Raw genomic sequence first — 56,425 nt, forward strand, 5'->3', positions numbered from 1 at the left:
GCTTCTGCAAATGCGTTCAGAAGCGCCTCCAGATCGTCACGGACCCAGCTAGCATTTTGCAACTGCGGCGTCAATTCTTCCAGTATACCATCGGATACAGACGCCAGCGCCTTTTCTGCCTTCTCATCCCGGTCAATTGGCCGTGAAGCCAGTACAAAATGCGCTTTTTCAAGCAGTTCAGGGAAGGTCCGTGCCCGATCTTTGAGGCAATACATCGCAGATTCAAGACCTTGTGACTGTACGTCAGTCAGCGGCGGCAATCCGGCGGCGGCCAGGTAGGCGGTAATTTCCTGCCGCAGCGCGGCATCATCGCTAACGGCGATGTGCTGGCCACACAGGTTTTCCAGCTTCTTGGTGTCAAAGCGCGCCGGGCTTTTGCCGATACCATCGAAATCAAACCAGTCGCGGGCCTGCTCGTCGGTGAAGAATTCGTCGTCACCGTGGCTCCAGCCCAACCGGGCAAGGTAATTGCGCATGCCCGCCGCGGGATAACCCATGGCTTGGTATTCCTGCGCTCCCAGCGCGCCGTGGCGCTTGGACAGCTTTTTGCCATCAGGCCCGTGGATCAGCGGGATATGGGCCCAGACCGGAACGTCCCAGCCCATTGCCTCATAGATCATCATCTGGCGGGCGGCATTGTTCAGGTGGTCGTCGCCGCGGATCACATGGGTCACGCCCATGTCGTGGTCGTCGACAACCACGGCCAGCATGTAGACAGGTGTGCCGTCGGAGCGCAGCAGGATCATGTCGTCGAGCTGGTCATTGCGGATGGTCACATCGCCCTGCACCTCATCCTTGATGACGGTGACGCCGTCCTGTGGCGCCTTGATGCGCACGACATAGGGGGCATCGGGATGGGTGGACGGGTCGGCGTCGCGCCAGGGCGAGCGATAGAGGGTCGACTTGCCCTCGGCCTTGGCCTGTTCACGGAAGGCTGCAATTTCGTCCTGGGTCGCAAAGCATTTGTAGGCCTTGCCTTCGGCCAGCAGCTGGTGCGCCACCTCGGCGTGCCGATCGGCGCGGGCGAATTGGCTGATGACCTCACCGTCATGGTCCAGCCCCAACCACTGCATACCTTGCAGGATGGCCTCGGTGGCCTCCGGGGTGGAGCGTTCACGGTCGGTGTCCTCGATGCGCAGCAGGAACTTGCCGCCGCGACCCCGAGCGTAGAGCCAGTTGAACAGCGCGGTGCGGGCACCACCGATGTGCAGAAAGCCGGTGGGCGAGGGGGCGAAACGGGTGACAACCGGTTTGGTCATGTGCGGGATTTACCTTTTGGAAACCATCAGAGGCATAGAGTTGCCGCCTGTCTACCGGGCCAGAAGGCGGGGGGCAAGCATGCGAGCGATGTCGGCGATCACCGATCAGCTGAATGCGCAGCGGGGGCATCTGTTCCCGTGGAGCCCGGTCTTTCTCGGCACCGGCATCGGGATCTATTTCACCTTGCCTGTTGAACCGGACGTGGTCCACCTGGCCGCGGTTGCCGGGCTGTCGGTGGTGTTGTGCGTGGTTGCCTGCAGCCGGGCGGGCTTTGCCTTTTTGTCCTGGGCGCCGATGCTGGTCGCCGCAGGTCTGTGCCTGGCGGCCGCGCGTGCCCATCTGGTGGCAGCCCCGGTTCTGGATTTTCGCTACTACGGCCCCGTGGAAGGGCGGTTGGTATCCGTGGACCGCTCGCCCACCGATGCGGTCAGGCTGACGCTTGAGGATGTGCGGCTGTCCGGAGTTGCCCCCGCGCGCACCCCAGCGCGGGTGCGGATTTCGCTGAAGACCGCTGAGCGGATACCCGAGCCTGGCGCGCGCGTGATGACGACCGCCCATCTCTTGCCGCCACAGGGGCCAAGCGAACCCGGGGGCTTCGACTTTCGTCGCCATGCGTGGTTCTTGCAGTTGGGTGCTCTTGGCTACACGCGTGCGCCAATCCTGCTGGCGGAAGCGGGCACCGATCATTTGGCGGTGGCGAAACTGCGGCGGCGGGTATCCGAGTTCCTGATGCGCGGGATGGACGGCAGGGCGGCGGGCTTTGCCGCCGCGATTGTCGTCGGCGACCGCAGCAACGTTGACCGACAAAGCCTCGAAAACCTGCGACGTAGCAACCTTGCCCACCTGCTGGCAATTTCGGGCCTGCACATGGGGCTGTTGACCGGCTTCATATTTGCCGCCATCCGCCAGACCCTTTGCCTGCTGCCCTGGATCGGTCCCCGCTGGCCGGTCAAGAAACTGGCTGCGGGCGCAGCCCTGTTGGCGGGGTTTGGCTATCTGGTGCTGTCCGGCGGATATGTCGCGACGGAGCGTGCGTTCATCATGGTCTCCGTGATGTTCGGGGCCGTGTTGCTCGACCGGCGTGCGATTACACTGCGCGCGGTTGCGCTGGCTGCGGTGATCGTGCTGGTGCGCCGCCCCGAGAGTTTGCTGAGCCCCGGCTTTCAGATGAGCTTTGCGGCAACGACGGCGCTGGTGGCCGCCTTTGACGCCTTGCGCCAGGGCGCTGTGCCGCTGGGACCTGGTTGGTGTCGTCCGCTTGTGGCGCTGCTGATTTCGTCGGCCGTGGCAGGGGCGGCGACGGCCCCATTGGCCGCAGCGCATTTCAACATGGTGCCGCATTACGGGCTTTTGGCGAACCTTCTGGCGGTTCCCGTGATGGGGATGGTGGTTGTTCCGGCAGCGGTGTTGGCCCTGTGCCTGGCGCCCCTGGGGCTCGAGATCGTCGGGCTGGCCCCGATGAAATGGGGGCTGGAGTGGATTTTGACAGTTGCCGAACAGGTCGCGGCACTGGAGGGCGCAATCTCACAGGTTTCGGCGCCCGGCGGCTGGATGCTTCCGGTGTTTACCGCAGGCATGCTTGTTGCCATCCTCTGGCAAGGGCGGCTGCGGCTACTGGGCGTTCTGCCCGCCGTCATCGCCTTGCTGTGCTGGCCCTCGGCTGGTCGGCCCATTTTGCTGATCGCGGACAGCGGAGGGCTGGTCGGTGTGATGGCGCCTGAGGGCCGCGCGCTGTCCCGTGCCAAAGGGCAAGGGTTCACGGCTGGGATCTGGCTGGAAAATGATGGCGATGCCGCATCGCAGGCAGAGGCGGCGACGCGTTGGTCGGAAAAAATGAACGGGCTGCCGGTCTGGCAGCGGGCGGGACTGCGTGTGCGGCATGCGCCGGGGAAGCGAAAGTTGGCGTCCGTAACGGATTGCGATGATCGTGATATCGTCGTCACCACGGTGGAACCCGAGAGCGGCGGTGCGGCGGATTGCCTGGTGCTGCATCCAAGGGTGATGCGCCAGACCGGCAGTATTGCCCTCGATGCCGAGGGACGCCTGCAAACCGCGCGTAGCCTATCCGGCGCGCGGCTGTGGACGCAGTGGCAACCCGCAAGCGCCGAGGTGCGGCGCTTGCGGGACATCTTGGGGGCTGAACCAAAATGAGACGTCGGACTGGCCTCTACCGGGTCGTCGAAACCTGTTCCTGACCGGTGCAGGTGAACGGCGTCACTTCCTGCCGTTGCGAAACAAGTGCTCAGTAAGTGCGGATCAGGCCAACCAGAAGCCCCTGGATGCGGACCTGCTCTTCGGGATAGCGGCGGGTTTCATAGGCCGGGTTCGCGGCTTCCAGCGCGATGATGCTGCCCTCACGGTGATATCGTTTCAGGGTCGCTTCGTGACCTTCGACCAGCGCCACGACAATATCACCGTCGTCCGCGGCCTCGGTCTCGCGGATGACAACGATATCACCGTTGTTGATCCCGGCTTCGATCATCGAATCGCCTTTTACTTCCAGCGCGAAATGCTGGCCGTTCGGGGAAATCATGCCGCCGGGAACCGTGACCTGATGTGACACCTGGCTGATTGCCTCGATCGGCACGCCCGCGGCAATGCGGCCCATCACCGGCAATTCCACTGCCGAACTGTGCCGCGCCGATGTGCGGGCAGGGGTGCGGTCCTGTCCGCCATCGATCACGGTCGGGGAAAATCCTTGCGCCTCGGTCCCGGCGTTTTGCGGCTCCGAGCCGCCGCCGAGGCTTTCGGGAAGGCGCAGAATCTCGATCGCGCGGGCCCGGTGGGCCAGACGGCGGATGAAACCGCGTTCCTCCAAAGCCGTAATCAGCCGGTGGATGCCCGATTTGGAGCGCAGATCCAGCGCGACCTTCATCTCGTCAAAACTGGGTGGCACGCCGTCCCGTTGCAGGCGTTTGTGAATGAATTCGAGCAAATCCAGCTGTTTTTTCGTGAGCATCGTTGCTCCCTCCGCGGCGTGGGTCCTGTTTTCCTTTGTTCTATTCATGTTCCCGTTTTGTGTCAACCGCTCCGCCGCAGGTTGACGAACATACAGGCAACACAGGAACCCGATAGAAACAGACGCAGGGCCTCGGCGGCGATGAACGCGCGGGTCAGATGGGGAGGTAACGGACCATTTCGCCGACGCTGCGCGCCGGGTCATGCGGGGGGCGGACGAGGAGGGCGTTTGCCTTGGCGAGGACGGTCAAAAGAGAGCTGTCCTGATTGTCGAAAGCCTGCACCCCCTCGGCGTCAAGCTGCGCGCGCATGTAATGCTCGCGCGGGCCGTTGGCAGGCAGCGCCTTGGCCAATCGGGCTGTTTGAAACTCAGGCTCGGTCGTGGACAATCCCAGCATGGCGCGGATCATCGGCGCCAGAAACACCTGGCCACAGACCATGGCCGAGACCGGGTTGCCGGGCAGGCCAACCATGACGGCGGCGTTCATGCGGCCAGCCATCAGGGGTTTGCCGGGGCGCATCGCCACCTTGTAGAAGGATCGCTGCAACCCGAGGTCCGCGGCCACATCCGCGACAAGATCATGATCGCCGACAGAGGCTCCTCCGATGGTAACCACCAGGTCTGCGCCCTCCGCCAGTTCGAACGCGGTGCGCAGGGCGCTTCTTGTGTCGCGTGCGATCGGCAGGATCCGCGCACGTGCGCCCAGCCCGTCGAGCATCGCTTTCAGGCCGAAGGTGTTGGAAACGATGATTTGATCGGCTTCCGGGGTGTCGCCCGGCATCACCAGTTCATCCCCGGTCGAGATCAGCGCGACCTCGGGGCGGCGAGTCACCGGGACGGATGGAATGTTCATCGCGGCCAGCAAGGCGATATCGGCGGCGGTCAGAAGCCGGGGCGACGATACCGTCTGCCCGGCAAGGAAATCGCCTCCGCGGGGGCGGATGTTGCTGTTCGCACCGGGTTCGATGGTGATGAGATCACCGGTGCGGCTCACATCCTCCTGGATGACAACGAAACTTGCGCCGTCCGGGACCGGCGCGCCGGTGAAGATCCGCACGGCCTGGCCGGCACCGACACGTCCCTGGAAACCGTGACCGGCGGCGGCTTCGCCGATCACCTTGAACATGGCGTGACGCTCGACCTCGGCGGCGTTGACGGCGTAGCCATCCATGGCTGAGGCCGAGAAGGGAGGCTGGTCACGACGTGCCACAACATCCTGTGCGAGCACCCGGCCCGCGGCATCGGCGAGGGGTACGGTCTCTGCCTCGAGCTGGCGAACCAGCGCCAGGAGTTGCGTGCGCGCGTCGTTGACCGAGATCATTTAAGCCTCATACCTGCCTGATTTTCCGCCATCTTTTAGCGTGACACGGATGCCTCCGATTTGCATCGCCTTGTCCACGGCCTTGGCCATGTCGTAAACGGTCAGCGCTGCTGTGGAAACCGCGGTGAGTGCTTCCATCTCGACGCCGGTCTGTCCGGTGGTCTTGACCGTGGCGGTAATGCGCACCCCAGGCAGGTCGGGGTCAAGGGTCAGGTCGACCGCGACCTTGGTGACGGGCAGCGGGTGGCACAGCGGGATCAGGTCGGGCGTTTTCTTTGCCCCCATGATGCCGGCGAGGCGGGCCACGGAGAGGACGTCACCCTTCTTGGCGCGGCCTTCCGCGATGATGTCATAGGTCGCCGGGGCCATGCTGACATAGCCCTCGGCGGTGGCGATCCGCGCGGTCACTTCCTTGTCCGAGACGTCGACCATATGGGCGTCGCCCTTGGCGTCAAAATGCGTAAGGCTCATCCTGTAACTCCCTGAATTACATCGCGTTTGGCGTCAGAGGGTTGTCCAGGATCTTGCGGGTTGCCGTCGCCACGTCCTCTTGTCGCATCAGGCTTTCGCCGATCAGGAAGTTGCGGGCGCCATAGCGTGCCATATCGGCCAGATCCTGCGGCGTGAACAGGCCGCTTTCGCAAACAATCGTGCGATCCGGCGGCACCAGACGCGACAGGGTGCGGGTGGTGTCCAGCGAGGTCTCGAAGGTCTTGAGGTTGCGGTTGTTGATCCCCATCAGCGGCGATTTCAAGAGGCAGGCACGTTCCAGCTCTTGCTCGTCGTGCACTTCCAGAAGCACGTCCATTTCCCAGTCAAAGGCGCATTGCTCCAGCTCTTGCGCCTGGGCATCCGACACGGAGGCGAGGATGATGAGGATGCAGTCCGCCCCCAAGGCGCGGGCCTCGGCGACCTGGTAGGGGTCATACATGAAATCCTTGCGCAGCGCGGGCAGGGCGCAGGCATCGCGGGCCTCGGTCAGGAAGGATTTGGCCCCCTGGAAGCTGGGCGTGTCGGTCAGCACCGAAAGACAGGTCGCGCCGCCTGCCTCATAGGCTTTGGCCAGCTCGGCCGGATTGAAGTCCGGGCGGATCAATCCCTTGGAGGGGCTGGCCTTCTTGATTTCTGCAATCAGGCCATACCCGGTCCGGCTTGCGCGCATCAGGCTGCGGGCAAAGCCGCGTACAGGCGAGGCTTCGCGGGCCTCGGCCTCCACTGCTTCGAGCGGTTTGACAGATTTGTCCGCGGCCACTTCTTCGAGCTTGTAGGCCTTGATCTTGTCGAGCACGTTTTCGGTCATGCCGGTGCCTCCGTTCCTGCGTTCCAGTCTATGGTATCTTCGCCACGGGCGGCGAGCCAAGTGTTAACCCGCGAAAAGGGTCGTGAGCCGAAGAAGCCGCGCCGCGCCGACAGCGGCGAGGGATGCGCGGTTTTCAGGATCAGGTGATCGCCCGGTTTGATATGTTTTTCAAGCTTTTGCGCAGCATTTCCCCAAAGGAGAAATGCCGTCGGCCGAGACGAGGTGAGCGCCAGGACCTGGTGAACCAGATGCTGCCAGCCCAGGTTCTGATGCGCGTTCGCCGCCCCGGCTGGAACGGTTAGCGCCGTATTCAGCAGCAATACGCCTTGCTGCGCCCAACCGCGCAGGTCGCCATTGGGGCGACGGATGCCAAGATCATCCTCCAACTCCTTGTAAATATTCGACAAGGAGCGGGGAAGAGGACGCACGTCCGGTGCCGTGGAGAACGCCAGCCCATGCGCATGGCCCGGCGTGGGATAGGGATCCTGCCCCAGTATAACGACGCGTGTGGCGTCCGGCTGGGTCAGCTCCAGTGCCGCGAACCGTTGCGGTGCTGGCGGCAGAATGTCTCGCTGATCCGCGCGCAAGGCAGACGCAATGGCAGGCCAGTGATCCGAGAAAAATGGAAGCTGGGCCCATTGGCCCAGCCCGGACGGCAGCTCGGTCATGCTTGTGATGTGATCCGGGCGAGCGCCTCGACCTTGGCCTTGGCCGCACCGCTGTCAATGGAGTCAGCAGCCTTGGCCACGCCGTCCTTCAGATCCGAGGCATGGCCTGCCACGACCAAGGCGGCGGCGGCATTCAGCAACACCGCATCACGATAGGCGGAGGGTTCGCCAGCCAGCAGGGCCCGGAAGGCTTTCGCGTTGTCCTCGGGCGTGCCGCCGACGATCGCCTCGAACGGGTGCACGGGCAAGCCAGCCTGTTCAGGGTGGACTTCCATCTCGTTGATTTCACCGGTTTCTTCCAGTGCCGAGACCCAGCTTACACCCGTGATTGTCAGCTCGTCCGTGCCATCGGAGCCATGAACCAGCCATGCGCGCTCGGCCCCCAGTGCCTTGAGCGTTTCAGCCATCGGACGGATCAGATCGCGGCTGAACGCACCGGTCAATTGCCGCTTGACGTTTGCTGGATTGGTCAGCGGGCCGAGAATGTTGAAGATCGTGCGAGTGCCCAGTTCGGACCGGGTCGGCATGACATGCGCCACCGCGGGGTGGTGCATGGGCGCCATCATGAAGCCGATCCCGGCCTCGTTTATGGCCTTCTCCACGACCTTGGCCCCGATCATCACGTTGATCCCCATCTGCGATTGCAGATCCGCGGTGCCGGATTTGGAGCTGAGGTTGCGGTTGCCATGTTTGGCCACCACCACGCCGGCGCCCGCGGTCACAAAGGCCGTCGCGGTGGAGATGTTCAACGTGTTCTTGCCGTCCCCTCCGGTGCCGACGATGTCGATGGCTCCGGCCGGGGCCTTGACCGGGTTGCACTTGGCGCGCATCACGGCGGCCGCCGCGGCGTATTCATCAACGCTTTCACCCCGGGTGCGCATCGCCATCAACAAACCGCCGATCTGGCTGGGCGTGGCTTCGCCTTCGAACAGCAGGGTAAAGGCTTGTTCAGCCTCCGCGCGGGTCAGGGAGCGTTCGGCGGCGGCACCGATCAGCGGTTTCAGCTGTTCGCTCATGCCGGCACCTTCATCACGTCAAGAAAGTTTTTCAGCAACGCGTGGCCGTGTTCCGAGGCAATGGACTCTGGGTGGAACTGCACCCCGTGAATCGGAAGGTCCCGATGCTGAAGCCCCATGATGGTCCCGTCTTCCAATTCTGCGGTGACCTCCAAGCAGGCGGGAAGTGTTTCGCGCTCCACTACCAGAGAGTGATAGCGAGTTGCCTCAAACGGGGAGGGCAAACCTTTGAAAAGGCCAACATCCTTGTGGTGCATCGCGCCCATCTTGCCGTGCACAATCTCATGGCAGCGCACCACCTTGCCACCAAAGGCCTGTCCAATGGTCTGATGGCCAAGGCAAACGCCAAGCAGCGGCGTGCGGGTTTCGGCGGCGGCTTCTGTCAGGGCGAGGCAGATGCCCGCCTGGTCCGGATCACAGGGGCCCGGCGACAGCAGGATGCCCGCGGGCTTCATGGCCATGGCTTCCTGCACGTCGATGGCATCGTTTCGGCGCACTTCCATTTCCGCGCCAAGCTCACCGAGGTAATGGACGAGGTTGTAGGTAAAGGAGTCGTAGTTGTCGATCAGCAGCAGCATCTTGGCGGGCTCTTTTAAGGGTGGCGGGCGGGGGCCGCGCCGCAGTATAGTCGTTGCAACATACATGTTCAGGGATAAGAGGCAGCGTCAAGGGCAGGAAAGGCGATTGACCTGAGCGGGCGGCAACAGGCCCGCGGTCGAAGTCGCAGTCGGACGCGCCACAGGCAATACGGATTGAGAGGCAGAACAGGCATGCGGGGATTTCTGGGCGGCGTGAGTGTCGGAGCGTTGCTGGCTGCAGGCGGGATGATGATGTTGTCGCTGTCGGTGCCATTGCCCGAGCGGCTGACCTCCGGCGCACCAACGGTGGATCAGCCGGTTGGCGCTACAGGTGATCTGGCCCCAAGCCCTGCTGAGGCCGGTTCGAGGTCGCAGCCTGCGCCCGAGATGGTCGAGACCACTGACAATGCGGATGCGAGCAGCGAGGCTGCAAGCGATGCGCCGCTGTCCCCGGCACCTGAAACCGGTGCCACCCCACAGCTGCCGAATGGCGCGCCAAGCGGACAGGACGCGCCGACGCAGGAACTGGCGCGAGACGCTGACCTCGCCGAGGCGCAGCCGACCGGCCCTGGTTCGCTGGTTGCCCCCGACGATCTGAGTGATTTGGCAGATGCAGATACCACGCCGACGCAACGCCCCGAGGTGAGCGCGGATACGGCAATCGCCGAGACGGATGGACCGGATGTTGCCCAGGCGCCCGCGGTCGGTGGGGCAGAAACGATAACGGAGCCGCAGCCGCAGCTGCAACAGCCCGAGGTCCCGCCTGCGCCGCAGACCGAGGCTGCCGTTGTCGCCGCGACAGACCCTGCGCCGCTGCCGGTGGAAAGTGACGCCGACGATCGGCAAGAGGATGCGGAGGATGTTCTGGCGACACTTCCGCCAGGTGATGACCCCGTTGTCGCACCCGAGGACGCCCCTCGATCCGATGCGGTGACGGTTGTCACGCCGCCCTCTGGTGAGGCTGTGTCGCAGGCTCCGGACATTGGCACCCCGCCGCGCGCCACGACGCTGCCTGTGATCGGCATTGCGCCCCCAGTGCCGGAGACCGAGGCAAGCGACACCGACCTGCCCGAAGCGGAAACGCCTTCAGGTGAGGCCGAGACCGATCAGGTCGAAGACACCGCCGGCCTGTCGCCGCAGATCGGAACGCCGGTGGTGCCCTTGACCGAACGGGATGACGAAGAGCGGATCAGCGCAGTTGCATCCGGAGTTCTGCCTTTTGCGGCTTACTCCGAACCCTTCGAGAACCGGGACGGGCGGCCGCTGATGTCCATTGTACTGATCGACGATGAGGGCGCTGTCGGAGCCGAGGCGCTGGCGGAGTTCCCCTATCCCTTGAGCTTTGCAATCGACCCGGAGGACCCCGATGCCGCCGCCAAAATGGCGGCACGGCGCGCGGCCGGGTTCGAAGTCCTGATGCTGGCGGACTTGCCCCGCGACGCTGCGCCGCAGGATGCCGAAACGGCGCTGGAGGTCTGGCGGCGGCAGTTGCCCGAAGCAGTGGCCATCCTCGAAGGGGTGGAGACCGGGGTGCAGGGAAACCGCCCGCTGGCGGATCAGGTTGCGGCCGTGGCCGCATCAGCTGGTTACGGACTGGTGACCCAGAACAGCGGCTTGAACACGGTGCAGAAACTGGCGCTGCGTGACGGGGTTCCCGCGGGCGTGGTGTTCCGGGATTTCGACGGTGCCGGGCAGGACCCACGTGCAATCCGGCGCTTCCTGGATCAGGCGGCCTTCCGGGCCGGGCAGGAGGGCGCGGTGATCATGTTGGGTCGGCTGCGGCCGGATACGATTTCCGCTCTGCTGATCTGGGGGCTTCAGGACCGGGCGAGCCGCGTCGCCCTGGCACCGGTGTCCGCCAGCCTGCTGGCCAAGCTGCCGCCGAAATAACCATGAAAAAACGGCGCCCGGATCGGGCGCCGTTGCTATTGGCCGGAATCTATCTCGACAGACACCTGTCGATGAGGTTTTCCACCGTTCAGCGATTGCCGTTCCCAGTGAAACGCGCGGCGTCTGCCGCGGCGCGCCGGATGGCATTCGACTTGTGCACCGTTTCCATGTATTCCGCCTCGGGATCGCTGTCATAGACAACGCCGCCCCCGGCCTGGATGTAGAGCTTCTGATCCTTGACGATGGCGGTGCGCAGGGCGATGCACATGTCCATGTCGCCACCTGCGGAAAAATAGCCGACACCGCCGCCGTAGATACCGCGCTTCTCCGGCTCCAGCTCATCGATGATTTCCATCGCGCGCACCTTGGGGGCGCCGGAGACGGTGCCCGCGGGCATTCCGGCAAAGAAGGCGTCCAGCGCGTCCTTGTCCTCGGCCAGTTCACCGACGACGTTGGAGACGATGTGCATCACGTGGCTGTAGCGTTCGATGATGAACTTCTCTGTCGGGCGCACGGTGCCGATCTTGGAGACCCGGCCCGTGTCGTTGCGGCCGAGGTCCAGCAGCATCAGATGTTCCGCCAGCTCCTTCTTGTCGGCCAGCAGATCGGCCTCCAGCGCCTTGTCTTCTTCGGGCGTTGCGCCACGGGGGCGGGTGCCCGCGATCGGACGGATCGTGACCTCCTGCCCGAAGACGCGGACCAGGATTTCGGGGCTTGCGCCAACCACCTGGAAGCCGCCGAAGTTGAAGTAGAACATGAACGGCGACGGGTTGGTGCGGCGCAGCGAACGATAGAGCGCAAACGGCGGTTGACGGAATTCCTGGGTCCAGCGCTGTGCCGGAACCACCTGGAAGATGTCGCCTGCGCGGATGTACTCCTTGGCCTTCTCGACCGCGGCCATGTAGCCGTCCTTGGTGAAGTTTGACTGTGGCGGCGCGACCTCGTCGGCGTCGCCCAGATCGCGGCTTTCCGACGGCATGGAGCGTTCCAGATCCCGCACGGCGTCCATCACCCGTTCCGCCGCCTGGGCATAGGCGGCGCGGGCGGCCTGCCCTTCGCTGACCCACACTGGTGAGACCACCGTGACCTCGCCCTTTACGCCATCGAGCACGGCGATGACAGAGGGGCGCATCATCAGTGCATCCGGCAGCCCGAGCGGGTCCGGGTTAACGTCCGGCAGATGCTCGACCAGGCGGATCATGTCATAGCCGAGATAGCCGAAAAGCCCTGCCGCGGCCTGTGGCAGATCGTCGGGGAGGTCAATCCTGCTTTCGGCGATCAGGGCGCGCAGGTTGTCCAAGGGGTTGCCGTCCTGCGGCGAAAAAGCCTCGGCGTCAAACCGTGCGGACCGGTTCAGCGAGGACTGCTCCCCATGGCAGCGCCAGACGAGATCGGGTTTCATGCCGATGATCGAGTAGCGTCCGCGCACTTCGCCGCCAGTGACGGACTCCAGCATGAAGGCGTCCTTCTGGGCGCCTGTCAGTTTGAGCATCAGCGACACGGGGGTGTCGAGATCGGCAGCCAGGCGGGCGTAGACAACCTGGTTTTCACCGGCCTCATACGCCTTTGCAAATGTGTCGAAATCCGGGGTCAGAGCCATGGTCCGTGCCTATGTTACTGGAAGTTGGCCTGCGCTGCGTTCAGCGCCTGCTGGTCAACGCGGGGCTCCGCGCGGGTTTGCACGTCCTGCATGTAGGCCTGGAACAGCGCCTGTCCCAGCGACTGGTCGAGCTGCGCGCCGAGGGCCTGGGTCAGCAGGGCCAGGTCATCGCTTTCCTCGGGCGGCAGGGTGCTGTTGAGCCGCACGATCACGACGGAGTTCGCATCCTGCACAAGGCGGAACTCGCCCGGCTGCATTTCGAACACCTGCTCCATCAGGTCGGCCGGAACGCTCTCCAGGTAGGCGGTGCGGGTCAGGCCATTCTCGGTGATGACTTCCGCATCCTCGGCAAAGCTGCCGGCGTCTTCGGCGGCGGCAAGGATTGCCTCGCCCTGATCGCGCAGGGCGGCAGCCAGACGATCAGCCTGCCATGCTGCGAGAACCTTGTCGCGCGCTTCGGCAAAGGGCTGCGGGCGTTCTGGCAGAATTTCGTCGAGGCGCAGGGCGAACAGGCTGCCATCTTCGAGAAAGTCCACCTCGGGGAAGTCTTCCTCGGTCACCTTGGCGGCGGCGGCACGGAACTCCTGGTAGGCGGCGATGCCTTCGCTGTCTTCGCCAGTCCAGTGGATCTGGGCCAGCTCCAGGCCGTTCTCGGTTGCCAGTTCCTCGAGGGTGGCACCGCCGGCCAGCATATCGTCGATGTCTTCCGACTGAGCCTCCACCAGGCGACGGGCGCGGTCGGATGCCAGCTCTTCGCGCAGTTCGGGTTCCGCCTGCTCAAACGGGGTGATCTGCGCCTCGAGGCGGCCGTTCACACGATACAGGGCAGGGCCGAGATCCGAGGGCAGCGGGCCCACGACATCGCCAACTTCCGCCGAGAAGACCGCTTCGCCAGCCGCGCCGAGTTCGCCCATTGCAACGTCGCCCAAGTCGATGTCCTGCAGGTTGAGGCCGCGGCTTTCGACCAGGCTTTCAAAGGTGGCACCACCGGTTTCCAGCTGCGCCTTGGCGCTGGCGGCGCGTTCTTCGTCCGCGAAGACCAGGCGTTCGACCAGCCGCCGCTCAGGCTGCTGGTACTGGTCGGCACGATCGTGGAACAGCTTCTCCAGATTTTCCTTCGGGATTTCGATTTCGTCCAGCAGCATGTCGGGACGCAGCGCCGCATAGGTGATGACCTTGGTTTCCGGGAGCATGAACCGCTCCTGATGCGCGTCGTAATATTCCCGCAGCGTTTCGTCCGACGGCACCTCGGCGGTGAGGGCAATGTCGCCTGCATTCAGCTGCACGTAGGAGAAGCTGCGGCGCGCACCGATGTAGTCGGTCAGCGTTTTTGTCAGCGTGTCAGGCATGTCAGCGCCAGCCAGTATCGCGCCCTGGATCAGGGTGCGTGCGGCCTCGCGGCGCAGATCGGCCTCGAATTCGTTTTCGCTCAACCCGACATTGTTGAGCGCAAAGCTGTAGGCCTCGCGGTCGAATTTGCCGTCCACGCCTTGAAACGCGTCAATGGCGGCAAGTTCCTTGATCAGGTTTTCGTCGCCAATCGACAGTCCCAGCTCGGCCGCTTCGTGATCGAGGGCAGCGATTGAGATCAGCCGTCCAAGAACCATGCGATCGATCCCGAAGGCGCTGAGCTGCGCCATGGTGACGGGCTGGCCGGTCTGGGATTGCAGCGACTGTTGCTCACGACGCAGCTCGCGCACGTAGTCGGCAATGCGCACTTCCTGATCGCCGACGCGGGCAACAGACGACGCCGAGCTGGTGAAGTTCACCGCGCCGAAACCGGCGAGACCCACGATCAGCATCCCCATCAGGATCCAGACAAAGGTTTTTGATAGCTTTTTCATGCCTGCGGCCATGATGCCCTCTTTAGTGATGTGTCCTGCGGGGAGCGGCCCCGACGGGAATAAATGCCGCTGACTGAATACGCGGCTGCTCGCAGCGGAGCAAGGTGATTGCGGTGTGACCGGAACGCTTCAGGCGTCGAATGCCGCCAGCCGGTCGAACAACTCTGCGATGCCGTCGACATCGACATTGGCAAAAGCAATCCGGAACTGGCGCGCGCCGTCCGGATTGTCCGCCGGCATGAACATCGAGCCCGGCAACATCAGCACCGAGGCCTCGGCGACCAGCCTGCGCGCGATGTCCTCGGCGCTTTGCTCGAAGGGATGCTCGACATAGGCGAAATAGGCCCCGCACCCCAGGAGTTTCCAACCGCGGGCGGCAAGGGTGGGAAAGCCAGCTTCGATGGCGGCGCGCCGGGCAAGGATTTCCCGCCGCTCTTCTGCCAGCCAGCTGCCAAGGTTTTCGATCCCCCAAAGGGCACCGATCTGTCCGAGCTGCGCCGGACAGATGGTGACGGTGTCGAGGAACTTCTCCATTTCAAACAGCCTGGCCGGTGCGGCGGCAATCGCGCCGACCCGGTGCCCGGTAAGCCGGTAGGCCTTGGAGAACGAATAGAGGTGGATCAGCGTCTCGGGCCAGTTCGGCAACTGGAAAAGCCCGTGCGGCGCGCCCTCGCGGCTGTCGAAATCGCGATAGGTCTCGTCCACAATCAGCGTGAGGCCGCGGGCGCGCGCGAGCTCAAAGAAGTTGCGGAGCAGTTCGGCGGGGTATTCGACGCCGGTCGGGTTGTTGGGCGTGACCAGCACGATGGCCCGCGTGCGGGGCGTGATCAGCGCCTCGGCCTCGGCGACCGAGGGCAGCATGCCCGGCCCGACCTGAAGCGGCTGCGCGCGGACGCCGGTCATGTCCAGCCACATCTTGTGATTGAAGTACCAAGGGACCGGGATGATGACATCGTCCCCTTCGCCGCAGAGCGCGGATATGGTGGCGGCAAAGGCCTGGTTGCAGCCGGAGGTGATGGCCACCTGATCCGCCGTGATCCGTGCCTCGTAATGGCTGGAGATCTGCGCCGCCAGCGTCCGCCGCAGGTCCGGGTTGCCCAGCACGGGCCCATAGAGATGCGCGGCGGTGTCCTGCAGGACGGCCTCGGCCATGGCCCGGCGCAGCCCTTCGGGCGGGGCTTCGGCAGGAGCCGCCTGGCTGACGTTCAGCAGAGGCCGGTTTTTGGGGAAGTCCACGCCGTCAAGCCAGCGGCGCGATTCGACGATGGGCGAGACAAAGGTGGCCTGTGTGCGGGGGGTAGTCATGCAATGTCCTGTCGGCGGCAATGTTGAAATATTCTTGGTGCTCTTGCGGCGCGACATGTCTGACACGGCGTCTGGTGTACCTCAAGCTGTAAAGGTGCGCAGGAAATCCGGTTTCAGACCGGGCCGCGCGGACCAAATGCGGTCCGTTAAAAGAAAACGGGGATGCCGCCACGATGGCGCATCCCCGTTCACAAGTCGGTCGGCCGGGCAGGGGGTCAGTCCTTGCCGCGGTAGGGTTCGACATATTGCAGCGCCATGTCCCATGGGAAGAAGATCCAGGTATCCTGGCTCACTTCCGTGATGAAGGTATCGACCATCGGCCGCCCCTTGGGCTTGGCGTAAACGGTGGCGAAATGGGCCTTGGGGTACATCTGGCGCACAAGCTCAAGTGTCTTGCCGCTGTCCACGAGGTCATCAATGATCAGCACACCCTCGCCGTCGCCCATCAGCTTGGCATCCGGGGCCTTCAGCACCTCTGCCTCACCCTGGGCCTGATGGTGGTAGGACTTCACCGAAATGGTGTCGACCGTGCGGATGTCCAGCTCGCGGCTGACGATCATCGCGGGCGCCATGCCGCCGCGGGTGATCGCCACAACGGCGCGCCAGGGGGTGCCGTTCGGCCCCTGACCGTCGAGGCGCCAGGCCAGGGCCCGGCTGTCGCGGTGGATCTGATCCCAGCTGATGTGAAAGCCTTTTTCGTGTGGCAGACGGTCTGTCATGGTGTTTGCTCCCCGCGAGGTCGCGCCAGAGTGCCTGAACCGGGAAAGCTCGCCCGGATCAGGCTGGAGTGGCTGGTTTCTTGTTACTTGGTGATATCTGGCGCGTCCACGGCCTTCATGCCGACGACATGATAGCCCGCGTCCACGTGCAGGTTCTCCCCGGTCACGCCGGAGCTGAGGTCGGACAACAGGTAAAGCGCGGATTTGCCGACATCGTCGATGGTCACGTTGCGGCGCAGCGGCGAGTTGTATTCGTTCCACTTCATGATGTAGCGGAAATCACCGATGCCGGACGCGGCCAGCGTCTTGATCGGGCCGGCGGAGATCGCGTTGACGCGGATGCCGTCCTTGCCCAGATCCTCGGCCAGGTATTTCACGGAGGCTTCCAGCGCGGCCTTGGCCACACCCATCACATTATAATGTGGCATCACCTGCTCTGCGCCGTAATACGTCAGCGTCAGCAGCGAACCGCCGTCGTTCATCATCTTTTCGGCGCGGTTGGCAACGGCGGTGAAGGAATACACCGAGATGTCCATGGTCATCTGGAAGTTGCCGCGGGTGGTGTCGACGTAGCGGCCGCGCAGTTCGTTCTTGTCGGAGAAGCCAATGGCGTGCACCACGAAGTCCAGCTTGCCCCATTTCTCTTCCAGCGCTGCGAACAAAGCGTCGATCGACCCTTCGTCGGAGACGTCACACGGCAGGACGATGTCGCTGCCCAGCTGTTCGGCCAGCGGGCCGACACGTTTTTTCAGAGCCTCGCCCTGGTAGGAAAACGCCAGCTCAGCACCGGCCTCGGCGCAAGCTTTGGCGATGCCCCAGGCAATCGATTTGTCGTTGGCCAGGCCCATGATGAGGCCGCGTTTACCGGCCATCAGTTGACTAGACATGCAGGGTACTCCGCCTGTGTTCTATTGAATTAGGCGGTGTTTAATATGCCGGGCGCACCGCATCAAGCCTTCACGGCCTTGTCGTGGGGCGGGAAGCTGCATAGGTTGCGGGAAAAGTTCAACCGAGGTGTCCGATGTCAGACAGATCCGGAATTTTTGCAGGCGATGATCCTTTTGCCATCGCGCGGGCTTGGCTGGCCGAAGCGGAAACCAGCGAACCGAATGATCCCAACGCCATTGCGCTTGCCACGGTTGATGAAACCGGATTGCCGAACAGCCGGATGGTTCTGCTGAAGGAGATCGAGGATGACGCCTTTGTCTTCTACACCAATTACCAGAGTGCCAAGGCCCGGGAACTGGACCAGGCGGGCAAGGCGGCCTTCGTGATGCACTGGAAGACCCTGCGTCGCCAGATCCGTGTCCGCGGCCTGATCGCCCGCGAGGACGGGGCCAAGGCAGATGAATATTTTCGGTCACGATCACTCAAAAGTCGGCTGGGGGCCTGGGCCTCGCAGCAATCGCAGCCGCTTGAAAGCCGTGCGGCCCTGCTGGCCGAAGTTGCCAAGGTAACGGCAAAACAGGGGGCAAACCCCGCGCGTCCACCGTTCTGGGGGGGCTATCGTTTGGCACCGCTGGAAATCGAGTTTTGGGCCGATGGCGCCTTCCGGCTGCATGATCGATTTCGCTGGCGACGTACGGAAGTATCGGCGAATTGGGAGGTTGTCCGCTTGAATCCTTGATCGGATTAACCAATGTTAACCGTGGGTCAATAGCGAATTCGTGACAATTTCAAGACTTTTTAACTTGAACTCCAATGTCAGAATCGCGCATCTGATCAGCGTCAAAATATAAAAAATATGTGGGAACATTAAGTGGCAGAAGATCTCAGCAGCTTGCAGCAGGTACAAGGGCTGGTGAAGTGGTTCGACCCGGCCAAGGGCTATGGGTTCGTGGTTTCCGACGAGAGCGGCCCGGACATTCTGCTGCATGTAAATGTCTTGCGTAATTTCGGACAAAGCTCGGTGGCCGACGGCGCCCGCATCGAAGTGGTGACCCATCAGACCGGTCGCGGCGTGCAAGCGGTCGAGGTTCTGTCGATCCAGCCGCCCGAGCGCAGTGACACGCCGGTGCTCAGCGATTTTGCCGATCTTGATATGAGCAGCCTGCGCGATGAGCCGCTTGAGCCTGCACGGGTGAAGTGGTTCGACAAGGGCAAGGGGTTCGGCTTTGCCAATGTCTTTGGCCGGGACGAAGACGTGTTCCTGCACGTCGAAGTGCTCCGTCAGTCGGGCCTCGCGGACCTGCAGCCGGGTGAGGCGCTGGCTATGCGCGTCATCGACGGCAAACGCGGCCGGATGGCCGTGGAAGTTCTGGCGTGGGAAGCCGCGCTTTCCTCGGACACGCGGGACTGACGCTATGGGGCTGCGGCGCGCTTTGCTCAGCATGGCCGTTGCAGCGCTCCTGAGCGTCGCCGCCGTACCCGCCTTCGCAGGCTGCTCCGCCGATAAGGTGCAGCTGCGGGGCGATTGGGGACAGACCTCGTTCACCGTTGAAATCGCAGACTCTGAGACCGAGCGCGCCCGTGGGCTGATGTTTCGCGAGACCTTGCCCCGCGGGGCAGGGATGTTGTTCGTGTACGAGCGCCCGCAGCCCGTGGCCTTCTGGATGAAGAATACGCTGATCCCGCTGGATCTGATCTTTCTGGACAGGCAGGGGCGGGTCACGCGCGTGCATGAAAACGCGGTTCCCGGCGATCTGACGCCCATACATGGCGGCAATGAGGTGTTTGCGGTCCTGGAGATCAACGCCGGGCTTGCGCGTCGCTATGGCATCGCCATCGGCAGCCAGATGCAACACGAAATTTTTTCGCAAGATAGCGCAGTTTGGCCCTGTTAGGGCTTTTCAAATCAGTCAGGCGGATATAGGAAAGCGCACGGTCCGGGGCGTGGCGCAGTCTGGTAGCGCACCTGTTTTGGGTACAGGGGGTCGTGAGTTCGAATCTCGCCGCCCCGACCACTTATCATCAAAATGATCAGATCGCTTGTTTGCACCTTTCTCGGGGTGGGCAGGCTGATTCTGTTGCTGCCCAGGTGCACTGTGGATCGGCGCGATGGTGTTAAGGGATTGTTAACCCCTTGTTAGGGGTTTGTTAACCGGCTGACGCCAGAAGGCGTCAATCGCGCGGCGCGAGCGGCCATCTTCAAATCCGCGATCATCAAACCAAAGAGGTGCCAGCGTAAAATATACGCCAGCGCATCTTTGCGACCCAAGCGGGCAATTTCCGGTAAGTCAGACTTGGCGGACAGGCGGTCGCATTTGACGCGCTCCGGACAAGTTGTTAGGCGGATGGAAGAAATACGGCTGCCTTCGATCGACCGCATGCATCCCTGCTCTGGTGTCGATCTGTGGATGAATCGTCGCAGCTTCGGCGACCCTAGATGCGGCTGAGAGCGTCAACAGCAAAGATGGCCTCAAAGGCGTAAATTTTGCGTTGACCCTTTATGGTGGAATACGTCAAATTGTGTTTACCGGTTGCACTGGCACTAAATCTGGTGGGGTTAATTGCCGCGGCAACAACGCTGATAACAGCAGACAACCTATCTGGTCTGGCCCTCGCAGGTCTTGGACGCGCCATGTCGTGGTGAGGAGTTGGATTCTGCTTTGGGTGGCCGGTGTTAACGGGTGCTGGGGGCACCGTGACACGTGAATGACCAGTGCTTGACAAAGGGGCAGAGCATGAAGATCGAACGCAAATTCACCAAGGCCGGACAGGATGCATATGCGGATCTCGGCTTTGTTTCCGCGACCTCGGAAATCCGGAACCCCGATGGGACGATCGTCTTCAGGCTCGAAAATATCGAAATTCCCGAAAGCTGGAGCCAGGTCGCCAGCGACGTCATCGCGCAGAAGTACTTCCGCAAAGCTGGCGTGCCGTCGAAGCTGAAAAAGGTTCGCGAAAAGGGCGTGCCGGAGTTCCTCTGGCGTTCGGTTCCTGCACAGGGCGCCAGCTTTGGCAGTGAAACCTCCTCCAAGCAGGTGTTCGACCGCCTGGCGGGGGCATGGGCCTATTGGGGCTGGAAGGGGGGGTATTTCTCCTCGGAAGAAGATGCGCGCGCCTACTACGACGAAATGCGCTATATGCTCGCCACGCAGCGGTCGGCCCCGAACTCGCCGCAGTGGTTCAACACCGGTCTGCATTGGGCCTACGGCATCGACGGCCCGGCCCAGGGGCATTATTACGTCGACTACCAGACGGGTGAGCTGACCAAGTCCGACAGCGCCTACGAGCACCCGCAGCCGCATGCCTGCTTCATCCAGTCGGTGTCTGACGATCTGGTCAAGGATGGCGGCATCATGGACCTTTGGGTGCGTGAGGCGCGGCTGTTCAAATATGGTTCGGGCACCGGAACGAACTTCTCGCACCTGCGTGCCGAGGGCGAGCCTCTCTCCGGCGGCGGGCGGTCTTCCGGCCTGATGGGCTTTTTGAAGATTGGCGACCGCGCTGCGGGCGCGATCAAGTCGGGTGGTACCACGCGGCGGGCAGCCAAGATGGTGATCGTCGATGCGGACCACCCGGATATCGAAGATTTCATCCAGTGGAAGGTGCTCGAGGAGCAGAAGGTCGCCTCGATCGTCGCCGGGTCCAAAATGCACGAGAAGATGCTGAACGGTATCTTCGAGGCGATCCGGAGCTGGGACGGTGCCGAAGCGGACGCCTACGATCCTGCTGTCAACGAGGGGCTGAAAAAGGCAATCCGCGAAGCCAAGAAGGTTGCCATCCCCGAGACCTACATCAAACGGGTGCTGGATTACGCCAAGCAGGGGCATACCTCGATCGAGTTCCCGACCTATGACACGGACTGGGACTCCGAGGCTTACAACTCCGTTTCGGGGCAAAATTCCAACAACTCGATCCGGGTCACCAACGCGTTTCTGCACGCCGTGGAAAAAGATGCGGACTGGGAGCTGGTAAACCGCACTGACGGCGAAGTGGCCAAAGTGGTCAAGGCGCGTGATCTGTGGGAGAAGGTGGGGCACGCGGCCTGGGCCTGTGCAGATCCGGGCATTCAGTTCCACGACACTGTGAACGAATGGCATACGTGCCCGGAAGACGGTGAAATTCGCGGTTCAAACCCTTGTTCGGAATACATGTTCCTGGATGACACCGCGTGCAACCTTGCCTCTCTGAACCTGTTGAGCTTCCTGAAGGACGGGCAGTTCCAGGCTGATGATTACATGCACGCGTGTCGCCTGTGGACGCTGACACTGGAAATCTCGGTCATGATGGCCCAGTTCCCGTCCAAGGAAATCGCGCAGCGGTCCTTTGACTTCCGCACGCTGGGGCTCGGCTTTGCAAACATCGGCGGCCTGTTGATGAATATGGGCTACAGCTACGACTCGGACGAGGGGCGGGCGCTGTGTGGCGCGCTGACGGCGCTGATGACCGGTGTGGCCTATGCGACCTCGGCAGAGATCGCATCGGAGCTCGGCCCGTTCCCGGGTTATGCAAAGAACGCCGACCATATGCTGCGGGTGATCCGCAATCACCGCAACGCTGCAAAGGGCAACGCGGAAGGTTACGAAGGCCTGTCGGTCAAGCCGGTGCCGCTGGATATCGCCAATTGCCCGGATGTATTGCTGACCGATCTGGCCGCCAGCGCCTGGGACGAGGCATTGGAACTGGGCGAAAAGCACGGCTACCGCAACGCGCAAACCACCGTGATCGCACCCACGGGAACCATCGGTCTCGTGATGGACTGCGACACCACGGGCATCGAGCCGGATTTCGCACTGGTCAAGTTCAAGAAGCTGGCGGGCGGTGGTTACTTCAAGATCATCAACCGTTCGGTCCCGGCTGCGCTGGAGAAACTGGGCTACAGTTCGGCGCAAATCCAGGAGATCGTCTCCTACGCCGTCGGCCATGGCTCGATCGGAAACGCGCCTGCGATCAACCACACCTCTCTGGCGGGTCACGGCTTTGGGCCCAACGAACTGGCCAAGGTGGACGCCGCCTTGGAGACGGCCTTCGACATCCGCTTTGTGTTCAACCAATGGACTTTGGGAGAGGACTTCTGCACCGGCGTGCTGGGCATTCCCGGACCGAAACTGAATGACCCCACTTTTGACCTGCTGCGTCATCTGGGGTTCAGCAAGGCAGATATCGATGCCGCGAATGACCACGTATGTGGAACCATGACGCTGGAAGGCGCGCCACATCTGAAGGAAGAGCATTACCCGATCTTCGATTGCGCCAACCCCTGCGGCAAAAAAGGCAAGCGTTTCCTGAGTGTTGATAGCCATATCTACATGATGGCCGCGGCCCAGAGCTTCATCTCCGGGGCGATTTCCAAGACCATCAACATGCCCAACTCGGCCACGATCGAGGACTGCCAGAAAGCCTATGAGCTGAGCTGGAGCCTCGGCATCAAGGCCAACGCGCTCTATCGCGATGGTTCCAAGTTGAGCCAGCCGCTGGCCGCGGCCCTGGTCGAGGATGACGACGAAGCCGCGGAGATTTTGGAGAGCGGCTCGACGCGGGAGAAGGCTGCCACACTGGCCGAAAAAGTGGTCGAGAAGGTGGTGGTCAAGGAGCTGGTTCGCAGCCACCGTGAGAAGATGCCGCAACGCCGCAAGGGGTATACCCAGAAGGCGGTTGTCGGGGGCCACAAGGTCTATCTGCGCACCGGGGAGTACGAGGACGGCACCCTCGGCGAGATCTTCATCGACATGCACAAGGAAGGCGCTGGCTTCCGGGCGATGATGAACAACTTCGCCATCGCGGTCTCTGTCGGCCTGCAATACGGCGTGCCGCTGGAAGAATTCGTGGATGCCTTCACCTTTACCAAGTTCGAACCGGCCGGCATGGTGCAGGGCAATGACTCGATCAAGAACGCGACGTCGATCCTTGACTATGTGTTCCGCGAACTGGCGGTCAGCTACCTGGATCGCACCGATCTGGCGCACGTCAAGCCGGAAGGCGCCACCTTCGACGACCTGGGGCGCGGCGAGGAAGAAGGGGTCTCCAACCTGGCCGAGCTCAGCGAAAACGCAGCAACGCGGTCTCTCGAAGTCCTGAAGCAGATTTCCTCCACCGGGTACCTGCGCAAGCGGCTGCCGCAGGAGCTGGTGGTCTTGCAAGGCGGCCAGACTGACGGGCAGGCCCAAGGCACCGATCCCATCGCAGCGCTGCAATCGCTGGTCCCGGAAGTCGCGGACTCCGCCACACCGGCTGCGAGCGGCATGGACGCACGCACCAAGGCAAAAATGCAAGGCTATGAGGGCGAAGCCTGCGGCGAATGCGGAAACTACACATTGGTGCGCAACGGCACCTGCATGAAATGCAACACCTGCGGCGGCACGTCTGGCTGTAGCTGAAAAATCGCCTCCGCGGCACTGTTCCAGTCAGTGTGTGTCGCGGGGGCTTGGGGAAGCCTGTGTTTTACAAGTTTCCATGTTAATCCGGGACCGGTGCGCCTGTCCTGAACGCTGAGATGGTCCAGGCAAGAATAGGACACGGGCAGTCAACGAAGGAACCTGATCAGTGAAAACTGGCCCCCACTGCGTGCAGCGGGGGCCATTTCTTTTTGTAAAACAGTGGCTAAGGGCGGGTTGCTAAGATTAATCCTTGGCCCGTTGCAGCATGCCGAAGAGGTCGCGCGGATCGTCCGGGTCGGCCAGCATGTCCAGATCGATGAAGTAGTCGGTATCCTTGATGCGATCGCGGATGTAGCGGAGCGCCGAGAAATCCTCGATGGCGAAGCCAACGCTATCGAACAGGGTGATCTGCCGATCGCTGTTGCGGCCGGGCTTGTTGCCGGTGATCACTTCCCAGAGTTCGGTTACCGGGAAATCCTCGGGCATCTGCTGGATCTCGCCTTCGATGCGCGTTTGCGGCGGGTATTCGACGAAGACGTCCGAGCGCGTCAGGATCCCGGCTGCCAGCTCGGTCTTGCCGGGGCAGTCGCCGCCGATCGCGTTGATGTGTACGCCGCTGCCGACCATGTTGTCGGTCAGGATGGTGGCATATTGCTTGTCGGCGGTGCAGGTGGTCAGGATCTGCGCGCCCTCGATAGCTTCTTCCGGGGTTTTGCAGGAAACCACCTCGATCCCGAGCCCTTGCAGGTTGCGGGCGCACTTCTCGGTCGCGGCCGGATCCTTGTCGTACAGACGTACGGATTTCAGGCCGATGATGGCCTTCATCGCCAGCGTCTGGAATTCCGACTGTGCGCCATTGCCGATCATAGCCATCGTGTCCGAGCCTTTCGGGGCCAGATACTTGGCGGCCATAGCTGATGTCGCGGCGGTGCGCAGCGCGGTCAGCATGGTCATCTCGGTCAGCAGCACCGGGTACCCGGTGTAGACGTCCGCCAGCAGGCCGAAGGCGGTGACGGTCTGCAGACCTTCCGAAGTGTTCTTCGGGTGGCCGTTTACGTATTTGAAGCCATAAGCTTCGCCATCTGACGTCGGCATCAACTCGATCACGCCGACCTCCGAGTGGCTGGCGACGCGCGGGGTCTTGTCAAACAATTCCCAGCGCTTGAAATCGGCCTCCACGTAGTCGGCCAGATCACGCAGCATCTGTTCGATCCCAACGTGATGAATAAGACGCATCATATTGTCGACGCTTACAAAAGGCACCAGGGCCTTGTCCGAAGGTTGGGTCATGCTGTCTTCCTTTCACGGGGGCTGAGGTGGATGCCTGCCAACATGCAGCGCACCGACCCGCCTGCGGTTTCAATGGTGGGGATGGAGAGCGGCAGCAGCTCGGCGCTGCGCTCGATCACGGCGATCTGGTCCGGCCTCAGCGCCTCAACTGCGCGGGCCGACAGCGCCAGCAGCCGCCGCCTGCCGGTGAGCTCCAGCGCATTGCCGGCGAAGGCGGCGATCTGTTCGGGGGTGAGGTCGATCACCTCGCGGCCGGTCTCCTCCAGCCGCGCGGCAACCTCGGCCCGGCGTTGTGTGTCGGGCAGCATCGACAGGCAGATCAGCGCGTATTCGGTGCCAATGCCCATCAGAACGTTGGTGTGATAGACGTCGCGGCCCTGCGCGTCCTTGGCCTCGAACACCATGGGTTCGAAGTTGAAGTGGGTGCAAAAACGCTCCAGCAGCACCGGGTCGGCGCGGTTGGATTTCACCGTGTAGGCGATGCGGCCGATATGGTCGAGCACCATGGCGCCGGTGCCTTCCAGCGCCAGCCCGTCCTGTTCCAGGCCGGAATAGTCGATCACGTCCTGCACACGGTAGTTGCGCTTTAGCATCTCGATCACGTCCCAGCGCCGCTCCTTGCGGCGGTTCGGCGCGAACATCGGGTAGATCGCGATATGGCCGCCGGCATGGGTGGAGAACCAGTTGTTCGGAAACACGCTGTCCGGGGTTTCGGTGCCTTCGTCGTCGAAGACGTGAACGGTCACCCCGGCTTCGCGTAAAGCTGCCACCGCCTGGTCGAACTCGGACCGGGCTTGGATCCCGGTAGCACTTTCATCGTTGCGCGCAAGTGTCTGAAAAGCATTGTCTCCGCTGGTCTCCGGGTTGGGGCGGAAATGGTGCGGACGGTTCATCACCACCGCGCCAGGGGCTTGCAGGCTGCTCATCGATAGCTCCGGGTCGGGCGGTCGAAGACGCGGCGGCCAAGGGCCGAGGCGCAGAGATCCACCATCAGATGCGCGGTGCGGCCGCGCTCGTCGAGGAAGGGGTTCAGCTCTACCAGGTCGAGCGAGGTCATCAGGCCGGAATCATGCAGCATCTCGCAGACCAGATGGGCCTCGCGCACGGTTGCGCCACCCGGAACGGTGGTGCCGACAGCAGGCGCAACGGACGGATCGAGGAAGTCCACGTCGAGCGACACATGCAGCATGCCGTTGGCGGCGGCCACCTGTTCAAGGAAGCGGTTCAGCGGCCCGGCAATGCCGTTTTCGTCGATGTCGCGCATGTCGTGGGTGCGGATCACGCTGCCCTCCAGTGCCAGTCGCTCCTCGGTGTCGACCGAGCGTAGCCCGATCATGCAGACGTTTTCCTGTGGCACGGGGTTGGGCACATCAGGAAAGCCGTCGAAATCCTTGCGACCAGTGAAATATCCCACAGGCGTGCCATGCAGGTTGCCGCTGTCGGTGGTCTTCGGGGTATGGAAGTCAGTATGAGCGTCCAGCCACAACACGAACTGCGGGCGGTTCTGGCGCGCAGCGTGATTAGCCACGCCGACGACCGAACCCAAAGACAGCGAGTGATCTCCGCCCAGGAAGACCGGAAGGCCACGCTCCATGGCGTCTTCGGCCACGGTGGCGAGGCGCGAGGTCCAGGCGATCGTTTCGTTCGGCGCGTGAAGGAGGCCATCGTTGTCGTCTGCGGGATAGGGGTCAGGAGACAGGTTGCCCATGTCTTCGACGCTGTGGCCAAGGCTCTGCAAGGCCTGGCGTATTCCAGCGGTGCGATAGGCATCTGGACCCATAAGGCAGCCGACCCTGCGCTTGCCACTGTCGACTGGGGCGCCGATAAGGATGCAATGTTGCTTTGTCACGGTGAGTGCCTCTCAAAAAAATCCGAGTACCCTCATAAAAACTTCCGAAATGCGATGGATTCCAGCATTCATTTTGGTCATATTGGGTGACGTCTGATCGATTTGAGGTGGGATATGGACAAAACGGATGAGCGACTGGTTTCCGCATTGCGCCACAATGCGCGTGCGTCGCTGTCGGACCTGGCACTGGAGCTGAACCTGTCGCGCACCACGGTCCGGGCGCGAATCGAACGGCTGCAGGCACGGGGCGATATCCTCGGGTTCACGGTGGTGATGAAGGAGGACGTGCTGCGTGATCCGGTGCGGGGCCTGATGCTGATCGGCATCGAAGGGCGCGGGACCAGCCGTATCACCCGGCAGCTGCAGGGGTTGCCGGAAGTGCGGGCGATCCACACCACGAATGGCCGCTGGGATCTGATCGTCGAACTGGGGACGGAGACGCTGGAAACTCTCGACACCGCTCTTGCCAAGATCCGGACATTCGAGGGTGTCGTGAGCAGTGAGACCAATCTTCTGTTGGCGACCAAGAAGGATACCTAGGGGGAAAAGATCAGTGAAGCCAAGCTGTTGCTGGCTTCAGATGATCTCCTTTCGTGTCAGCCCTGCTTGCGGGCGTGATTGCCTGCCGCGATCCAGATCAGGGCCAGAGCGACAGATGCAATGGCGTTCCAGCTCGCCATGGAGAGGTCCAGCAACTCCCACGGCACTTCGTCGCAACGAACCAGCGGCGCGCTCATGATCTGTTCCATCAGCTGATCGGCGGACAGGTTCCCCACCGGGCCCGAGGTGCAGGTGCTCGGGCCTTCCCACCAGCCGCGCTCAACGCCGGTGTGATAGGCGCCAATTGCCGCCGTTGTCAGCGCGGCGGCGGCGCCGAGATAGGCCAACAGCGCCCAAGGCAGAAACAGGGCCACAAGGCCAATGACTACCGCCGCGGCGTGGGGGTAGCGCTGCATGTAGCACAGGTCGCAGGGGGCCATCTGGCCGATGTACTGAAACCCAAGCGCGCCCAGAAGCAATGCCGCCGAACCGCCTGCCGCGATCCCGATCAGAATACGATGCATATTCAGAGATACCTTATCATCAGAAAGCCACCGAACAGGAGAATGACGAACAGTGTGAAGACCAGTCCCAGACGCCGCTCGATGAAGTCACGGATTGGTGTGCCGAACTGCCACAGCAGACCTGCCACAAGGAAAAAACGCAATGCGCGCGCGAGGATGGAGGTCGCAATGAATGTTCCCAACGGCATCCCGGTCCAGCCGGACATGATGGTGATGACCTTGTAGGGAAATGGGGTCACACCCGCGCCCAACACGGCCCAGAAGCCGAAGTCATTGAAGCGTGTGTTGAACTCCTCCATGGCCGCGCCTTTGCCCATGGCCTCGAGCACGGGTTGGCCGATGCTGTCATAGAAGAACGCCCCGATCACATACCCCAGAACGCCCCCCGCAACCGAGGCCACCAGTGCAACCAGGGCCACCAGCCAGGCGCGCGATGGGCGGGCCAGAATCATTGGAATCATCAGGACGTCGGGCGGGATCGGAAAGAACGAACTTTCCACGAACGCAACGGCCGCCAACCACCAGAGCGCCTTGGGGTGATCGGCCAAGGCCATCGTCTGGTTGTACAGTGGTTTGAGCATCTTATCTGCCTTGCGTTCTCAACCAATATCCAGAAGCGGGGTGACACGCGGGCAGTCGTCCGTCAACCTCTGCCATGCCGCAAATTCAGGTCGCAAATTTTCCGCGTCAGTAGGTTGTTTTGCCTCTGGACCTCGGCTTCTGGCTTGGCTAGGAACGGGTCGTGGCCCAAGTGGCGGAATGGTAGACGCAGGGGATTCAAAATCCCCCGATGGCAACATCGTGAGAGTTCGAGTCTCTCCTTGGGCACCACATTTCCGCAATCCAGCAAAACGAACCAGAGAGCCTCTGGCTTTGTGTTTTAGCGTATACATCCGCCTTCGTTTGCATTTGCGCAAATTCAACGGCTGTCCTTCAATCCGTAATCCGCGAAAGCGGCGATCACCTCGTCCATCTCGGACTGGCTCAGGATATGCGGTTCACCGATCATGAGGCTCGTCGCGTAGCCCTTTGCCAATGTTTCCAATTCCACCATGCGCCACAGGGCGCGTGGCAGGCTTTCGCCAGTGCAAACCGCGCCGTGATTTGCCATCAGGCAGGCTGACCGGTCTTGCAAGGTTGAAACGATGTTGTCCGAGAGCTGGCGGCTGCCGAACAAGGCATAATCCGCGAGCGGCACGTCGGTGCCGCCGAAGGCTGCGACCATATAGTGGCAGGCGGGTATGCTCTGCCGGTTCATCGCAAGGGCACTGCAATGAACCGGATGCGCGTGAACAACGGCATTCACCGCAGGTTTGGCCTGCAGGATCGCCAGATGAAATGGCCACTCGGTGGAGGGTTTCATCTGCCCCTCGGGCGCCGGGCTGCCATCCAGTGGAATTTGCACCAGCATATCCGGCGTCATCGCTTCGTAGGCAACGCCGGAGGGGGTGATCAGCATCTGATTTCCGGCCCGCACCGAAATATTGCCGGAACTGCCCTGGTTGATGCCTTCTGCATTCATTTGCAGGCAGGCATCAATGACCGCCTGCCGCACGGCCGTGGTGTCTTCATACGGGGGGTTCACAGGGTACCTCCCTGCGAAACCTGTGCGGTTTGCGCGAGCTCGGGGAACAGGCGCGCCAGACCAGCCTCAGAGGCCTCGCAGATCCCGCGCTCGGTAATCAATCCGGTCACCAAACGGTTTGGCGTGACGTCGAACGCCGGGTTGCCGCCCGGCGTGCCGTCTGGCGTGACCTGCACGGTATCGACGTCACCGGAGGCCGTTTTGCCCTGCACGTGGGTGATCTCCTTTTCGCTGCGCTCCTCGATCGGGATTTCGGCAACCCCGTCCCGAACAGTCCAGTCGATCGTGGGCGAGGGCAGGGCAACGTAGAAGGGGACATCGTTGTCGCGCGCGGCAAGCGCCTTGAGGTACGTGCCGATCTTATTGCAGACGTCGCCTTGGCGGGTGGTACGATCGGTCCCGGTGATGACGAGGTCGACCAGGCCATGCTGCATGAGGTGACCGCCGGCATTGTCCGTGATGTAGTTGTGGCTGATGCCGTGGCTGCCCAGCTCCCAAGCCGTCAGCGCGCCCTGGTTGCGGGGACGGGTTTCATCCACCCAGACGTGAATCGGAATTCCGGCATCATGGGCTTGGTACATCGGGCTGGTGGCCGTGCCCCAGTCCACGGTGGCAATCCAGCCGGCGTTGCAATGGGTGAGCAGCCGCACAGGCTCCCCTTCGGGTTTTTCGGCGGCGATCTCGCGGATCAGTTCCAACCCGTGTTCGCCGATGCGACGGTTGATCTCGACGTCCTCATCAGCAATGGCGTGGGCCAGTGCCAGCGCGGCATCCGCGCGCAGCCCCGGCGACAGCGGTCGCAGGTGGCTGCGGCACCGGTCCAGCGCCCAGCGCAGGTTGATGGCCGTGGGTCGGGTTTCGTTCAGGAAGGTCCAGGCCTTGTCCATGGCGGCATCCGACGGGTCCTGTCGCATTGCCAGCGCCATACCGTAGGCCGCGGTGGCGCCGATCAGCGGGGCCCCACGGACGCGCATTTCGACGATGGCGTCGGCAAAATCCTGCAGTGTTTCGACGGGCTGGATGCGGAATTCATGCGGCAGCCAGCGCTGGTCAATGATTTCCAGAACGTCACGCTGGGCGTTCCACCACAAGGAGCGGTAATGTGTACCGTTCACTTTCATTGCAGGTATCCTTCCATTTGCCGGCGCAGCACCGGGTTCGTCACTTGGGTTCTTTCGGATATTGCCGCCGCGTTCAAGTGCTGCGGCACGCGGGCATCGCGATTGGCGCTGATTTTCGCCGCAGGGTCCGACGTACTTGCAGCAGCGACCTTTCAAAGTGTTCAATGCACCTACACATAGAGCGAACGCCGCGACGGCTACGGGTCGTGGCCTGAATTTATCTGATTGTTTGAAAGGCTATGCAATGAAATCCATTGGTACTGGTGCCGGACGCGCGCGCAGTGTGCTTGCCGTCGGACTGGCAGCTGGCTTGCTGTGCGCAGATCCCGGATGGGCCCAACAACAGGGGGCGACTCCGCGGGTCTCCGTTTCGGAGGCGGTGATCGAGCCGGTCCGGGACAGTGCAAGTTTCATTGGTCGCGGGGAGGCAATCGACAAGGCGGACATCACCGCACGTGTCAGTGGCTATCTGGAAGAGATCTTGGTTGAGGACGGCGCCGAAGTCACCGACGGCGACGTGCTGTTCCGGATCGAGCGCAGCTCCTACGAGGCCGTGTTGGAGAGCCGTCGTGCGGACCTTGCGAAGGCTGAGGCCAACCTCGAGTTGGCCAAGCTGGAACTCGAGCGCAAGCAGGAACTGTTGGCGCGCGGGTCAGTGCCGGAGGCAGACCGGGATACCGCCAGGGCGAATGAGCTGGTGGCAGAGGCACAGGTGCGTGCGGCCAAAGCCGCCATTCGCCAGGCCGAGCTGGATCTGAGCTATACCGAAATCCGGGCTCCGTTTTCCGGACGGATCGGGCGTATTGCTGTCAGCCTTGGCGACGTTATCAGTCCGGGCGGCGCTCCTTTGGTCAACCTCGTGCGGGAGGCGCCGATTTACGTGTCGTTCTCGCTCAACGAAAAGCAATTCGTCGAAGTGTTGCAGATGATGGACGCCGGCGGCATTGACCGCTCTGATAGCACTCAGGCGCCCGAAGTCTTTGTGGTGTTGCCGAACGGCTCCCCGCTGGAAGAGCGTGGCCGCATTGCCTTTGCCGAGAACCGCGTGGACCCTGCAACCGGAGCCGTCACCCTGCGGGCAAAATTCCCCAATGAGCACCGGCTGCTTCTGGACGGCGCATTCCTGACGGTTGGCCTGCAATCCCAGGAGCCCGTTGACCGGCTGACGATCCGGCAGGTCGCGGTACAGCGCGACCAGCAGGGGCCGTTCGTGCTGGTGGTGAATGATCAGAACCAGGTCGAACAGCGCTACATCGTGACGGGCGATGCCCGGGGCGCCGACATCATCGTGCTGGATGGCCTGGCGCAGGGCGACCGCGTGGTGGTCGAAGGCCTGCAAAAGATCCGGCCAGGCGTGGCGGTTGATCCGGTTCTGGCCGGGCAGGCGGGGGACTGACCGATGCTGTCGTCAATTTTCATTTCGCGGCCGAAGTTCGCGATCGTCATTTCCCTGGTGCTGACCGTGATGGGGGTGATCGGCTACTTGGCATTGCCGGTCGCCCAGTTCCCCGAGATCACGCCGCCGGTCGTGAATGTCTCCACCAGCTATCCCGGGGCCAATGCCGAGACCGTTGAAAAGAGCGTCGCCGCACCGATCGAGGCGCAGGTGAACGGCGTTGACGGGATGGTCTACATGACCTCCACCTCCTCGGACAACGGCGGCTATTCTCTGGCGGTCACGTTTGAAGTCGGCACCGACCCCGACATCGCGGCGGTCAATGTGCAGAACCGGGTGGCCCAGGCGATGGCCGGTTTGCCCGCCGAAGTGACGGCCAGTGGGGTCGTCACCCAGAAGAGTTCATCCAACATGCTGTTGGTGGCGGCGCTGACCTCACCCGGTAACACCTATGACAACGTGTTCCTGTCGAACTACGCTGCCATCAACATCAAGGATGCCTTGTCGCGCGTCGAAGGTGTCGGCAAGGCGGATATCCTGACCAATTTCGAATATGCCATGCGCATCTGGCTGGATCCGAACAAGATGGCCGGGCTCGGTATCGCACCCTCCGATGTGATCGGCGCCATTCGCGAACAGAACGTCGAGGTTTCGGCAGGCCAGGTCGGCGCACCACCGGTGCCGGGCGATCAGGTATTTCAATACACCATCAAGTCCAAGGGACGGCTGACCGAAGTCAGCGAATTCGAAGACATCGTCATCCGCACGGGCAGTGGCGGCAGCTCGGTCCGGCTCTCGGATGTGGCGCGGGTTGAGCTGGGCGCTTCCACCTATAGTGCGTCCGGCTTCAACGATGGTGTGCCCTCGACGATCCTCGCGGTCTATCAGGCGCCCGGCGCAAATGCGCTGGCCGTGTCCGATGCGGTTCTCGCGGAGCTTGAGCGTCTGTCGGCGGCGTTTCCGGACGATGTGGAATATACCGTTCCCTTCAACACAACCGACTTCGTCGAACAGTCCCTGAACGATGTCGTCTCGACACTGGTGATGACCTTCATCCTGGTGATCTCGGTGGTGTTCATCTTTCTGGGATCGCTTCGCGCAACGATCATTCCGGCGGTGGCCATTCCGGTATCGCTGATCGGCACATTCGCCTTCCTGCTGGCGATGGGGATGTCCTTGAATACCATTTCGCTGTTCGCACTGGTGCTGGCGATCGGCATCGTGGTGGATGATGCGATTGTGGTCGTGGAGAACGTCGAACGCATCATTGCCGAAGAAGGCTTGCCACCGGCAGAAGCCACCCGCCGCGCAATGGGTCAGATCACCGGCCCGGTGATCGCGACCACACTTGTGCTTCTTGCGGTGTTCGTCCCGGTCACCTTCATGCCGGGGATCACCGGGCGGCTGTATTCGCAGTTCGCGGTCACCATTTCGATCGCTGTGGTGATCTCTTCGATCAATGCCCTGACATTGTCACCCGCCCTGTGCGCGCTGATCCTGAAGCCCCGCAAGGGCGCCCCGTCCGGCGCATTGGCGCTGTTTGAGCGGGGAATTGGCGGTCTGCGCGACGGGTATACCAGCGTCGTCAGTCGCTTCCTGCGTCTGCCGCTGATCGGCCTTGCGATCATCGCGGCCGTGGCGCTGGGGACCGGCGGATTGTTCAATGCGTCTTCCAAGGGGTTCCTGCCTGCTGAAGACAATGGTTATCTGTTCGTGGATATCCAGCTGCCCGATGCGGCGGCCTTGGGGCGCACCGAACAGGTGACACAACGGGTGGACGCGCAAATCCGCGCCATTCCCGGCGTAGAAGGTACGGTGCTGGTCAACGGGTTCAGCCTGCTGAACGGCGCAAGCGCCAATGGTGCAATGATCATCGCCAACCTTGCCCCCTGGGACCAACGTGGCGAGGACAGCCAGCAGCCTGACGCCATCCTTGGGCAGATATACGGGATTGCCAACCAGGAGGCCGCCGCAAGCATCGTGGCGTTCAACCCGCCGCCGATCCCGGGCTTGGGGATGTCTGCCGGCGTCGAGATGGCAGTGCAGCAGACGGCAGGCGGCAGCCCGCAGGACCTGTCCCAGGCGTTGGGCGCGCTGGTCTACGCCGCGAACCAGCGGCCAGAGATTGCCCAGGCCTACACGACCTTCCGGGCGAATGTGCCGCAGGTCTTCGTGGATCTTGACCGGGAAAAAGCCAAGACATTGAATGTGTCGATCTCCGAGGTTTTCCAGACCATGCAGGCCCAGCTGGGCTCCTACTACGTCAATGATTTCAATCTGTTCGGTCGGGTCTACAAGGTGCTACTGCAGGCCGAGGGCTCGCATCGGGAAAAGATCGAGGACATCGGAAACCTCCACGTGCGGGCGCAAACTGGAGAGATGGTGCCGCTGTCGACCCTCATCGATGTTGAAAACATCCTCGGACCCGTGCTGCTCAAGCGCCATAACATCTTCCGGTCCGCAACGGTCACGGCGGTTCCTGCCGAGGGATTGTCCACCGGCGATGCGATCCGCGTGATGCAGGAGGAGGCCGCCACCGCTTTGCCGCCGGGCTATGCCTTTGAGTGGACCGGCACTGCCCAGCAGCAGCTCGATTCGGCCGGTCTGGTCGTGGTGATCCTCGGCATGGCAGTCCTGTTCGGCTACCTGTTCCTGGTGGCCCAATACGAGAGCTGGACCATGCCCGTCGCGATCTTGCTATCGGTGATCGTCGCCTTGTTCGGGGCGGTCGCCGCGGTGGCTTTGATGGGCGGCGACATCAACCTCTACACCCAGATCGGCATGATCATGTTGATCGGGCTTGCCTCCAAGAACGCCATCCTCATCGTCGAGTTCGCGATGGAGCAGCGGGCCGCCGGCAAGACGATTGTCGAAGCCGCGCGCGAGGCTGCCAGCCAGCGTTTCCGGGCCGTCATGATGACGGCGCTGTCGTTCTTGTTGGGGGTCGTGCCGCTGATTGCGGCCTCTGGCGCTGGCGCAGCCAGCCAGAAAGCGATCGGCATCGCTGTGTTCGGCGGCATGCTGGCGGCCACCGTGCTGGGCGTTATCCTAGTGCCGGTCCTTTATGCCGTGATGCAGGGGTTGCGTGAGCGGGTGCGCGGCACAGCGGCCACGAAACCGGCTGAGTGACGCCTGTTTGCAACCAAGGTCCCTGTCCCGCAGAAATTCGCGGGGCAGGGGCGGCGGCTGCCCTGTTCTGAAGGGCTACAGTTCGCGAGCACGCAACCCACGTTCGTGGGCCGCAGCAAGGATCAGGTCCCACTTTCTGGGCGTGCATCTGAACTCTGGCTCGACATCGCATGTCAGCGGAGCGCAGAAATCGATCGGCAGTCTTCGGGCTTCTGCTGACACGCAAAGCTCCAGCGCCCAGAACCCGGTCAGTGACGGGTTCTCTCCAATGATCTGGCTCAAACGCATGTTGGCCGGGTCCCCTGTTTCTGCCCCGGTCGATCCAATGCCGAGGCTATTCTGGCACAGCTTATAGGAGAGCGAGCGTCAGTTTGTCACCTCCTAGTTTGGCAAACCTGGGCGATTTTCGCGACGTGTCGCCGAGCAGCGTCGCGTCCACGATTTGCTGACATCCGTGGCCGGAAACAGAATCGCCCACAGCTTTTTTCCCCTTGCAAGAGATACCTTTTCATGTCGCTGCGCCCGTGCCGGTGACACGGGACGGGGAAAAATTGGTAAGTCACGTCAAAGCGCGGAAAAATATCGATTTAGGGGGTGCGTCAATTAATAGCACCCTTGACTTGGGGAGGTGGCAATGAAACCTTTTGCAGGTGCATTTCACCTGCACGCGCCCTGCCTGTCGGTTTCTGTTTTACAGAGCCCGCCCCGGACGGTTTCGCCCCGGCGGCGCATGTGCAGGGCCGCCAATCATAAGACAAGTGGGAGAGACTTGATCATGAAACACACCAAGCTGACCATCGGTGCTTTGGTGACCGCCGCCTTCGTCGCGCCGGCCGCATCCGCGCAGGAATACATCACCATCGGCACCGGCGGCGTGACCGGTGTTTATTACCCCACCGGTGGCGCGATCTGCCGCCTGGTAAACAAGGGCCGCAAGGAGCATGGCTTCAAATGCGCCGTCGAATCTACCGGCGGTTCGGTCTACAACATCAACACCATCCGCGAAGGTGAGCTTCAGTTCGGTGTGGCCCAGTCCGACTGGCAGTACCACGCCTATAACGGCACTTCCAAATTCGAGGAACAAGGTCCGTTTGAAGGCCTGCGCGCCGTGTTCTCCGTACACCCGGAGCCCTTCACCGTGGTCGCCCGTGCCGATGCCGGCATCGAGACCTTTGACGACCTCAAAGGCAAGCGCGTCAACATCGGCAACCCGGGTTCCGGCCAGCGCGGCACCATGGAAGTGCTGATGGAAGCCAAGGGCTGGGGCATGGAAGATTTCGCCCTGGCAACCGAGCTGAAGGCGGCAGAACAGTCCGCAGCGCTGTGCGACAACCAGATCGACGCGATGATCTACACCGTTGGTCACCCGTCCGGCTCCATCCAGGAAGCCACCACCGCCTGTGACTCGGTGCTGGTGACCGTCGATGGCGAAGCCGTTGAAAAGCTGGTGGAAGAAAACTCCTTCTACCGCACCGCGACCATCCCCGGCGGCATGTACCGCGGCACCGACGAAGACACCAAGACCTTTGGTGTGGGCGCGACCTTCGTGACCTCGGCAGACGTGTCCGAAGATGCGGTCTACGCAGTGGTCAGCTCGGTCTTCGAAAACTTCGAAGCCTTCCAGAAGCTGCACCCGGCCTTCGCCAACCTGAAGCCGGAAGAGATGATCAAGGACGGCCTGTCGGCGCCGCTGCATCCCGGCGCTGCCAAGTACTACAAGGAAAAGGGCTGGATCGAGTAAGTCGAGCCAGCAACGGAACGGGGCGCCAAAGCGCCCCGTTTTTGCCCCTAGGGGGAAATAGCGGCCGCGCTATCGGCGCTGGCCCAAAGGGAGATTATCCATGACATCCGATGCTCAGGGAAATCGACCGCTCAGCGAAGAAGAGCTTCAGGAACTGGTCGCGTCCTCTGACGCAGGCGCCCGCAATCCCGCCGGGAGTGTCGGCCTGTTCCTCGCTATCGTTGCGGTCATCTGGTCGGTTTTCCAAGTCATTCTCGCCTCACCGGTTTCCAACATGCTGCTGCCGGGCAGCGTGGTGAACAATTCCCGGCAAATCCATTTGGCGTTTGCCATATCCCTGGCCTATGCCGCCTATCCGGCGTTCAAATCCAGTCCCCGTGGTCAGATCCCGATCCAGGACTGGATCTTCGCCATTCTGGGCGCTGCAATCGCGCTTTATGGGTATATTTTCTATCAGAAAATCGTCGATTCCGGCGGGCTTGCCGATGATATGGACAAGTGGTTCGCCCTTGCGGGCCTGATCCTGCTGTTCGAGGCCGCACGCCGGGCGCTTGGTCCGGCAATGGCGATCATTGCCACGATTTTCCTGGCCTATGTCTTCTTCGGCTCTTCCGAATGGGTGCCCGAAGTCATCCGCTGGAAAGGCGCCAGCCTGAAAAAGGCCATGAGCCACATGTGGATCACCTCGGAAGGCGTGTTTGGCATCGCCCTGGGTGTTTCGACAAAGTTCGTCTTCCTGTTCGTGCTGTTCGGCGCGCTGCTCGACAAGGCCGGGGCAGGAAACTACTTCATCAAGATGGCCTTTGGCGCCCTTGGCCACCTGCGCGGCGGCCCCGCCAAGGCGGCCGTTGTCGGCTCTGCCGCAACCGGTCTGATTTCGGGCTCATCCATTGCCAATGTTGTCACCACCGGCACCTTCACCATTCCGCTGATGAAGCGGGTGGGCTTCACCTCCGAGCAGGCAGGCTCGGTCGAGGTTGCGTCCTCGGTCAACGGCCAGATCATGCCGCCGGTGATGGGCGCTGCGGCCTTCCTGATGGTGGAATATGTCGGCATTTCCTATGTCGAGGTGATCACCCATGCCTTCCTGCCGGCCGCGATTTCCTACATCGCGCTGGTGTACATCGTGCATCTGGAAGCGGTGAAGCGGAACATGCCGACCCTGGGCAACCGGGTGGTGTCCATGGGGCGCACCATTGGTGGCATGGCACTGTTCTTTGCGGGCTTTGCCGGCCTGTGCTACGGCGTGCAGTTCCCGGTGCAGTGGATCGTTGCCGCGATGCCGGATGCCTCCGGGCTGATGCTGTCGGCGCTGCTGGTGCTGACTTACATCGGCCTCCTTTGGCTGGCGGCAGGCGCGGATGACCTGGTTCCGGACGACCCCAATTCCGAGAAGGTCGAGCTGCCGGTCGTGTCCGAGATCTACAAGGCAGGTCTGCATTACCTGCTGCCGATCATCGTGCTGGTCTACTTCCTGATGATCGAACAGAAATCGCCGGGCCTGTCCGCGTTCTGGGCGACCGCGCTGCTGTTCGTCATTCTGCTGACGCAGAAACCGCTGAAGGCGATCTTCCGCGGCCAGAATACCGCTGCGAATGCCTTTGTGGAGGGCGTCACTGACCTTTGGAACGGCCTGATCGACGGGGCGCGCAACATGATCGGCATCGCGCTGGCCACGGCCACCGCGGGCGTGATCGTGGGGACCGTGACCCTGACCGGCGTGGGACAGGTGATGTCGGAGCTGGTTGAGTTCATCTCGGGTGGCAACCTGATCCTGATGCTGGTGATGGTCGGACTTCTGTCGCTGGTGCTGGGCATGGGTTTGCCGACCACCGCCAACTACATCGTTGTCAGTTCGCTGATGGCCGGCGTCGTGGTGGAACTGGGGGCCCAGTCGGGCCTGATCGTTCCGCTGATCGCCGTGCATCTGTTCGTGTTCTACTTTGGCATCATGGCCGATGTGACCCCGCCCGTTGGGCTGGCGAGCTTTGCCGCGGCGGCCGTGTCGGGCGGTGACGCGATCCGCACCGGGTTCACCGCGTTCTTCTACAGCTTGCGGACCGTGGCCTTGCCGTTTGTGTTCATCTTCAACACCGACCTGCTTTTGATCGATGTGACCTGGGCACAAGGGATACTGGTGGCGATCTCCGCGACGATCGCTATCCTCGTCTTCACCGCCGGCACCATGGGGTATTTCGTCAGCCGCAACCGGATCTATGAAAGCATTCTGCTGATCTTTGCAGCTTTCGCGCTGTTCAGACCGGATTTCTTTATGGATCGGGTGATGCCGCCGTTCGCCGATGTCCCGCCCACCCAACTGGTGCAGGCGCTCGATACCGCGGAGCCGGGGGCAGAGTTCCGCATCACCGTGGAAGGACCGGATTTCGACACTGGCGAGATCAAGTCCACCACCATGGTGCTGACAGCCGATGGTAGCGGTGGCCAGCAAGCCGTCGACGCCTATGGTCTGCTGCTGCTGGAGGAAGACGGGATGATGAAGCTGGATGAGCCGATGTTCGGCACACCGGCTGCACCCAACCTGGAGAGCTTTGACTTCTATGCCGATGAACCAGTGCAGATCCAGGCAATCCAGGCCCCGGCAAGCCAGCTGCCCAAGGAGCTGGTCTTCATCCCGGCTCTTCTGCTGGTGGCGCTGATCGCGCTGCTGCAACGCGGCCGCGCCCGTGAACAGGAAGGAGTACCGGCATGAGCAAACCCGTTCTTTGCGCATTGGAGCTGAGCGATCGGGAGACGGACGAGAAGGTCCTGATCCAGGCCGCCAAGCTTGCCGATCTGGAAGGCAGCCAGCTGGACGTTCTCAACGTTTTGCCGGATTTCGGTGAAAGCTGGGTGTCGGGCTTCTTTGAGAAGCACCACCATGAAAAAGCGGTCAAGGAAGCGACCAGACGGCTGAGCGAGCTGTGTGACAAGCTTCTGGGGGACGAGCGCAACGCCAAGGTTCGTCATCTGGTTGCGACTGGCACGGCCTATCAGGAAATCCTGAAGGTTGCAGAAAAGGCCGGCAGCGGTCTGATCGTGATTGGCGCGCACAAGCCGGATCTGAAGGACTACCTGTTGGGCCCCAATGCCGCGCGGGTGATCCGGCACTCGGATTGCTCGGTCTTTGTCGTGCGTTGAACCCGCATGAATCCCCAAGACTTAAGGGCGCCTTCGGGCGCCCTTATTCATAACCGGTCATTTCCAGATACCCCTGGCCGCTATGGCTGCCGCTGACCTCGACCGGTCCCTCCCAATATGAAAACTGGGTACCCATCCAACTTTGCGGGTTAAGCACTTGGACTTCCACGGAAAGATCCCGCTCCTCAAGCACGAGGTGCCATCGTGTCGGGATCTCGCGCCCGGCGACTGTAGTTGTCTCCAAAGGCTCGGCCTGAAATGCACCCGGGGCAAGCGCGCTGACGGAGCCATCGGCGCCGATCCAGGTGCCAGATGAGAAATTGCCGTTTTCGCCGCGCAGCACAAACCCCATCAGGCGGTCGCCGCTGTCAAGACTGAGCGAGAACCAATCCCAACCGCTTTGGTCTGCAGCCAATGGCTGGCTGGACCATTCCCGGTCCAGCCAGGCAGAGCCGCTGACCTTCACCGGGCCATCACCGAGGCTCAATGTGCCTTGAACCTGGTAGTCGGGCTGCGAATAGTAGTAGCTGGCCTGACCGAGGTCCGATTTGACTGAATAGCCATCCGCACCGTGGAGGACCAGCGGGCCTTCAGCTTTCAGGTCCAAATTATAATGAAAATCAAATGCTTGGGCTGCGAGGTTGAGTTCTGAAATTCCATCTGATTGTGCCTGCATCCGCCAATCGTCAATCCATGCGGAAAATGGCTGGGCGGTGACCCCGGCCTGGCCGGTGCCGCCGCGGGCAATGCGCTCGGCGAACAGATGCCGATCGCGCGATGTTGCAGCCACATGACCCATCCAGATCTGAGGGTTCTGCCAGCCATCTTCGTTCCCCGGTGCCAAGGCCGAACGAAACAAAGTCCACTGGACACCATATTTGGTGCCATCCGCGGACTGAAGGTTGGCGGTCAAGTACCACCATTCAATACGAAAATCCGGGTGCGGGCCGTGATCTTCCGGGAACTTGAGTGGCGTGTTCGGACGCGGGATAGCAAACCCCTCGGCACGGGAGCCGAGGCCCGCATAGCCCTGTGCCTCTGCGGCGAAGGGCATAGGGAGCAGGAAACAGGCGGCGATGAGCCACGACCTAGCGTTCATTGGCAAATACCTTCAACAAATCCGCGGGGTCCAGTCGGCTTAGCCTCCATGCCGGCAGGGCTGCCGACAGCGCGGCGGCAAGCAGGGCCAGCAGGAAGAGTTGAAGCCAATCATCGGGAAACAGGTACATCGGCAGCTTCCAGCCAAAGGCGGCAACGTTGATGACCGCCAGCAGCGCCCAAGCCAGTGCCAACCCCAGTGGCAAGGCAAGAAGCGCGGTCATGGCCGCAAGCAGAAGACTGCGCAGCAGCTCCGTCGCGGCCAGTTGTCGCCGGGTCAGGCCCATGGCCCAGACCGGCGCCAGTTGAGGCAGCCTTTGCGCCCAAAGGGTCAGCAGGCTGCTGAGCATGGCAAATCCTGCCACCCCGAGAGTCAGAAGGTTCAAGGCGGCGGTAATGACAAAGGTGCGCTCGAAGATCGCGAGTGACCGCATTTTGATCGTCCGCTGATCCGTTATGGCGTCTGCAGGCAGATCAAAGGCGTCTCGTATGGCCTTGGAGACGGGAAAAATCTCTTCTTCGGGTACGCGAAGGCCAAACTGCCGGTTCGGCACGCCGGGTATCTGCGCCAGCAGGGTCGGCAGAGCGACAATTGCCTGTGCGTCAGGATTTCCGAAATCGGAATAGATTCCGACCACTTCTGCGCGCCAACCGGATTGCAATGCGACGGCATCTCCGGGTTTTAAGCCGTGGCGGCGCGCCATTTGCTCATTTATCATGGTTGCTCCACGTCGAAACATGCGATCCCATGCATCGGATTTCGCGTCCAGCAACGGCCAATGATCGCGGTAGGTGGCGTGATCGACTACACCGTAAACACGCAGCGGCAGGCCCTCGTAGCGAAGGTCGGCACGCCGAACAGGAAGCGCGGGAATATCGCGAGCCGCCAGCCAGTCCTGTAACGCTGCCCCCTGGTGATCATTCCGCACAGTCACGTAGAGCTCCGCCGCGAGCCGCTGATCCAGCCAAGCGGTGAACGTGAGGCGAAAGCTGGAAACCATTGTCGTTACGCCAATATTTGCCGCCAGCGCCAACAGGAGCGCCATCAGCGCCAGCGACATGCCCGGCAGCTGTGCGCGGGTGTCCGCCAACAGCCAGCCTGCAAAAGGCCCGCGCGCAAATCGCTGCGCCAGCGTGAGCAACAACGTGATGAGCTGCGGCAAGAGTAACGCCGCCCCGAGCATCAACGCGCTGAGAAATGCAAAACCTCCGAGAAGCCCTTCGGAAACAAGCAAGATTACTGCTCCGAGCATCAGGAGGGCCACCCCCGCAATCGCCAGCAGCCTGTAGGAGCGACGAACGTGCTGGCCGCGCGCCTGCGAGGCAGGCGCAGCGAGCAAGGGCATCTGCCAGACTTCATACAAGGCCTGGGCGCCGGCGACGAATACGCCCGCCAAGGCCATTCCCAACCCGGACAGCACCCAGGTGGGCCGCAGCTCTAAGCCTCCCTCGATTTGCGCGCCGTACAGACCTGACAGGGTGGCGCTGACATCCGGTAGCAGGGCTGCCGCGACAAGATAGCCGCCAGCGAGGCCCAGAAGCGCGGAGAGGATACCAATCGCCATCAACTCCGCTGCAATCAGCAAGACAATCAGGCGCAAGGAAAGACCCAGCCCTCGCAGGGTGCGCAGCATGGCCCGCCGTTGCTCAAGACTGAGCGCGATGCCGCCCTGTACGATGAACAGGCCCACCGCGAAAGACAGCAGTCCAAAAGCCGTTAGATTGAGGTGGAAACTCTCCGTGAGCCGGGCGGTGTCCGCAGCGTCGCCTGATGCATCAAGGCGCAATTCCGGGACCAGTTCGGCAAGAGGCTGAAGGCCGGATCGTTGCGTGGGCAAAAGTTGCAGGTAGCTGATCTGATGCGACTGGTTCAACAGGCGGCCCGCCAGGCTCAGATCCGCGATCAGCAGGTCGCGCGGCACATCCTCAACCGCGCGCATAGGGATGCTGTCCTGCAACCGGGCTAGCCGAGCAGCGGTGTCCGTGTGAGCGAACAGCAGCCCAGGTGGGGTGAGCGCAGTCAAATCCGGGGCGCCTTGTTCTGTTATGAGGGCGGCGGAAAGGGGGTGGCCCAGCAGGTCTATCCCCATGATATCAAATGCTTGATCGCCAAAATTTACGTTACCCGTTAAAACGGGCGTCACCTGCCATCCTGCGCGACGCAGGCGGGCAAACTGGTCAAGTGATATCGAACCTTCCATTGGAACCAGGCGGGCGCCAGCCATCCCTGCAAGCTGTTCTTCCGCTTGTTTGTAGCTCGCGCGTGCCTCTGAATTGATCGCCTGCACTGCGGACCACAGCCCGGTTGCCAGCGCCAGTCCGACCGCCAGAGTCACCAATTGCAGCGGATGCCGCAGCCAGTGGGACAGAAGGGCCAGAAAGGCAGCCCGGATCATTCGATGCGTCCGTGATGCAAGTGCAGCTGCTGATCCAGCATCGACGCAATACTGCGGGAGTGAGTGACCAGAAACAGCGCGGTTCCACTGTCACGTACAAGCTCGAGCATCAACGTCATCACTGTCGCACTGGAGCTTTCATCGAGGTTGCCGGTAGGTTCATCCGCCAGCAGCAAGGTCGGGCGAAGGGCGAGCGCGCGGGCAATGGCTACCCGTTGCTGCTGCCCGCCCGACAATTGGTCCGGAAACCGCGATCTCAGATCCCCCAGCCCAAGCCGATCCATCACTTCGGCTCCCCACTTCGGGTCCCAGCGCTCACCGAGCTGGGCATGCAGGGCGACGTTCCGCTCCACGCTCAGTGAAGGGATCAGGTTAAATTGCTGGAAAACCAACGAAACTTTCGTTCGCCTCAGAGCCGCTCGCTCCCGGTCCGAGAGCGAGGACAGGGCGGTTCCCGCGACGGTGATCTCTCCGGTGTCGAACAGGTCCAACGCGCCGGCTAGGTGCAACAGCGTGCTCTTGCCCGATCCGCTTTCCCCGGTCAGCGCAAGGGTGCGACCGGCAGCAAGCTCCAGCGAGACTCCCCGCAGAACCGCGCTCGTCGGATCCTGCCCAGGATAGGTTTTGGTTACATTGCGGATCGACAAAACCATGGTGCGCCGAACCTCCTGCAGTCCGTTTGTCTGCCATCATTGCACTGAACAGGCTTGTGAAAGGGTTGTCCAGCCTGACGGCCAGCTTCGAATTGACGCGCCAAGAGCGTTGCGAGACAGCTGTTAAGTTCCTAGGTTGGCAGAAATTTATCAAACAAGAGGCAGGCACTCCCGATGACCTTATGGGTGCAACTGATTTGGGGTTCGATCTTCCTCAGCCTTTGCCTGCTGCTGCAGATCGCCATGCTGGTCTGGTGGGGCGCGCAATTGAAACGCTTGTTCTCGCTCTTCGACAAGCCGTTCCACAGATGGCAGTCGGGCTGCATCCTGGTCATCACGATTTTCACCATTCTCGCCAGTCACACGGTACAGGTCTGGATCTGGTCGATAGCCTTCTACCTCAATGGTGCGCTGCCGGATTGGAACACGGCCGTCTACTTTATCCTGGTGACCTATACCACTGTGGGTTATGGCGACGTCGTGCTGGATCCGTCGTTGCGAGTCGGTGCGGGTCTGGCCTCGGTGAACGGCGTTCTGTCGTTCGGGATCAGCACCGCTTTCCTGGTGACCGCGATGGGACGGTTGTTTTTCCACGAAGATCAAGCACCTGACGCGCCTGATTAAAGCACGGGCGCCAGCAGCCTTGCCATGGGGGCCATGATCCGCAGCAGGGGCTTTTGTTGGCTCAGCGGCTCCAGCTCATCGCTTGCGTTGACAAAGTCGCGCTCAAGCATTTCAGCAACGTCGAGGGCTGACGCCTGATCAAACAGCAATGCCATGGTTTCAAAGTTCAACCGGAACGAACGGTTGTCGAGGTTGCAAGTGCCAACGCCGGACAGCGTCTCGTCGACGACAAAACACTTCTGATGCATGAACCCGTCACGATAGCGGTAGATCTGAACGCCCGCGGCCTGAAGTTCATCAAAGAAGGCGAAGCTGGCAAGCCACGGCAAATAATGGTCGACTTTCTCCGGCAACAGGATCCGCACATCCACGCCGCGTAGGCTGGCGTGCTGCAAGGCGGCGCTGACTTCCTGATCGGGAACGAAATAGGGGGAGGCCAGCCAGACCCGTTCCTGCGCGGCGGTAATGGCGGAAAAATACAGCATTGACCCATTGCCCACGGCATCGCCGGGACCGGTTGCCGCGATCAAGGCGGGCCTGTCCTCCGTGCCGGGGTGCGGCTCCCAGTGCAGGTGATCCAGAATTGGTTCCTGCGTGTACCAATGCCAGTCTTCGGCAAAAGACAGCTGGAGCTGCAGCACCACGGGACCGCTCAGCCTGACATGGGTGTCGCGCCAGGGCGATAGGGTCGGGGAGAGGCCGAGGTATTCATCCCCGACGTTGATTCCGCCGGTAAAGCCGATGCGACCATCAACGATGACCGTCTTGCGGTGATTGCGGAAATTGATCCGCATCCGCGTCCAGGGGCGGCGATAGCGTCCCGGTGCCACGAGGTGGATACCGGCGTGTTCCAGTTCCTCGATATAGGCGCGCGGCAGCTGGCGACTGCCGATCTTGTCCACCATCATCCAGATTTTCACGCCGCGTTTGGCGGCGGCCAGCAACCGCGCATGCAGCTGGTCTCCGATGCTGTCCGAACGCAGTATGTAATATTGAAGCAATATATACTCTTGCGCCCCGTCAATCGCTTCGAAAATGCTATCGAAGGTCTGCCGCCCGTTGACCAGCAATGTCATGTCGTTGCCACGGCAGATCTTGAAGCCGGCAATCGCCTCGAAGGGGGCCGGGTTGATGGGCAGCGTCAACGGCGGTTCCGAGAGGGCGCTCGTCTTGGCGCGGCGTGGCAGCAAGGCCCTTTCCGCGGCGCGCCGGGCCCGCCAATACCCTCTGAAACGGTGATCGCCGAACACCATGAAGGCGGGCAACGCGATCATCGGAGCCGAAAGCAGGAAGACGACCCAGCCGATCGCCCCCTGGGGCGTTCGGGACGTGCGCGCTGCCCGTAAGGCGGCAACCGCGGCCACACCCCAGATCACGACCAACGCACCGGTGCTGAGGACGAACCACACCATTCATGCCCCCTTGCCTAAAATCTGAATTCGTACCGAGGCCGTTGCAAGCGGGCCATCAGCTGCGGCGACTGTTGCCAGAATGTGAGTTTCACCGGCCGCATTTGTCAATGGCTGGAAAATTCGCAGCGCTTGTGGGAACTTGTGGCCATGATGATCTTGCCGCCGATACACCGTTGGCCGACAGCCCTGCTGATCGCCGCCCGCCGTTTCAACCAGAAAAACGGCTGGGTCATGAGCAGCCACATCGCCATGTCGATGATGTTGGCGTTGTTCCCATTCGTGTTGTTTTCCGTGGCCCTTGCCGGCACCCTTGCGGGGCTGTTCTCGCAAAACCTCGAAATGGAGCAACTGACCGACCACGTGTTCGGTGTGTGGCCCGCGCCCGTCGCCAAGCCGATCCTGGCGGAGCTCAAGGCTGTGTTGCGCACCTCGAACACTCAACTGGTCACCCTGGGGGGGCTGCTAGCGCTGTACTTTGCGTCCAACGGCGTTGACGCCGTGCGGGTGGCGATGGTGCAGGCCTATCACGACACTGACACGCGCCCCTTCTGGAAAACGCGCGGACTGTGTATCGCACTGGTGATCCTGGGCGGCGCAGGGATCATTCTCGCCGCAACTGTCGAGATCCTGGTGCCACTTTACATGCGCTACCTTGCCGATCTCGTGCCCTTTGCGACAGTGCCGAAGGGGCTGGAAAGCGGGCTGAGCGGCATATTCGCCCTGAGCCTGCCTGTCGGCGCTGTGCTGTCCTTCCATCTCTTGCTGCCGGGGCGGATGCATCGGTGGCAAAGGATTCTCCCCGGCGCGTTGCTGACATTGCTGTTGTGGCTGGCTGCCGGTGGCGGTTTCGCCATTTACGTCAGCAGCTTTGCCCAATATTCCGCGACATATGCAGGACTGGCCGGGGCGATGGCCGCGATGATCTTTCTATACCTCAATTCCGCGATCTTGATCATCGGAGCGGAATTCAACGGGGCCTTGATTGATCTTGCGGACGAAGCCAACAGGGCCCAGGGCTGAATTCGGAAACGGGTGTCTCCAAAGTTTCAACAATAAGGCGGGTCTGCCACAATTCGGCCCAAATGCGTTCCTAAAGGCGGTCTAAACCGGTGACACCACCGACGCTCCAGAAGGACCGACCAAGATGAATGTGCAGACCCCGCACCGCCAGGAAAAGTTGTTCGCAAAATTGCGCAAAACGCTGGAAAACTGGCGAGACCGGGCACCCTTGCGCGTGTACCGGCTGGCGGAAGGCGAGGGGGAGGCCGCGCTCATGCTGCGCCACCTTGCGACGCAATCTCTGAGCAGCCCCCGCCGATTCCGGTTTTGACCTAGCCGCGGAACCCTGTCGCCACGACGAACTTCTCGGAACTGTCGGAGCGTGAGGAGGGCGGCTTCATGTTGACCACCTTGGTGAATTTCTGCTTCAGCAGCTTTTGAAGTTCGCCCTCGGCACCGCCGGCCAGCACCTTGGCAACAAAGGTGCCTCCTTCCTCGAGGACGTCGAAGGCAAAGTAGGCCGCTGTCTCGCACAGCGAAATGATGCGCAAGTGGTCAGTCTGCTTGTGTCCCGAGCTGGCCGCGGCCATATCCGACATGACCACGTCTGCCTTGCCGCCAAGCCATTCCTTGACCTTTTCGTCGGCACCGTCATCCATGAAGTCCAGCTGGTGGAACTCCGCGCCAGCCAGCGGTTCGACCTCCTGCAGATCGACGCCAATGATGCGACCGACGGCTTTGCCCGGCTTTTCCCCAAGGGCGTTGATCCGCTTGACAGCCACCTGCGCCCAGCCACCTGGCGCACAGCCAAGATCGACGACACGCGCACCGTTCACAAGGAACCGGAAGCGATCGTCCAGCTCCATGATCTTGTAGGCGGCACGCCCCCGGTAGCCCTCGGCCTGCGCCCGCTTAACATATGGGTCGTTCAGCTGCCGCTGCAGCCACCGGGTCGAGCTGAGCTTGCGCCCGCGGGCGCTCTTGACCTTCACCTTCAGGTCACGCTGGCCGCGGCCGGATGTATTCTTGCCAGTAGGTGTCTTTGCCATATCGCTGTATTCCGACGGATGCCGGACCCTGAGAAAATCCAAGTAACGTCACATAGGGCATTTCGCCCGGCTTTAGAAGGGGCCGTCTTCCAGAACCCCATCTGCGCTCATCTGCGCATACAGCAGCCCCTCGCGCAGGCCCCGGTCCGCGACCGACAGACGGTCGGTGGGCCAGCAGCGCAGGAGCGCCTGAAGGATGGCCGACCCAGACATGATCAGCGCCTGCCGGTCCTCGCCGATCCGCGGGTCGCGGCGTCGCCCCTGGGGACCCAGTTCCAGGTAGCTGCGGATCACCTTGTCAATCTGGTCGCTGGTCATGCGCAGCCCGTCGACCTTGGTGCGGTCATAGCGTTTGAGGCCCAAGTGTGACGCCGCGACGGTTGTGACCGTTCCGGAGGTGCCGACAATTTGGAAGCCTGCGCGTTTCTGCTCGTCCTTGTAGGGCGCAAAATCAGCCAGGTTTTCCTCGAAGAACCAGCTCATCAGGGCAAAACGTGCCGCGTCATCCTCGACATCGATGAACTGGTCACGCAGCGTTGCCACGCCCAACGGCACGGAGATCCAATCTACCACCTTGGCGGCGGGGAAGGGGGAAGACGCGACCGGGGTGAAGCCGTGATGCAACCGCATGATTGCGGAGGGGCGGTCCCGACGAGGAACAGAGGAAATGTCGATCCACACCAGCTCGGTAGAGCCGCCGCCGATGTCGACCACCAACAGCTGGGTTGTTCTGGTCGAAACCAGCGGCGCGCAGGAGATGACCGCAAGCCGGGCTTCCTCCTCGGGCTGGATGATTTCCAGCGTCAGACCGGTCTCGCGTTTGACTTGCCGGATGAAATCCCGTGCGTTCTTGGCGCGGCGGCAGGCCTCGGTCGCGACGAGCCGCATGCGCTTGACCTTGTTGCGCTTCAATTTTTGCTGACAGATGCGCAATGCCTGAATGGTGCGCGCCATTGAAGACCGCGACAACCGTCCGGTCCGCTCCAGTCCGGCGCCCAGTTGCACCGACTTGGAGAAACTGTCCACTACATGAAAACCGCTGCCCTTGGGCTGAGCGATCAACATGCGGCAGCTATTTGTGCCCAAATCCAGCGCCGCATAAAGCGCGTCTGGATCGGGTCGGGCCGGTGCAGGGGTCTCAACCGCCTTGGGAAACGCGCCCACACCTTTCGAGCGCCTGGGCGCCATGATTCACGCCCTCCGATTATCGTGTTAACTGTAACAATAGGTGGGCAGTCGCCCCGGCGCAAGCGCCTGTCCACCGCGCTTTGCAAAATCCTCGGCTTGCCACATTGCTCATAATTCACATGAATATTTTGGCGGATCGCCCCGGTGGCCTTCGGCGGCGCACAAAGCTAGTGTTCCGGCCAGCAAAACGTCGCACAATCCCATCGGGTTGTCGAAAACCGACCAACCTGCGGCGCGTCAGCGCACTAGAACGAAGTCTATCCAGGCTTAGGAGGAACCCAGCCATGCCCGACGTCACCATCGTTTACTGGCGCGATATTCCCGCGCAGGTTATCGTTGGCAAAGGCCGCCGCGGCGCCAAACGGCAGTTGGAGGAACGCTTCGAACAGGCAATCGATCGCGCTGCGATGAAGGTCAATGCCAAGGACGCCGATGCCTATCTGGCAGAGTGGCGCAAGGCCGCGCCCTTTGCCGCCGAAGGCGACCCGGCTGAGATTGCCGAAGCGGAAGCCTCCCGTCTGGAGCAGGAATACGATCAGGAACGTCTGAAGGCTCTGATCGCAAATGACGGATGGGCATGAGCCTGACACCATTATGGGAGGCCGCGATGGCTTTGCTGAACTTCAAGAAACGTGACACCGGCGCGGCCCAGCCCGTCAGCCCCGAGGTTGAAGCCTTCCTGCAGGGCTACTCGATCGAAGTGATGCCGCGCACTGCTGCGAAGGTCGAGAACTTCCGCGATCTGCTGCCGGCGGATACCCGCGTCTACATCGCGCATATCGAAGGCACCCCGATCGAGGAAATGGTGGCCACGGCCAAGCGACTGAACGCCGAAGGCTTCCCGGTGATGCCGCATTTCCCGGCCCGCATCATCCAGGATGAGGCAACCCTGGCGGACTGGATCGCCCGCTACCAGGGCGAGGCGGATGTAAAGCAGGCCCTGCTGCTGGCCGGTGGTGTGGCAAAGCCGCATGGTGATTTCCACAGCTCGATGCAGCTTTTGGAGACCGGGCTGTTCGACAAGGCAGGCTTCACCAACCTGCATGTCGCGGGTCACCCCGAGGGTAACAAGGATATCGATCCCGACGGTTCAACCAAGAACGTCCTCGAAGCGCTTCTGTGGAAACAGAAATTCTCCGAGCGCACGGACGCGAAAATGGCCCTGGCCACGCAATTCGCATTCGAGGCCAAGCCGATCATCGAATGGGCCAACAGCATCAAGGAAGCGGGCGTCGACATTCCGATCCACATCGGCATCGCCGGTCCCGCCAAGCTGCAGACGCTGATCAAGTTCGCGATCGCCTGCGGCGTGGGCCCGTCGCTGAAGGTTCTGCAGAAACGTGCCATGGATGTGTCCAAGCTGCTGCTGCCCTACGAGCCGACAGAGGTCGTCGCAGAGCTGGCGGCGCACAAGGCCGCGAACCCGGACTTCAACATCACCAACGTTCATTTCTTCCCGCTGGGCGGCATCAAGACCAACGCCACCTGGGCAATCAACAACGGCGGCGCCGCGGCGAAGCCGGTCAACTCCTAAGGATCAACAATGACCCGTACAGTCGTAGAATCAAAAACCAAAACCGCGATCCTGGGCTTTGACGAGCCTTTCTGCGTGATCGGAGAGCGCATCAACCCCACCGGTCGCAAGAAACTGGCGGCCGAGCTGGAAGCCGGCGATTTTTCCACCGTGGAACAGGACGCGCTGGCCCAGGTCATGGCTGGCGCCAACATTCTCGATGTCAACGCGGGTGTGGTTTACAACTCCAACCCCAACCCCAACGAGACCGAACCGCCGCTCATGACCAAGCTGATCGAGCTGGTTCAGGGCCTGACCGATGTGCCGCTGTGCATCGATTCCTCCGTGCCTGCCGCCTTGGAAGCCGGTCTTGCCGCAGCCGAGGGACGTCCGCTTCTGAACTCGGTTACCGGTGAGGAAGAGCGCCTGGAAATCGTTCTGCCGCTGGTCAAGAAATACAATGTCCCGGTTGTCGCCATTTCCAACGACGACACCGGCATCTCCGAAGACCCCGACGTCCGTTTCGCCGTGGCCAAGAAGATTGTCGAGCGGGCTGCCGATTTCGGCATCCCGGCACATGACATCGTGGTGGACCCGCTGGTCATGCCGATCGGTGCCATGGCCACCGCCGGCCAGCAGGTGTTTGCCCTCGTTCGTCGTCTGCGTGAAGAACTGGGTGTCAACACCACCTGCGGTGCGTCCAACATCTCCTTCGGCCTGCCGAACCGGCATGGGATCAACAACGCCTTCCTGCCGATGGCAATGGCGGCTGGCATGACATCCGCGATTATGAACCCGGTCGCGCTGCCCGTGACGCAAAAGAAGATCGCGGAGAAGAAGGCCGAAGTCGAAGCCGCCGGCATCGTGCTGCCGGACGGCATGGATGACGAAACTTTCGTGACCCTGTTCGGCATGGGCTCCACCAAACCGCGTGCGGGTTCTGAAATGGAAGCGATCCGCGCCGCCAACCTGCTCACCAACAATGACCCGCATGGTGGTGAGTGGATCAAGGCCAACAAGGCACCGGCAGCCGCCGGTACCGAGGGCAGGGGCCGCGGTGGTCGCGCCGGAAGCCGTCGCCGTCGCGCCTGAGACTGGGCGTCAAACGGATAGCGAAGCCGGGGGCAATCCCCGGCTTTTCTTATGCGAAGGAGACGCGAGCAGCAGAGGCGACTCGTGGCGATCGATCCGGTTTCAGACTACTCAGCGGCGTCACATATCCAGCTTCCGCAAAAGCGTGAACGTCTGCTCTCGAACCCATTTCGCAAGTGGCGCGGTATCAAACCGTCGGTTCCAGATACCCACGATGACGGGTGGCTCTACCTCCATCGGTGGCGCAAAGATCTTGAGATCATAGGTCCTTGCCATATCGGCTGCCAATTGGGCCGGTACGAGGGCAATCAGATCACTTTCACGAACTGCGCGACACACGCCTGAAAAAACCGGAACGGTCAGCGCGACATGCCGCCTCCTGCCGACCCGCTCCAGAGCCGCATCGCCCATCGCAGCCAGGTTTCCTTCGGGCGAAAACAGCACGTGGTGCAGCGCGCAAAATATCTCCATTGGCATGACCTGCCCGTCGGACAGGCCGCGAATGCCGGGGTTTGCAGCTCTGGCAATTACGTGGAAAGGAGAGCGAAACAGCGTCTCCCGGCGGACCCATCCGGGCACGCTCGTATCCGGGATCAAGGCCACATCCGCATTTCTGCGCTCGAGACTGGCGACGTAGTCTTGTGGAACCAGATCAACGAGTTGCGCGCGAATGCCCGGTGCTTTGCGTTGCAAGAGATCGCCAAGCGCAGGCATCAGCATCTCGGCGAAAAAATCACTTCCAGCGATCCGGAAGGTTCCCTCGGCACTTGTCGGCTCGAAAGGTACCGGTGGCGCCAGCATGGCTTCGATGTGCTCGAGCTGCTGCCGGAGCGGCTCCCGAAGACCCGCGGCATAGTCAGTGGCAACGAGCCTGTTCCCTTGCCGGATAAAGAGCGGATCGCCGAGCGCATGGCGCAGACGCGACAGGCCGCCGGACACCGCGGACTGTGACAGTCCCAGCCGCTCAGCAGCTTTTACCGTCGAGCCTTCGCGGAACATCGCGTCCAACACGCGCAGCAGGTTGAGATCAAAGGTCGCGAAATTCATCTGGGCGATATCTTATATCGCGGAATGCGGTTTGGTCGATACCGTGTCGCGACGTTATGCTTTGCCGCACGAAAGCGCTTTCGTTTCAGGCCCCAGCAAGGAGTGAAACGATGATGGACCTGACTGCAAAGCCCGAGACGATCGAGTGGCTCGGCGTTCAATACAAGACCATCCTCTCACCGTCGCAAAGCGGTGGCACGCTGTCCATTGTCGACAGTCTGTCGCCGGTGGGAAGCGGCCCGCCGCGTCACGTCCACGAAAAGGAGGATGAGACTTTTGTCATCCTTTCCGGCACCTGCAAGATCTGGATCGACGGTGAAGAGACCCTCGCAGGCCCGGGCCAGAGCGTCTTCATACCGCGCGGAACCAACCACACGTTCAAGGTGGTCGGGACGGAACCGTCGCGACATCTGGTCATCCTGACACCAGGTGGGTTCGAAGAATTCTTTGTCGAAATGGCTGCCGGAAATTTCCAGATTCCGGCTGACATGCCCGCGATTGAGGAAGCCGCCAAGCGCCACAACCTCGTCTTCACCGGACCTCCTCTCGACTGACGGTTGGCAAGGGCATCCCGGAAGAATTGTAAAGGCCGCGGCGGCGCGCGCCGGTGGAGGGGGTGTCATTTTCGCCCCCTCTCGAAATTGGGTTGGGAAAACCATTGTCCCTCGCGCCCGGTGCACAGGCTGACGAGATAACCACGGCGTTTTATTTTTTGGCGAAAGCACCGCCTTGTTTGCTCCCTAACTTTTTTGTGAATTTTCGCGCCGGAGTCTTCAAATCGGTGCGAAGACACATACTTGGGCTGCTCTAGTTAGGGCAGCTGAACGCGCTCCCCCAGGTAAATACATCCCAAGGGACAACGACTCCATGATAGAATTCGAACTGAACGGACGGCAGGTTTCTGTAGACGCCGATCCGGACACGCCGTTGCTGTGGGCGATCCGAGATGAGCTTGGTCTCACCGGCACCAAATTCGGCTGTGGCATAGGGGCCTGCGGGGCCTGCACCGTGCATATCGATGGCTCCGCCGCGCGTTCCTGCATCACCTATCTGTCGGATGTTGAAGGGCTTTCGGTGACAACCATCGAAGGCCTGGACGAGGACGGCAACCACCCGGTTCAGGAAGCTTGGCGCAACCTGCGAGTCCCGCAATGCGGCTATTGCCAGTCGGGCCAGATCATGCAGGCGGCTTCGCTTTTCAAGGATACCCCGAACCCGAGCGACGAGGACATCGACGCCGTCATGACAGGCAACCTGTGCCGTTGCATGACATACACCCGTATCCGTCAAGCCGTGCGAGAAGCGGCCACCGCCATGGGAGGGGCCAACAATGGCTAACCTGTTGTCTCGTCTTGCAAACGCCCAGACCAAATCCAAAATGACCCGGCGCGGTTTCCTCGTCTCGATGACCGCCGCCGGGGTCGCGTTCGGCTTCCCGCGCACATCGGATGCCGCGATGAACCCAGCCGTGCCAGACGGAACGCCGGTGGCGGCCGATGGCCGGGTTTTCGAACCCTCAATGTGGTATTGGATTGACGCCGACGGCCAGGTCAACGTCAACATCATCCGCGCGGAAATGGGCCAACACGTGGGGACGGCCATTGCGCGGATCCTGGCGGATGAATTGGAGGTCGCATGGGAGAAGGTTCAGATTACCCATGTCGACACCCACGAAAAATGGGGCCTTATGGTTACCGGCGGCAGCTGGTCGGTCTGGCAAAGCTGGCCTGTCTACCGTCAGGCCGGTGCCGCCGGCCGGATTGCGCTGATCGAGGCCGCCGCAGCCAAATGGGGTGTTGATGCCGCATCGCTGACCGCACGCGACGGTGTAATCTCGGATGGTAGCCGCGAGATCACCTATGCTGCGCTCGTGGCTGAAGGGCTTGAGCGGAGCTTTACCGAAGAAGAGCTTGCCGCGCTGCCCCTGAAGCCCCATGCCGACTTGCGGCTGGTGGGCCAGGACGTGCACCCCTTGGATCTCGACACGAAAACCACCGGCCAGGCGATTTACGGGCTGGATGCCAAGGTCGACGGCATGATCTATGCCGTGCCCATGCTGCCGCCGACACGCTATGGATCCAAGATCAATTCCGTAGATGACAGTGCCGCGAAATCCATCAAGGGCTACCTCGAGACGGTGGTGCTCGATGACCCGTCGGGCACGGTTCCGGGCTGGGCGGTCGTTCTGGGCACCAGCCTCCATGCGGCGCGCTCCGCGTCCTACGAGATCGAGATCGACTGGACACCAGGTGACACCGCCGATGTTTCGGAGGAGGACATCCAGGCGCACGCGCGGCAGCTGATCGAGAGCGATGCGGGCGCGATCCTGCCGACGGAGCAGCCCGATACGTCGGCGGCATTTGACGCGGCTTCGGACACGTTGGAAGCCGAATATACCACTCAGTCGGTACTTCACTTCCAGATGGAGCCGGTGAATGCCACCGTGTTCCAGAATGCGGATGGCATCTGGGAAGTGCATGCCGGCAACCAGTGGCAATCCCTGATCCTGCCCACGCTGGCAACCGCGCTGGAAGTGCCCGCCGACAAGATTGTCATGCGCAGCTACATGCTGGGTGGCGGCTTCGGGCGTCGTTTGAACGGCGACTACATTGTCCCTGCTGCGCTTGCGTCCAAAGCGGTGGGCAAGCCGGTCAAGCTGGTCTTTGCCCGCGAGGAGGATGCCCAGTTCGACAGCATCCGCTCGCCCTCGGTACAAAAGCTGCGAATGGCCTTCGACGATGGTCAGGACGTCATCGCGATGGAGCACCATGCCGCTGCGGGGTGGCCAACGCAGGTGCTGGCGCCCGGGTTTATGCCGACAGGGGTTAATGGTGAAGCTTTCGATCCCTTTGCCATCGACGGTGCCGACCACTGGTACACGGTTGGGGCTCATCGGGTGCGGGCCATCTCCAATGACCTGGCCAACCAGACCTTCCGGCCTGGCTGGTTGCGGTCGGTCGGTCCGGGCTGGACCAATTTTGCGGTTGAAAGCTTCATGGATGAGGCCGCGCACAAGGTTGGTGCCGATCCGCTGCAGTTCCGGCTCGACCGTTTGAAGGCAGAGGGCTTCAACGCTGGCTCCGCGCCGAACGCGGTTGGTGGTGCATCGCGGCAGGCAGCTGTTCTGCGCCGGGTGGCCGAGATGTCCGGCTACGGCAAGCGCGAGCTGCCAGAGGGAACGGCGATCGGTCTGGCGACCACTTTTGGCCAATCTCGCACGATGCCGACCTGGACCGCTGCGGCTGTGCAACTGGCCGTGGACACCGATACCGGCGAGGTCGATGTCCAGAAGATGTGGTTGGCCTTTGACTGCGGGACC

The 56,425-nt window shown here is 61.9% G+C and carries 49 protein-coding genes and 2 tRNA genes (2 of these 51 running past the window's edge); 23 read left to right on the plus strand and 28 right to left on the minus strand.

What is annotated here, in order from left to right; all coding sequences use genetic code 11:
• Positions 1–1,259: the 5' portion of a glutamate--tRNA ligase gene (gene gltX / locus AB9K35_RS21635; RefSeq protein ID WP_369929354.1), read on the minus strand. It extends 142 nt beyond the left edge of the window; only the first 1,259 of its 1,401 coding nucleotides appear in the window; its start codon is at positions 1,257–1,259; its stop codon lies beyond the left edge, outside the window.
• 79 nt (positions 1,260–1,338) lie between these two features.
• Here gltX and AB9K35_RS21640 point away from each other — a divergent pair, with 79 nt between their 5' ends.
• Complete coding sequence (locus tag AB9K35_RS21640; RefSeq protein ID WP_369929356.1) at positions 1,339–3,411, plus strand: ComEC/Rec2 family competence protein; 2,073 nt, start codon at positions 1,339–1,341, stop codon at positions 3,409–3,411.
• A 91-nt stretch (positions 3,412–3,502) separates the two neighbouring features.
• Here the strand turns inward: AB9K35_RS21640 and lexA are convergent, their stop codons facing one another.
• The 7 genes from lexA to AB9K35_RS21675 all read right to left on the minus strand — a co-directional run bounded on the left by lexA (position 3,503) and on the right by AB9K35_RS21675 (position 9,102).
• Positions 3,503–4,219 (minus strand): transcriptional repressor LexA, encoded by a 717-nt coding sequence (gene lexA, locus AB9K35_RS21645; RefSeq protein WP_369929358.1) that lies wholly within the window; start codon positions 4,217–4,219, stop codon positions 3,503–3,505.
• A gap of 154 nt (positions 4,220–4,373) precedes the next feature.
• A complete protein-coding gene (gene glp / locus AB9K35_RS21650) occupies positions 4,374–5,540 on the minus strand; it encodes a gephyrin-like molybdotransferase Glp (RefSeq protein ID WP_369929360.1) in 1,167 nt (388 codons plus the stop codon).
• Positions 5,541–6,011, minus strand: coding sequence for a cyclic pyranopterin monophosphate synthase MoaC (moaC, locus tag AB9K35_RS21655; protein ID WP_369929362.1), 471 nt, complete (start codon positions 6,009–6,011; stop codon positions 5,541–5,543).
• Between the two features lie 16 nt (positions 6,012–6,027).
• Complete coding sequence (trpC, locus tag AB9K35_RS21660) at positions 6,028–6,840, minus strand: indole-3-glycerol phosphate synthase TrpC (RefSeq protein ID WP_369929364.1); 813 nt, start codon at positions 6,838–6,840, stop codon at positions 6,028–6,030.
• Complete coding sequence (locus AB9K35_RS21665) at positions 6,837–7,508, minus strand: uracil-DNA glycosylase (protein ID WP_369929366.1); 672 nt, start codon at positions 7,506–7,508, stop codon at positions 6,837–6,839. Before AB9K35_RS21665 ends, trpC begins: the two co-directional genes overlap by 4 nt.
• Positions 7,505–8,524, minus strand: coding sequence for an anthranilate phosphoribosyltransferase (gene trpD, locus AB9K35_RS21670; RefSeq protein ID WP_369929368.1), 1,020 nt, complete (start codon positions 8,522–8,524; stop codon positions 7,505–7,507). The genes AB9K35_RS21665 and trpD overlap by 4 nt, the downstream gene beginning before the upstream one ends.
• Complete coding sequence (locus AB9K35_RS21675; protein WP_369929370.1) at positions 8,521–9,102, minus strand: aminodeoxychorismate/anthranilate synthase component II; 582 nt, start codon at positions 9,100–9,102, stop codon at positions 8,521–8,523. The genes trpD and AB9K35_RS21675 overlap by 4 nt, the downstream gene beginning before the upstream one ends.
• 192 nt (positions 9,103–9,294) lie before the next feature.
• Here AB9K35_RS21675 and AB9K35_RS21680 point away from each other — a divergent pair, with 192 nt between their 5' ends.
• Positions 9,295–10,992 (plus strand): divergent polysaccharide deacetylase family protein, encoded by a 1,698-nt coding sequence (locus tag AB9K35_RS21680; RefSeq protein WP_369929372.1) that lies wholly within the window; start codon positions 9,295–9,297, stop codon positions 10,990–10,992.
• 88 nt (positions 10,993–11,080) lie between these two features.
• On the opposite strand, the gene trpE is transcribed toward AB9K35_RS21680, so the two are convergent.
• From trpE to fabI, 5 genes are all read right to left on the minus strand, one after another.
• Positions 11,081–12,592 carry an anthranilate synthase component I gene (trpE, locus tag AB9K35_RS21685; RefSeq protein WP_369929374.1) on the minus strand — a complete coding sequence of 504 codons (1,512 nt, stop codon included), beginning with the start codon at positions 12,590–12,592 and terminating at the stop codon, positions 11,081–11,083.
• Between the two features lie 14 nt (positions 12,593–12,606).
• Positions 12,607–14,448: a peptidyl-prolyl cis-trans isomerase gene (locus AB9K35_RS21690; RefSeq protein WP_369929376.1), complete on the minus strand. Its 1,842-nt coding sequence runs from the start codon at positions 14,446–14,448 to the stop codon at positions 12,607–12,609.
• 117 nt (positions 14,449–14,565) lie between these two features.
• Positions 14,566–15,741 (minus strand): aminotransferase, encoded by a 1,176-nt coding sequence (locus tag AB9K35_RS21695; protein WP_369929378.1) that lies wholly within the window; start codon positions 15,739–15,741, stop codon positions 14,566–14,568.
• A 215-nt stretch (positions 15,742–15,956) separates the two neighbouring features.
• Entirely contained in the window at positions 15,957–16,460 is a 504-nt protein-coding gene (gene gpt, locus AB9K35_RS21700) for a xanthine phosphoribosyltransferase (RefSeq protein ID WP_222453096.1), read from the minus strand.
• An 83-nt stretch (positions 16,461–16,543) separates the two neighbouring features.
• Entirely contained in the window at positions 16,544–17,347 is an 804-nt protein-coding gene (fabI, locus tag AB9K35_RS21705; protein WP_222453095.1) for an enoyl-ACP reductase FabI, read from the minus strand.
• 134 nt (positions 17,348–17,481) lie between these two features.
• Between fabI and pdxH the strand changes: the two genes are divergently transcribed.
• The 4 genes from pdxH (at position 17,482) to AB9K35_RS21725 (ending at position 19,363) form a co-directional block, all read left to right on the plus strand.
• On the plus strand, positions 17,482–18,087 hold the full coding sequence (pdxH, locus tag AB9K35_RS21710; protein ID WP_369929381.1) for a pyridoxamine 5'-phosphate oxidase: 606 nt from the start codon (positions 17,482–17,484) through the stop codon (positions 18,085–18,087).
• A gap of 132 nt (positions 18,088–18,219) precedes the next feature.
• Positions 18,220–18,759, plus strand: a complete 540-nt coding sequence (locus AB9K35_RS21715) for a cold-shock protein (protein ID WP_222453093.1) — start codon at positions 18,220–18,222, stop codon at positions 18,757–18,759.
• Positions 18,760–18,763: 4 nt separating this feature from the next.
• A complete protein-coding gene (locus AB9K35_RS21720) occupies positions 18,764–19,243 on the plus strand; it encodes a DUF192 domain-containing protein (RefSeq protein WP_369929383.1) in 480 nt (159 codons plus the stop codon).
• Positions 19,244–19,286: 43 nt separating this feature from the next.
• A tRNA-Pro gene (locus AB9K35_RS21725) sits at positions 19,287–19,363 on the plus strand.
• A 122-nt stretch (positions 19,364–19,485) separates the two neighbouring features.
• Here the strand turns inward: AB9K35_RS21725 and AB9K35_RS21730 are convergent.
• On the minus strand, positions 19,486–19,728 hold the full coding sequence (locus tag AB9K35_RS21730) for a hypothetical protein (protein ID WP_369929385.1): 243 nt from the start codon (positions 19,726–19,728) through the stop codon (positions 19,486–19,488).
• Between the two features lie 355 nt (positions 19,729–20,083).
• Here AB9K35_RS21730 and AB9K35_RS21735 point away from each other — a divergent pair, with 355 nt between their 5' ends.
• Positions 20,084–23,722 (plus strand): vitamin B12-dependent ribonucleotide reductase, encoded by a 3,639-nt coding sequence (locus AB9K35_RS21735; protein WP_369929387.1) that lies wholly within the window; start codon positions 20,084–20,086, stop codon positions 23,720–23,722.
• 243 nt (positions 23,723–23,965) lie between these two features.
• Here the strand turns inward: AB9K35_RS21735 and AB9K35_RS21740 are convergent, their stop codons facing one another.
• Genes AB9K35_RS21740 through rocF form a run of 3 tightly spaced genes read right to left on the minus strand, consistent with a single transcriptional unit; the run spans position 23,966 to position 26,861 of the window.
• Complete coding sequence (locus tag AB9K35_RS21740) at positions 23,966–25,012, minus strand: ornithine cyclodeaminase (RefSeq protein ID WP_369929389.1); 1,047 nt, start codon at positions 25,010–25,012, stop codon at positions 23,966–23,968.
• Positions 25,009–25,938 (minus strand): citrulline utilization hydrolase CtlX, encoded by a 930-nt coding sequence (gene ctlX / locus AB9K35_RS21745; protein WP_369929391.1) that lies wholly within the window; start codon positions 25,936–25,938, stop codon positions 25,009–25,011. The genes AB9K35_RS21740 and ctlX overlap by 4 nt, the downstream gene beginning before the upstream one ends.
• Positions 25,935–26,861 (minus strand): arginase, encoded by a 927-nt coding sequence (gene rocF / locus AB9K35_RS21750; RefSeq protein ID WP_369929393.1) that lies wholly within the window; start codon positions 26,859–26,861, stop codon positions 25,935–25,937. Before rocF ends, ctlX begins: the two co-directional genes overlap by 4 nt.
• Positions 26,862–26,975: 114 nt before the next feature.
• Between rocF and AB9K35_RS21755 the strand changes: the two genes are divergently transcribed.
• Positions 26,976–27,401, plus strand: a complete 426-nt coding sequence (locus AB9K35_RS21755; protein ID WP_222453086.1) for an Lrp/AsnC family transcriptional regulator — start codon at positions 26,976–26,978, stop codon at positions 27,399–27,401.
• 56 nt (positions 27,402–27,457) lie between these two features.
• Here the strand turns inward: AB9K35_RS21755 and AB9K35_RS21760 are convergent, their stop codons facing one another.
• Both AB9K35_RS21760 and AB9K35_RS21765 read right to left on the minus strand, forming a co-directional pair.
• Complete coding sequence (locus AB9K35_RS21760) at positions 27,458–27,925, minus strand: disulfide bond formation protein B (protein WP_369929396.1); 468 nt, start codon at positions 27,923–27,925, stop codon at positions 27,458–27,460.
• 2 nt (positions 27,926–27,927) lie between these two features.
• Positions 27,928–28,506 carry a YqaA family protein gene (locus AB9K35_RS21765; RefSeq protein ID WP_222453084.1) on the minus strand — a complete coding sequence of 193 codons (579 nt, stop codon included), beginning with the start codon at positions 28,504–28,506 and terminating at the stop codon, positions 27,928–27,930.
• 164 nt (positions 28,507–28,670) lie between these two features.
• Here AB9K35_RS21765 and AB9K35_RS21770 point away from each other — a divergent pair.
• Positions 28,671–28,756 (plus strand) — tRNA-Leu (locus AB9K35_RS21770).
• 88 nt (positions 28,757–28,844) lie between these two features.
• Here AB9K35_RS21770 and AB9K35_RS21775 read toward each other — a convergent pair.
• Positions 28,845–29,510 carry a class II aldolase/adducin family protein gene (locus AB9K35_RS21775; protein WP_369929398.1) on the minus strand — a complete coding sequence of 222 codons (666 nt, stop codon included), beginning with the start codon at positions 29,508–29,510 and terminating at the stop codon, positions 28,845–28,847.
• Positions 29,507–30,631 (minus strand): S-methyl-5-thioribose-1-phosphate isomerase, encoded by a 1,125-nt coding sequence (gene mtnA, locus AB9K35_RS21780; RefSeq protein ID WP_369929400.1) that lies wholly within the window; start codon positions 30,629–30,631, stop codon positions 29,507–29,509. Before mtnA ends, AB9K35_RS21775 begins: the two co-directional genes overlap by 4 nt.
• Positions 30,632–30,875: 244 nt before the next feature.
• Here mtnA and AB9K35_RS21785 point away from each other — a divergent pair, with 244 nt between their 5' ends.
• From AB9K35_RS21785 to AB9K35_RS21805, 5 genes are all read left to right on the plus strand, one after another.
• On the plus strand, positions 30,876–32,027 hold the full coding sequence (locus AB9K35_RS21785) for an efflux RND transporter periplasmic adaptor subunit (protein ID WP_369929402.1): 1,152 nt from the start codon (positions 30,876–30,878) through the stop codon (positions 32,025–32,027).
• 3 nt (positions 32,028–32,030) lie between these two features.
• Positions 32,031–35,156 carry an efflux RND transporter permease subunit gene (locus tag AB9K35_RS21790; protein ID WP_369929404.1) on the plus strand — a complete coding sequence of 1,042 codons (3,126 nt, stop codon included), beginning with the start codon at positions 32,031–32,033 and terminating at the stop codon, positions 35,154–35,156.
• Between the two features lie 775 nt (positions 35,157–35,931).
• Positions 35,932–36,897, plus strand: coding sequence for a TAXI family TRAP transporter solute-binding subunit (locus AB9K35_RS21795; protein ID WP_222453078.1), 966 nt, complete (start codon positions 35,932–35,934; stop codon positions 36,895–36,897).
• A gap of 100 nt (positions 36,898–36,997) precedes the next feature.
• Positions 36,998–39,607, plus strand: coding sequence for a TRAP transporter permease (locus AB9K35_RS21800; protein ID WP_369929406.1), 2,610 nt, complete (start codon positions 36,998–37,000; stop codon positions 39,605–39,607).
• A complete protein-coding gene (locus AB9K35_RS21805) occupies positions 39,604–40,035 on the plus strand; it encodes a universal stress protein (RefSeq protein ID WP_369929408.1) in 432 nt (143 codons plus the stop codon). The genes AB9K35_RS21800 and AB9K35_RS21805 overlap by 4 nt, the downstream gene beginning before the upstream one ends.
• Positions 40,036–40,078: 43 nt before the next feature.
• Here the strand turns inward: AB9K35_RS21805 and AB9K35_RS21810 are convergent, their stop codons facing one another.
• From AB9K35_RS21810 to AB9K35_RS21820, 3 genes are read right to left on the minus strand one after another with little or no spacing between them, the layout of a single operon-like run.
• Positions 40,079–41,089 carry a lipocalin-like domain-containing protein gene (locus tag AB9K35_RS21810; RefSeq protein ID WP_369929410.1) on the minus strand — a complete coding sequence of 337 codons (1,011 nt, stop codon included), beginning with the start codon at positions 41,087–41,089 and terminating at the stop codon, positions 40,079–40,081.
• 34 nt (positions 41,090–41,123) lie between these two features.
• Positions 41,124–43,529, minus strand: coding sequence for an FtsX-like permease family protein (locus tag AB9K35_RS21815; protein WP_369929412.1), 2,406 nt, complete (start codon positions 43,527–43,529; stop codon positions 41,124–41,126).
• Entirely contained in the window at positions 43,526–44,182 is a 657-nt protein-coding gene (locus AB9K35_RS21820) for an ABC transporter ATP-binding protein (protein WP_369929414.1), read from the minus strand. Before AB9K35_RS21820 ends, AB9K35_RS21815 begins: the two co-directional genes overlap by 4 nt.
• A 186-nt stretch (positions 44,183–44,368) precedes the next feature.
• Between AB9K35_RS21820 and AB9K35_RS21825 the strand changes: the two genes are divergently transcribed.
• The gene (locus tag AB9K35_RS21825; protein WP_369929416.1) at positions 44,369–44,806 is read left to right on the plus strand and encodes an ion channel; all 438 of its coding nucleotides are present in this window, start codon (positions 44,369–44,371) and stop codon (positions 44,804–44,806) included.
• Here the strand turns inward: AB9K35_RS21825 and cls are convergent.
• A complete protein-coding gene (gene cls / locus AB9K35_RS21830; protein ID WP_369929418.1) occupies positions 44,803–46,218 on the minus strand; it encodes a cardiolipin synthase in 1,416 nt (471 codons plus the stop codon). The two genes, AB9K35_RS21825 and cls, sit on opposite strands and share 4 nt — an antisense overlap.
• 147 nt (positions 46,219–46,365) lie before the next feature.
• On the opposite strand from cls, the gene AB9K35_RS21835 reads away from it, so the two are divergent.
• On the plus strand, positions 46,366–47,238 hold the full coding sequence (locus AB9K35_RS21835; RefSeq protein ID WP_369929420.1) for a YihY/virulence factor BrkB family protein: 873 nt from the start codon (positions 46,366–46,368) through the stop codon (positions 47,236–47,238).
• 124 nt (positions 47,239–47,362) lie between these two features.
• Positions 47,363–47,548, plus strand: coding sequence for a hypothetical protein (locus AB9K35_RS21840; protein ID WP_369929422.1), 186 nt, complete (start codon positions 47,363–47,365; stop codon positions 47,546–47,548).
• A 1-nt stretch (position 47,549) separates the two neighbouring features.
• On the opposite strand, the gene AB9K35_RS21845 is transcribed toward AB9K35_RS21840, so the two are convergent.
• Both AB9K35_RS21845 and AB9K35_RS21850 read right to left on the minus strand, forming a co-directional pair.
• Complete coding sequence (locus AB9K35_RS21845) at positions 47,550–48,266, minus strand: RlmE family RNA methyltransferase (protein WP_222453068.1); 717 nt, start codon at positions 48,264–48,266, stop codon at positions 47,550–47,552.
• Between the two features lie 72 nt (positions 48,267–48,338).
• Positions 48,339–49,454 (minus strand): Ppx/GppA phosphatase family protein, encoded by a 1,116-nt coding sequence (locus AB9K35_RS21850; protein WP_369929424.1) that lies wholly within the window; start codon positions 49,452–49,454, stop codon positions 48,339–48,341.
• Between the two features lie 284 nt (positions 49,455–49,738).
• Here AB9K35_RS21850 and AB9K35_RS21855 point away from each other — a divergent pair, with 284 nt between their 5' ends.
• Genes AB9K35_RS21855 through AB9K35_RS21865 form a run of 3 tightly spaced genes read left to right on the plus strand, consistent with a single transcriptional unit; the run spans position 49,739 to position 52,059 of the window.
• Positions 49,739–50,035 carry a virulence factor gene (locus AB9K35_RS21855; RefSeq protein WP_222453066.1) on the plus strand — a complete coding sequence of 99 codons (297 nt, stop codon included), beginning with the start codon at positions 49,739–49,741 and terminating at the stop codon, positions 50,033–50,035.
• A 26-nt stretch (positions 50,036–50,061) separates the two neighbouring features.
• Entirely contained in the window at positions 50,062–50,988 is a 927-nt protein-coding gene (locus AB9K35_RS21860; RefSeq protein ID WP_369929467.1) for a methylenetetrahydrofolate reductase, read from the plus strand.
• A gap of 9 nt (positions 50,989–50,997) precedes the next feature.
• A complete protein-coding gene (locus AB9K35_RS21865) occupies positions 50,998–52,059 on the plus strand; it encodes a methyltetrahydrofolate cobalamin methyltransferase (RefSeq protein ID WP_222453064.1) in 1,062 nt (353 codons plus the stop codon).
• A gap of 120 nt (positions 52,060–52,179) precedes the next feature.
• Here AB9K35_RS21865 and AB9K35_RS21870 read toward each other — a convergent pair whose 3' ends face one another.
• Positions 52,180–53,106, minus strand: coding sequence for a LysR family transcriptional regulator (locus tag AB9K35_RS21870; protein ID WP_369929427.1), 927 nt, complete (start codon positions 53,104–53,106; stop codon positions 52,180–52,182).
• Positions 53,107–53,216: 110 nt separating this feature from the next.
• On the opposite strand from AB9K35_RS21870, the gene AB9K35_RS21875 reads away from it, so the two are divergent.
• From AB9K35_RS21875 to AB9K35_RS21885, 3 genes are all read left to right on the plus strand, one after another.
• Positions 53,217–53,660: a cupin domain-containing protein gene (locus AB9K35_RS21875; RefSeq protein WP_369929429.1), complete on the plus strand. Its 444-nt coding sequence runs from the start codon at positions 53,217–53,219 to the stop codon at positions 53,658–53,660.
• Positions 53,661–53,973: 313 nt separating this feature from the next.
• Positions 53,974–54,444, plus strand: a complete 471-nt coding sequence (locus AB9K35_RS21880; protein WP_369929431.1) for a (2Fe-2S)-binding protein — start codon at positions 53,974–53,976, stop codon at positions 54,442–54,444.
• On the plus strand, positions 54,437–56,425 hold the 5' portion of the coding sequence (locus AB9K35_RS21885) for a molybdopterin cofactor-binding domain-containing protein (RefSeq protein ID WP_369929433.1). The gene runs 324 nt beyond the window's last position; the window shows 1,989 of its 2,313 coding nt (coding positions 1–1,989); it begins with the start codon at positions 54,437–54,439; the stop codon falls past the right edge of the window. The genes AB9K35_RS21880 and AB9K35_RS21885 overlap by 8 nt, the downstream gene beginning before the upstream one ends.

This window comes from Leisingera sp. XS_AS12, assembly GCF_041224635.1.
In the GTDB taxonomy this organism is placed as follows: domain Bacteria; phylum Pseudomonadota; class Alphaproteobacteria; order Rhodobacterales; family Rhodobacteraceae; genus Leisingera.

Excerpts from the sequence above, each read along its gene's own strand:
- mtnA (WP_369929400.1), bottom strand. The coding sequence starts at position 30,631 with ATGAAAGTGAACGGTACACATTACCGCTCCTTGTGGTGGAACGCCCAG.
- AB9K35_RS21855 (WP_222453066.1), top strand. The coding sequence starts at position 49,739 with ATGCCCGACGTCACCATCGTTTACTGGCGCGATATTCCCGCGCAGGTT.
- AB9K35_RS21665 (WP_369929366.1), bottom strand. The coding sequence starts at position 7,508 with ATGACCGAGCTGCCGTCCGGGCTGGGCCAATGGGCCCAGCTTCCATTT.
- AB9K35_RS21785 (WP_369929402.1), top strand. The coding sequence starts at position 30,876 with ATGAAATCCATTGGTACTGGTGCCGGACGCGCGCGCAGTGTGCTTGCC.
- AB9K35_RS21865 (WP_222453064.1), top strand. The coding sequence starts at position 50,998 with ATGACCCGTACAGTCGTAGAATCAAAAACCAAAACCGCGATCCTGGGC.
- glp (WP_369929360.1), bottom strand. The coding sequence starts at position 5,540 with ATGATCTCGGTCAACGACGCGCGCACGCAACTCCTGGCGCTGGTTCGC.
- AB9K35_RS21760 (WP_369929396.1), bottom strand. The coding sequence starts at position 27,925 with ATGCATCGTATTCTGATCGGGATCGCGGCAGGCGGTTCGGCGGCATTG.
- AB9K35_RS21835 (WP_369929420.1), top strand. The coding sequence starts at position 46,366 with ATGATGATCTTGCCGCCGATACACCGTTGGCCGACAGCCCTGCTGATC.
- trpD (WP_369929368.1), bottom strand. The coding sequence starts at position 8,524 with ATGAGCGAACAGCTGAAACCGCTGATCGGTGCCGCCGCCGAACGCTCC.
- AB9K35_RS21845 (WP_222453068.1), bottom strand. The coding sequence starts at position 48,266 with ATGGCAAAGACACCTACTGGCAAGAATACATCCGGCCGCGGCCAGCGT.
- AB9K35_RS21740 (WP_369929389.1), bottom strand. The coding sequence starts at position 25,012 with ATGACCCAACCTTCGGACAAGGCCCTGGTGCCTTTTGTAAGCGTCGAC.
- AB9K35_RS21680 (WP_369929372.1), top strand. The coding sequence starts at position 9,295 with ATGCGGGGATTTCTGGGCGGCGTGAGTGTCGGAGCGTTGCTGGCTGCA.
- AB9K35_RS21805 (WP_369929408.1), top strand. The coding sequence starts at position 39,604 with ATGAGCAAACCCGTTCTTTGCGCATTGGAGCTGAGCGATCGGGAGACG.
- lexA (WP_369929358.1), bottom strand. The coding sequence starts at position 4,219 with ATGCTCACGAAAAAACAGCTGGATTTGCTCGAATTCATTCACAAACGC.
- fabI (WP_222453095.1), bottom strand. The coding sequence starts at position 17,347 with ATGTCTAGTCAACTGATGGCCGGTAAACGCGGCCTCATCATGGGCCTG.
- AB9K35_RS21765 (WP_222453084.1), bottom strand. The coding sequence starts at position 28,506 with ATGCTCAAACCACTGTACAACCAGACGATGGCCTTGGCCGATCACCCC.
- AB9K35_RS21755 (WP_222453086.1), top strand. The coding sequence starts at position 26,976 with ATGGACAAAACGGATGAGCGACTGGTTTCCGCATTGCGCCACAATGCG.
- pdxH (WP_369929381.1), top strand. The coding sequence starts at position 17,482 with ATGTCAGACAGATCCGGAATTTTTGCAGGCGATGATCCTTTTGCCATC.
- AB9K35_RS21820 (WP_369929414.1), bottom strand. The coding sequence starts at position 44,182 with ATGGTTTTGTCGATCCGCAATGTAACCAAAACCTATCCTGGGCAGGAT.
- AB9K35_RS21880 (WP_369929431.1), top strand. The coding sequence starts at position 53,974 with ATGATAGAATTCGAACTGAACGGACGGCAGGTTTCTGTAGACGCCGAT.
- AB9K35_RS21800 (WP_369929406.1), top strand. The coding sequence starts at position 36,998 with ATGACATCCGATGCTCAGGGAAATCGACCGCTCAGCGAAGAAGAGCTT.
- AB9K35_RS21675 (WP_369929370.1), bottom strand. The coding sequence starts at position 9,102 with ATGCTGCTGCTGATCGACAACTACGACTCCTTTACCTACAACCTCGTC.
- AB9K35_RS21875 (WP_369929429.1), top strand. The coding sequence starts at position 53,217 with ATGATGGACCTGACTGCAAAGCCCGAGACGATCGAGTGGCTCGGCGTT.
- ctlX (WP_369929391.1), bottom strand. The coding sequence starts at position 25,938 with ATGAGCAGCCTGCAAGCCCCTGGCGCGGTGGTGATGAACCGTCCGCAC.
- AB9K35_RS21810 (WP_369929410.1), bottom strand. The coding sequence starts at position 41,089 with ATGCCCTTCGCCGCAGAGGCACAGGGCTATGCGGGCCTCGGCTCCCGT.
- AB9K35_RS21795 (WP_222453078.1), top strand. The coding sequence starts at position 35,932 with ATGAAACACACCAAGCTGACCATCGGTGCTTTGGTGACCGCCGCCTTC.
- AB9K35_RS21730 (WP_369929385.1), bottom strand. The coding sequence starts at position 19,728 with ATGCGGTCGATCGAAGGCAGCCGTATTTCTTCCATCCGCCTAACAACT.
- cls (WP_369929418.1), bottom strand. The coding sequence starts at position 46,218 with ATGGTGTGGTTCGTCCTCAGCACCGGTGCGTTGGTCGTGATCTGGGGT.
- moaC (WP_369929362.1), bottom strand. The coding sequence starts at position 6,011 with ATGAGCCTTACGCATTTTGACGCCAAGGGCGACGCCCATATGGTCGAC.
- AB9K35_RS21735 (WP_369929387.1), top strand. The coding sequence starts at position 20,084 with ATGAAGATCGAACGCAAATTCACCAAGGCCGGACAGGATGCATATGCG.
- AB9K35_RS21690 (WP_369929376.1), bottom strand. The coding sequence starts at position 14,448 with ATGGCCGCAGGCATGAAAAAGCTATCAAAAACCTTTGTCTGGATCCTG.
- AB9K35_RS21695 (WP_369929378.1), bottom strand. The coding sequence starts at position 15,741 with ATGACTACCCCCCGCACACAGGCCACCTTTGTCTCGCCCATCGTCGAA.
- trpC (WP_369929364.1), bottom strand. The coding sequence starts at position 6,840 with ATGACCGAAAACGTGCTCGACAAGATCAAGGCCTACAAGCTCGAAGAA.
- AB9K35_RS21860 (WP_369929467.1), top strand. The coding sequence starts at position 50,062 with ATGGCTTTGCTGAACTTCAAGAAACGTGACACCGGCGCGGCCCAGCCC.
- trpE (WP_369929374.1), bottom strand. The coding sequence starts at position 12,592 with ATGGCTCTGACCCCGGATTTCGACACATTTGCAAAGGCGTATGAGGCC.
- AB9K35_RS21720 (WP_369929383.1), top strand. The coding sequence starts at position 18,764 with ATGGGGCTGCGGCGCGCTTTGCTCAGCATGGCCGTTGCAGCGCTCCTG.
- AB9K35_RS21790 (WP_369929404.1), top strand. The coding sequence starts at position 32,031 with ATGCTGTCGTCAATTTTCATTTCGCGGCCGAAGTTCGCGATCGTCATT.
- gpt (WP_222453096.1), bottom strand. The coding sequence starts at position 16,460 with ATGACAGACCGTCTGCCACACGAAAAAGGCTTTCACATCAGCTGGGAT.
- AB9K35_RS21850 (WP_369929424.1), bottom strand. The coding sequence starts at position 49,454 with ATGGCGCCCAGGCGCTCGAAAGGTGTGGGCGCGTTTCCCAAGGCGGTT.
- AB9K35_RS21840 (WP_369929422.1), top strand. The coding sequence starts at position 47,363 with ATGAATGTGCAGACCCCGCACCGCCAGGAAAAGTTGTTCGCAAAATTG.
- AB9K35_RS21870 (WP_369929427.1), bottom strand. The coding sequence starts at position 53,106 with ATGAATTTCGCGACCTTTGATCTCAACCTGCTGCGCGTGTTGGACGCG.
- AB9K35_RS21815 (WP_369929412.1), bottom strand. The coding sequence starts at position 43,529 with ATGATCCGGGCTGCCTTTCTGGCCCTTCTGTCCCACTGGCTGCGGCAT.
- AB9K35_RS21640 (WP_369929356.1), top strand. The coding sequence starts at position 1,339 with ATGCGAGCGATGTCGGCGATCACCGATCAGCTGAATGCGCAGCGGGGG.